Genomic DNA, 57,671 nt, shown 5'->3' on the forward strand with positions numbered 1-57,671 from the left:
TTGGCGCCCCTTGTGGGCGAGCTGCCAATAGCCATTGACGGTTATTTTCAGCGTTTTGTTTATTTGAAATTGTCATCATTTTTCCTCTTTTAAAGACTGCTGTTTACAGTGCAGTCACTAAGATTTTACGGCTAACTTCAGGCGTAATATCGCCGTGTTCACCTAATTTCACCATGCCGTGCTGTGTTAGCTTTTCAATCAAGCCGTCGATATCGGCTTCACCTAAATCAACATCAGACAAACGAGTCGGCACTTGCATGGTTTTAAAGAATTCTTCAGTCAGCTCAATCGCACGACTCACGCGTGAATCTTCATCACCTTCAGTAAGGTTCCAGACACGATCAGCAAACTGTAATAATTTCTCTCGCTTAGCTTCGGTACATACTTTCATTACCGCAGGTAATACGATCGACAGAGTACGCGCGTGGTCGATACCATAAGCACCGGTTAATTCATGTCCGATCATGTGAGTCGACCAATCTTGTGGAACGCCTGCACCAATTAGGCCATTCAATGCCATGGTTGCCGCCCACATAATGTTGCCACGAACTTCTAAATCATTCTTAGTTTCAGCGACTAATGCTTTTGGTCCTTCTTCGATAAGCGTTTGCAATAAGCCTTCTGCAAAACGATCTTGTACTTTGCCGTTAACGCTGTAAGTCAGGTATTGCTCCATGGTATGTACGAACGCATCGACGACGCCATTGCTGATTTGTCGATCAGATAACGACAATGTTACTGAAGGATCAAGTACCGCAAATTGAGGCTGCACAAAAGGACTCATAAATGGCAGTTTGTTGCCATCACGAGTAACTACCGAACCACTATTTGACTCAGAACCCGTTGCTGGCAGTGTTAGTACACATGCTAGTGGCAACGCCTTGGTTACCGCTGCCCCTTTAGCGACGAAGTCCCATGGATCATCTCCTTCAAATAGCGCTGCAGCTGCAATGAACTTAGTGCCATCGATAACTGAACCACCACCAACTGCTAATAAAAAGTCGATATCATGTTCTTTGATTAAATCCTGCGCTTTCATCAAAGTGTCGTATTTCGGGTTTGGCTCGATGCCAGAAAACTCGAACCAGGTATGCTCGCTTAATGCAGCAGCAACCTGATCATAAACACCATTGCCTTTGATAGAACCGCCACCATAAGTGACTAATACTTTTGATGTCTTTGGAATTACGTCACTCAGTACTTTAATCTGGCCTTCGCCAAAATGAATTTGAGTGGTATTTTGAAAACTAAAATTTAACATTATTTTCTCCGTATCTTTTTATGGCTACACTTAAGAAAGTGCAGCTAATAATTTTTCTGCTGCTAGCTCTGAGCTTGCAGGGTTTTGGCCACTAATCAGTAAACCGTCTTGAATTGCAAAAGCATTCCAGTCAGATACTTTTTGATAATCGCCACCACGTTTCACAAGTTCATCTTCTAATAAGAAAGGCACAACATCAGTCAATTCCACGGCTTCTTCTTCGGTATTTGTGAAACCAGTAACTGCTTTGCCTTTAACAAAAAATTCGCCATCAGCATCTTTAATATTCAGGAAGGCAGCTGGTGCATGACATACCGCAGCAATCGGCTTATTGTCGGCGAGGAAACTTTCGATTAGTGCAATAGAATCTGCATTTTCTGCTAAATCCCATAATGGGCCGTGACCGCCTGGGTAGAATACAGCGTCAAAATCTGAAGATTTCATTTCTGCTAGCTTGTGTGTATTTGCCACTAATGCTTGCGCTTCTTTATCTTCATCAAAGCGTTTAGTCGAAGCTGTTTGAAAATCTTCCATTTCACTTTTTGGATCTATTGGAGGTTGTCCACCTGCTGGTGACGCTAGAGTTATCTGAACACCGGCATCTACAAAGGTGTAATAAGGTGCAGCAAATTCCTCAATCCAAAAACCTGTCTTTTCTCCGGTGTCTCCGAGCTCTGCATGAGAGGTAAGTACCATTAATATTTTTTTACTTTTTGAATCAGTCATTGTTTTATCTCTTCTTTTATTTGTTAAAACTTATTTCAAAGTTAATAGGGTTCGTCTGATATTTAGACGTTGAGGGCATTCTATTCCTGATAGACAAATTGAACAATAAGGAGAAATTTAACAACACTGTTAGAATTATTGATACAATCCATGCATGGATGTGCAATTTGAACAACTTAAAAGCATGGTGGTGTTTGCTCAGGTGGTGGAGCAAGGCAACCTGACCGCTGCCGCCAAACATATTGGCTTATCCCGAGCCGTTGTGAGTTACCACATAAAAAAGCTGGAATCTCAGCTTGGCGTAAAACTGCTGAATCGTTCCACCCGATCGATCGCATTAACCGAAGCGGGAATGGAGTATTACCAATCCTGCCGGATCATTTCTGAACAAGCTGCTACAGCGAATCAGCAAATGGAAAACCTTAAAAACGAACCCGTCGGCTTATTAAAAATCACTTGCCCGGTTAACGTCGGTTTACAGATTCTAGTGCCAGCGCTCAACGACTTTCGTCGCCTCTACCCAAAAATAGAATTAGACGTGATGCTCACAGACGAGGTGGTGAATATCATGCAGGAAGGTATTGATCTGGCTATTCGTGGGGCGCCGTTAATTGATTCAGGCTTACAGGCGAGCAAGCTATCTACCTTACCCACCTGCTTATGTGGTTCACCGGCCTATTTAAAAAAGCACGGTCGCCCATCGACACCTTCAGAATTATCACAACATGCGTGGGTAATTTATAAGCTCACCTCGGGGGCGATTACCTTAAGCAAAGGCGGACGCTCATACAGTGTTGCCGTCAAAGGTAGCATTAGCACCAATAATGCGGCGGCTCGTACCGCCTTTGTTGAAGGCGGGCATGGTTTAGGGCGAATACCTCTTTACGATGCCTGGCCCAAAATTAAGGCCGGTTTATTAGAAAGGGTATTAGAAGATTATCATCTCGATAATATCGATGTTTACGGTGTGTTTCCGCCGGGCAGTGCCGGATCAAAAAAGCTACGCCTGCTGATCGATTACCTTAAAGATTACTTTATCAAAGCCGATAAGCAATCTTCACAAAATACACTATTATCCAGTAACTGATAGGTCTATCTCATAGATAAAAAACGCCTATAAGTGGGGGGGTGACTTTTTTATCCAGCTGATTAATTTACCGGGGCTTTTTTTAGCCCTGAGTAAGCCCACACCTATCATTACCATCAATAAACCGATTGCATGAGTCCAGCCGAACGCTTCGTCCAGCAACCATACCGCCAACAGAATAGTTACCACCGGACCGATGCTGCCAGTAATACTCATGCGGGTGGCACCAATACGACTGATCGCCTCGCTAGTAAAAAAGCTGGGAATCAGGGTACAAAAAATAGCTAATAAAAAACCTAATAGCCAAAGTTTAGGGGAAACATTTAAATCACTTAAGTCGCGGGTGCTGAAGAATTGAATCACAATCCAGATGGTTGCAGTAGACATCGCGATGCTGGTAAAAATAAGACTACCTAGGCGCGTAATAAACGATTTGCTGAATATCACGTATAGGGAAAAGCTCAACGCAGCGCCACCAACTAAAAGAGTTCCAAGCCCAGTATTACTATTCTCACCTGATGATTCGTTCATAAACAGAAAAGTAACGCCGAGATAACTAATAATCAGCGATGCAAACACCCGACCGGTAATTTTCTCGCCAAAAAATATCCAGCTCAGCAAAGCCACCATCACCGGATAGGTGAACAAGGTTAAACGTTCCAGTTGAGCGGTTATATATTCAAGCCCGAGGAAATCGAGATAAGATGCGAGGTAATACCCCATAAAACCCAAACCGACGATTAGAAAGAAATCGCTGGTTCGCAATTCTGCGGCTTTTTGAGGGCGGGTTTTGATCGCATAAGCGAGAACTATCAAATAAAACGGCATGGCGATCATCATTCGAATCATTAAAAGCGTGGTGGCATCGATACCTTCGTTAAAGGCCATTTTTATCAATACCGACTTTAATGAAAATAAGGTGGTGCCCGCGATAGCAAAAGCAAAACCGGTTGCTATATTCCTTTTTTCAATTTGATCTAGAGTATTTTCCTGAACCTGTTCCATGTGACACCTTGTTGCTTTGCATTGATTGCAATGTACTTTCTGGATAGCTGAAATAAGCCTGAGCAAATGGAACTTGTAGGGAGAACCCGAGCATTTAAAACAGCAATCACTCTGATAATTGCTGTTTTATGAAGTCTAGCAGTCACCCCCCTACTTTGAATGATATTACGTTTTTGCTTTTAAAAAACGTAAATAGAATTTATGCAGAGCTAGGGGGGGGTTCTAATCGTTATTTTTATATGGCATATAACCATATAGCGCGTTCAAAACGCTTATGCGTTTGCCATTTTCTGAGTAATCGCTAAAAACTTATCAACATCTTCGATTGAATGACAATGCAAAGGCGAAACTCTGATTGCGCCTTCGAGATCAAATGATTCGAGCATACGTTTTGAATACAGGCTGGTGTTCACTCTTTCAAACACGGTCACGCCTTGTTTATCGTATTCTTTAACGGCAGAAGCAGGGTCTATCTTTTTAAAGTTAATCGCTAGAATCAAATCGCGTTTTGTCAGATCATCGTGATCTAAATAGACGTCGAGATTCTCCATCTCGCGCAATCCTGTAGCGCCATCCGCACCGTTCAACATTCTTGATAATAAGGCTCGCTCGTGCAGTGCAATCATCTGCATGCCTGCAGTAAATTGATTACGTCTTGTTGCTTCTTTAAGGTCTTGATCTTCTCTGGTTGCAAGACTGCAAACATAATCAATCACTTCAGTGAACATGCCGTACTGCGCTGGATCAGAACTGCCTAAGTCCCAGATATGGCTTTTCTTGCCGCTGAGTTTGTCGTGTGGCAATTCTGCCGCTCGCTCAGATAACCATGCTAACCCCATGCCTCGACAACCAAAGAATTTATACGGTGCGATATTGATGCCATCGATTGGAATATTTTTCAAATCGATGATTTCGTGAGGCGCATGCTGGACAGCATCAACAATGATATATAAATCGGGTTTGATTGCTCTGGCAGCAGCAACAATCGACTCAACATCGAGTTTTGCACCTGAAATATTCGAGGCGTAAATCACACTTAAAAGTGCAGTATTTTCATCGACTAAACTTATAACCTCATCAACATCAACACCACCAGTGACTGGGTTGCTTTTCGCGACACGCAGCTCTCGATTGGTGCGGCTAGCGTTTAACTCCATCGCATCATAGGACGAAGGGTGCTCCAGAATTGTAGTCACTATATTTGTACCAGCAACATTTTCTGTAATGACTCGCACCATATCGAACATCGCTTTGGATGCGGTGAGTGCTGTATAAACCGTGCCGCCTTCAACATTTAGCAACATTCGAAAGTCTTCCTGACCTTTATTCTGTATCCCTTGAAGGTGGACTGCCGTATCATGCATTCGATCGAGACAATCTGGGCTAGCCGAAATTTCAGCGTATCGTTCTACCGCTTTTTTCAAACGGAAAGAGCCGCCAGCATTATCAAAAAACAAACGGTGACGACCATTTAAATCGACATCAACATGGTAGAAAGAATCTTTTACATATTGCATCGTCTCATCTGAAAACAACTCGCCTGAATTTTTTTTTGAATTTTCCACCAACATACCTTCTAAACCGTTACATTAATCAAGAATAAACTATTTGACACACCCCCCTACTTTTAGCCCTTTTCTTAAAAAAGGCAAATAATTAAATATTGTGTATAGATGTAGTAATAATTGATTAGACGTGTGAAGCCTGATTAAGGCGATCATTAGCGCTGTAACTTAGATGCTTTAACATATATAACGCACTTCACTGCTACCAATCAGAATATTGGTAGCAGTGAAGTGAAACTGAACTAGAGAGAAAATAGTGCAAAACTAGTGAGAAAATAATCGCTACTGAGCAGGATAAATTCTTATATCGAGCAGACCTCACCCTCATAAACATCCATCACCGACTTTAGTTCATCATGGATATATTGAAGTTCTTCGTCTTTTAATTCTGACAGAAATTCGGGTGTTTTTCTGGATTGCAGTTTCATCAATATCTGGTTAATTTCAAGACAACCGCGCAGTGCAATTTCTTCGATTAATTTATCCATTTCGACTTTATCAATCTGACCTTCGACTACAGTGCTTTCAGCGGTAGTATTTTCGATGCCTATTAGCTCATCGTTAGCGCCGAACCAGAAATCCAGACCTTTCTCTAAAAAGTCATCGAAGGTTAGATAATGGGTACCATCACAGGAGAAGTTAAGTCCCACAAAGCCATTAACCAGATTCAAAGAACCAGAGCGTAAATACACCGTATCATCCGCAAATCTCAATGCGAAAAACTGTTTAAAAGTATTACACACATCGGGCTTGGGTACGATATTTCGCTCAAAATAGGGGCGTTTTGGATAGGCCAGACACACTTCAGAGTTAGATAATTCATCCATGGTAAGAATACGGTAGGTATATGGATCATCAACGTGCCATACCGTTACACGGCTGCTAGAGTAATGAATCTGACAGTGATAAACACCATGCTCTGTCATCAACTCTTCGAGTATCGTCATGACTTCTTCAAGACGCTTATCCATCTCGCTTTCAGCTCGCGACTGCATAAACAAACCACCGCGAATCGCTGGGTCACCTTTGATCTGCCGCCATTTTCGTGGCTCTTCATAAATCTTATCGTTGCGTGGCAATTCGCGCAGGTCGTAATCTACGCCGAGAAAACCAAGGCGTTCACCTTCGTCATTACGAATAATTTGTACGGCGGTTAGCGAGGGGCGTTTTTGGTTTTTACTGATGTAAGCACTGGATAATTCAAAATCATCACCATCTCTGACAGAAAACAGGTTTACCAAATAAGGTCGCTTTGATCTATCACGCCCCAGATGCTCTGTAATTGCACCTTCGTGTTTAACGGTGTTACTTATTTGAATGCCATCTTTATCAAGCACATAGATGTATTTGCAATAAGGCAGACTTTTCTTCGCCAAGGTCAAAAAATCATTTAAACGTTCAGGCTTACCCATGTAAGGCACAAGGTCACTCGCCAGATCAGATAGCAAGCCCCCGATTAATTTACTCAGGTGTTTACGTTGTTCTTTAACTGATTTTTGAACGATAGAATCCATTGATTAAAGTCCGATTTTGAATTTTATTGTGGTTGAGAATACCACTTTAGAAAAGCTCATGATAATTTTATGCTGAAATTCAGGGAACAAATTGATATTTGAATTTGTCTGATTGCAACATTATTATATTTTTATAATTAACTTTTTGGGAGAAAATCATGAATCAATCCATGAGTAAAAATATTTCACTCATTCTATTAAGCAGCCTAAGTGTTATTGCAGGAACTGTGCTAGCAGCAAACAGCAATCAAACTGATCAAGGCAATCAATATTCAAACACTCAACAAAATAACACATCAAGGCCCGCACAGATAAAATGGCTGGGAATCTCGCTCGGGCAAATTTCGCCTGCACTTCGCAGCCAATTAAGCTCTCAACTCAAAGACGGAATGGGCGTAATGATTACGGGCGTACAAGCAAATTCACCGGCAGAGAAATCGGGGTTGAAAGCATTTGATATTTTAACGCGTTTTAATAAAACGAATGTATCAAACAGTCAGCAAGTTTTTGACCTGGTGCAGCAAAGCAGTGCTGGTGACAAAATCACGCTTGAATATATTCGTGCGGGTAAAAATCAAACGGCTTCGGCTGAAATTGGATCACGCGAGGTTAATCAGCAACAAAACTGGAATGGACCATTTCAGGGATGGCCGAATGGAAATAGATTTGGAGCTTGGCCAAACTTTAATTCTAACTTTAATAATGACCCGTTCTGGAATTCGCAACCACGCTGGAATGATCCATTTTTTCAAAACTTTAACAGGAATTTTCAGACGCCTTTTAACAACTTCCCTAGTATGCCGAGCTTTCCCGACTTTCCTAAAGATTTCGGAAAAAACTTTAATGGTAAAAATGGCGCTAACGTACAAAGTTTTTCCCAATCAGAATCTTTAACTATGGAAACGCTCAAAAATGGAAAAATTCATATCGAGTTCAAATCCAAAGATACTGATAATGATGAGAAAAGATTCGTATTTGAGGGAAAGCGTGATCAAATCATCAAGGATATTCAACAACAAAAAGATCTGCCCGAAGCGCAAAAACAGAAACTAATAAACGCAATTAACGGAAATTTTTCCTATTCCTTTAATAGTTTTAATTCGAATAGCTTAAACAATAGTTCGCAGGGTAGTTTGTTGCCACAAATACCGAGCGGGCCATTTTCAGCACCTCTCGCTCAACCTCCTTCGCAGCTACTTGATCAGCAACTAGAGAAGCAGACACCGCCAAAAAGGTTAAACTACTGAGTTTTAACTGTTTAGGCTATTATCCACATAACATTTTAAAATATAGATATGAATGTGTCAGAGAAATAAGCCAACTATTTACTTTGACACATTCATCATTTAACCATTATCTAGCGAGACAAACATGACGACAAAACATATGACTAAAGCTCTAATACTTCCATTTTTACTCGCTTTCTCTGTACTAGCACAAGCCAATGAAGTCGAAATTGTTGATGTAAAAGCACACCAGGCAGCAAATAAAACCTGGACCTTTGCAGTGACTCTTAAACATGAGGATGCCGGCTGGAATCATTACGCCAACGAATGGCAAGTAATCGCACCCGATGACAAAATTTTAGCAACGCGCACGCTATATCACCCTCATGTTGACGAACAGCCATTTACACGTAATACATCGGGCGTAGAAATCCCCGCAGATATAACAACAGTGCGCGTTATTGCCCGCGATACTGTCCACGGGCATTCTAAAACAGCAATGCAGGTAAACCTGAAAACCAAAGAAGTTAAACCTGTAATGCTGGCACTTAAAAGAACTAAAAAGAAGAGCTAGCTAAGTCTTTTCAGTTGCAGTTTTAATCACTGCTTCAGGTAGCGTGATATCTACAACTTTGCTTGTTTGATAATCAAGGTATACCTTTCTTACAATTAAATAGAGTTGATAGGCCACTATCACAAGTGTTATCGCAATATAAAAGCTATGTAAAAGCCATAGTGATTTCCAGTTGGTTCCAAAAATCATAATAAGAGAAGCGATAAACCCATAAGAAACTGCACCGTGCAAAAACAATAAAAGACTTGTCGGATTTATACGATTTGATAAAACCATTATTCCTCCTATCAAGCCTGATGCGCCGCCGGAAAATAGTAGAAACTGAACCACTACCTGACTGAGTGTTGTATGCTGAAAACCACTCGTAACCAGCGAGCCAAATCCATAAAATAATAAGACCGTTGCGAATAGGCCCAGCGGCAAGATTGGGTAAATAAACACAACAATCATTAGAGTCTTAAAAGACTTAATATTGATGTTTTTTATCATAAATTTTTCGGACATCTTTAATTTTTCGGACATTTCTAATTCCTCATTTCTGATCAAAATTTTGTGATTCAGTGACCGCATCATAAATAACTAAAATGCAGTCAAACTGATACTTATGTGGTGATACTGTGCAGTTGATCTACTATGTAAGCTAAGTGTTTAGCTATGTGTTTAAGCTAACTACATTATGAAAAATGCTAACTCTATGCCTGTTGAAAATGACTGAGTAATGGGCACTTCTGTGGAAGTTTCATTGCTGCTCTCCGCCCTTCTCTTCTATGCTCAATAGGCATTAATTCTTCTCTATAATCTAAATCAGCAGGAAGCTTCACATTCCACACTAATCCTAAATTCATGAGCCTATTCAAAACCCACCAGCCAGGGTCAGATTGGTTTTGATAAAGCCCCAACATCGCAGACCTGGGAAACGCATGATGATTGTTATGCCATGACTCACCCATCGTAAGTAAACCAGCGAAGCGAACATTGTGACCTTGAACAGCGGCACCATTGACATGCCAATCTCGCTCGCCTTCGTTGTGCGCGAAATAGCCGACTAACCAGTGACCTGTTATGGAAACGACGATGCGTGCTGAAATCCCCCACACGACCCAAGACACGCCACCAAAGTAGAATAAGACGATTGCCCAGGGGAGTTGCTGGAGCATCCAGGTGTTTTCCATGAAGCGATAGATACGATCTTGCTTTAAATCATCTTCTGGCAAAAACTCAGGTGCATGATCCAGTTTCAAATCGCAATGCAATTGCCACCACGCATCTTTGATGATGCCGCTGCCATGACGTAAATAAGCATGGCACCGCGGTTTACGTTGCGCCCAATCTCTGAGGTCATGCTGATGGGTCATTCCCAACGGGCCTGCCATACCCACCAACACGCCAAGGTGAACAAAGAAATACTCCAGCCATTTCGGGCATTCGTAACTGCGGTGAATGAGGCGTCGGTGCATCCCTAATGAATGACCTAGGCAAACTGTGGTAGCCGTAAATACTATAAAAACAGCTAAAGCAGAGAGGGAGAAAAAGTATGCGCCACCCACAACCGCTATGAATAAATGAGAGGTATACCAGAGTGATTTTGCAGGCGCCCACAGTACTTGCCCAAACTCACCATTTGTAAATGAGTTTTCGGCCATGCGTGGGCTTTCTTTATGCGCTTTCTTTTTTAGTTTTGTTTGATTTTTCATTGTTTATCCTCAGTTAAATGACAGTTTTGTAATTGATTAAACCCGCGCTATCTAAACGCTCGGCAAGCTGGGGCAAGTGACAGGTAGGTATCGCGGGGTAGTTGTGATGCTCAAGATGAAACAACATGTTGTAAGCAAGTGGGCTCAACCAACGTGATCGAAGTGTTCTTGAGCCATATTGAGAATCTTCCTCTTCACAATCATGATGCACACTCCATACGGTAAACATCGGTGATATGGCATGTGATAACAGCATCAACACCGTATGAATTTTTAGCGCATCGATATCCCACCAAAACCACACGGCAGTCATCCATAAGACATTTAGAGCAATTTCAAATTTGATCCAGAAGTTCTGTTTAAGGCTTTTTTTAGCGCTTCGGCTTAATGCTTCTTTATGCAATTTAAGGGTAAATAAAGGCGCTTGTAACAACATGTTCCAAAAGCCTAATTTAGCGATATAGCCTTCTACATCGTTTTCTTCCAAACAATGGCGATGGTGTTGCATGTGTGTGACTTGCGTGGCACGCATTGATGTCATCATGAAAACACTCAGTAATAACATCACGACATCTGTCGCGGTTCTAGAAAGCCCCAGGCAATAATGAAACGCATTATGCGAAACGCGTAAACAGGTCAGAAAAAAGTAGGCGGCAGCAAATAGCATCAACACCGTGTGCTGATTAGCCGCTGCCCACATTTCTAAAATAAACCAGGGCAATGGCAATGAAATTTCTTTGGCAATTTCCCATGGCTTGTATTTGACGAGGTCTTGCCACTCATGCGTTTTTAATATTCTGTCGGTGCTCATTTGCGTCTCACAGAAAAACTCATTCGATGTTTAGCGAGAAATTCATAGAATTTTTCTAACAGCGGATGAGTCTTGGGCAACTTACGAATCAATCCCGAGATCATTCGGTAATACGGTATTTTGTCCCAAAGTGTGAGCATCGCTTCCAGCCCTACTTGATGAACACCGCTACCATCTTTAATGTGGATGAGTCTCATTGCATCTTCGTAGTTGATGCATTCTTCATTAAGTACAGCAGCGTTATTACTGATATCAACCCAGTCGATCTCTTCGTTTTTATTAGATTCCTTATTAGACATGAGCATTTGATAACGCTTCACTTCGCGCCGGCATAATGGACATGCGCCATCATAAAAAACGCGAATGGTTGAACTAGATATTGTCATTACTATCACCTGTTTTGTTTCACTTGATCGTCGAATGACTCAAACAATAATCAAAACCTGGGAGTGATACTTCTGTTCGGATAATTCAGGAACACAAAGTTAAAATTCAATATAATAATCAGCTAGTTAAATAATTACAGAATGATAATATGGGAATACAGGAAGGAGTTTTTTTAATCTCTAGTAGTCACTAAAGCCACAAGTTTTGATATTAGGGCTTAGAAACCTTGGCGAACGACTCTACTAAAAAGTAAACTATTGAAAATATAACGCATTCGAAAAGTATAAGGATAGAAAATGGATAAAAACGAAGAACGAGCTAATCTAGCGTTAAAAGAATTTATTCGTTATTCATCCAGCCCTTGGCGCATCGTCTGGACGAATTTTGTCGCAGGTATTTTTAGGGGGTTGGGAGCGATTATTGGCGCATCGGTATTTATCGCATTTCTTATCTGGGTGCTAACTTTATTTGTCGATGCGCCACTAGTTGGCGAATATGCCCAGAATGTTAAAGATGCAGTTATGGGTTACGTAAACGATACCAATTATAATGACGAGTTTAGCCGTATTGGGGATACTTTAGACAAAATAGAAGGTGGTCTTAACGACAAATAAAGTCACCCCCCTACTTTTAGGTCTTTTTTAACGTTATCAGCCAGATGCTTTGATTAGAGAACGTTTGCTATTGCGGGTTCGTTGATCAGCTACTTCACTCGCATACTTAGCCTTGAAATCATCACCAACCCAGAATGATTTATTCGCTTCTTCTTCGGCCTGTTCTTTGCTAATCCCAATATCCCTCAGCATATTCTCATCCAGTTTTAATAAAGATTTTCTGCTTCTGTAACGCTGCTTGTAAAGGTTTAGCTGTTTCGTGTTTTGCTCTAATAACTGTGAGCAAATACCTTTAAATAGCTTGAATGATAATTTCATTGGTTTTCTCCTATCTCTATTTGCGTATGACTAAAATAAGAATAGGGATAAGAAGGATTACATTACAGATTCACATTTATACCTTTTTTGTCGTGACAGATAGAAATTAAGTGATCTGTCACGTGCCGAAAACCATAATCTGTACTGTTCTATTTATAGTAATTGTAAATCTGTCATGCTCATGTGATATTTGAATCCATTAAAAAATACAGAACGGTTCAACCATGAAGCTATACGAGCAGTTTTCTTCAGAAATCAAAGTTAAAATTGAGCATGGCTATTATCAGCCAGGGCAAAAGCTACCCTCAATTCGGGATATGAGTACCAGCCGTGGTGTTAGTATTTCTACCGTTCAAGAAGCCTACCGCCTGCTTGAAGATACTGGCATGGTAATGAGCAGACCCAAATCTGGTTATTACGTTCAGCAACAACAAAACACCGATTTATTGCCTGATATTAGCCGTCCCGAGCAAAAGCCTGTCGATGTCGCACACTGGGATGAAGTACTAACCCTGACGACCACCGAAAGTCATCATAACTTTGTCGCCTTTGGTGGTGGCGCACCAGATATCACCTTAAAAACACTCAAACCTTTACAGCGTATTCATGCCGACCTGTCACGTCAGCAGCCTCGATGTTTATTTGAAAACGCCAAAGGCAATGGCCTAGAAGAATTAAGAGAACAGATTGTTCGGTTGATGCAAAACTCTGGCTGTTATCTTCACCCAGATGACATTGTCATCACTACAGGTTGTCAGGAGGCGTTATCCCTAAGCCTGAAAGCGATCAGCAAGCCCGGGGATATTATTGCGATTGATTCACCCAGCTTTTATGGCTCGATGCAAGCCATCCAGTCGAACGGTTTAAAGGTCATAGAAATACCAACACATCCTGAAACCGGAATCAGCATGACTGCGTTAGAGATGGCATTAGAACAATGGCCGATTAAAGCGATTCAGTTGATACCAACGTCTAATAATCCTCTGGGCTATATCATGCCGGACAAGAATAAACGTAAACTATTAGAACTTGCTTCGCGTTATGATTTTGCCATTATCGAGGATGATATTTTCGGTGATCTTGTGTATCAAACGCCACGACCCAAAACCATTAAATCCTTTGACACCGAAGGGCGCGTTTTAATGTGCTCATCGTTTTCCAAAACTGTCGCTCCCGGTTTACGCATCGGCTGGGTAGCTGCCGGACGCTATGGCAAGCTTTTGACCCATTTGAAATTTATAACTTCCCTCGGCTCCACTGCTTTACCACAACTGGCACTGTCACAATTTATACAACAAGGCTATTTCGAGAAACATTTAAGAACCGCTAGAACTCAATACCAGCGCGGCCGTGATTGCATGATTCACTGGGTACAACAGTATTTCCCAGAAGGGACTAAAATGACCTACCCTCAAGGTGGGGTTGGTTTATGGGTGGAGTTGCCAGGCGATATTGATACGCTTGAGTTAAATAAAAAATTACTGGCGTTTAATACTGGGATTGCACCAGGCACCTTATTTTCAGCGTCGGATAAATACCGAAACTGCTTGCGATTGAATTATGCGACCGTACCTGACGATAGAATAAAATCGGCAGTTAAAACGATTGGAGAGCAAGCTAAACTAATGCTGGATACATAGTAACAGTCAGTAAAATCAGGGAACTGCTCTACTTGAATTCACACCCCCCTACTTTTAGCCACTTTTTTAAATAAGAAACCTAAGTTTCCGTATTCACACATTCAAGTTTCTAATATTACTAAAAATTCCTGGATATAAATTGCACAATAAAAACGATACCAAGAAGCAATAAAACTGACCAAATAACCTTTTGGAAAGTTTGAGCATTGAGCTTTCCTGAGAACCAGGTACCAACCAAAGTAGCGAACAAAGCTACCGGCATCATTACAAAGAAAAGTCCGATAACTCTCGGGGTAACAAGCCCTGCGCCAAAGTAGCCAAATGGAATGAAAATTCCACTTAACAAAAAGAAGCTATGAATCGTGCCCTTAAACTGTGCTGGCGACCAGCCTCGTAAGCTGCCGTATATGCCAAACACAATGCCGCGAAACGCATAGGCTCCACCGAGCACACCTGCCAGAAGTCCGAAGAAATAACTCCAGCCATTTGATTTCAACTGAATCTTTTTTGCCGGAGATAAAAACCAGATTGCCATGATAATAAGTACGCATCCCAGAAGACTTTTTACGAGTTCATTATCGGTTACTCCCAGTAGCAATATACCAAATGGAAATCCCAGTAGAGCCATACTGGCTGTTCGTTTTAAGGAGCCGAATTGAACGTGTGCCCGATCTTTCCATAGGGCCACAAATGACATTAACGTAGAAATGAAAAGTATAAACGGAACCGCTTCACTGATATCAATCATCAGTGATAACAGCGGAACAGCAATGACACCATCACCAAAGCCTATTGCCGCTCTGGTAAACAAAGCCAACAATACGATTAAAGCCATCCAGAAGACATTTGGGTCAGCGATAACGAGGTTAATTGAAGAGAGAATATAATCCATATTTTTATTTAAGCCTCGTAGATAGCTAAACCATCAAACGCATTTATTCAGCAATGCTGTTTTTGCCACCGATAGGACTAAAGTCCGCAGGGATTAATATTTTATTCTCGATATGACTGACTAAAGGTCGCATTTGAACTGCGTACTTGAGCCATTCTTCACTTGCTTGTAATTTAGCGCGTCGACTATAACGATCATCCATAGAGTCATAACCCCACATATGAACAATTTGATTTAATGGCCCGATATCTGTGTAAAAGTAACCAACCATATTTCCTAAAATACGGATTTGAACATCTTTGCCTAATTCTTCGTAAAGCTTAAGGAATGGCTTAACATTGCCATTTTTCAAGGTGTATATTCTTTCATCAATAAACATCTCAAGATCTCATTATTTGTTTAGTTACTTTGCTAAGTACTTTGCTAAGTACTTTGCTAAGTACTTTGTTAGGTACTCTGTTAGATAAATTGATTAGATTAATTCGTCACTGCGATCATCGGTTTCACCATATCGGCTTAATGCAGGCTTCTTTAAACCTTCATAAAGCTTATCCAGCTTTTTATTAATCTTTTTACCTTCCTGTTCAAATAAACTATTTCCTTTAAGGTCACTATCTACGATAAAAGGACCAAAGTTTTCAACCTCAAAAACCCACATCGCCTGAGCATTGCCGAGCTCTTTAAACCATTCAACCTGTCGGACTTTTTTGATGCCTCTACCAAGTAAAGCACCTGTTCCATACCCTACCGTTGTTAGGTAAACGGCACCTGCTGGAACATATAGTTCTTTATATTGTTCACTTGACATACCACCTTTGCCAATAATGACTTTAGCACCCGATTTATTAAACCAGCCTGTCATCCACTTAGCGAATCGAAAACTTGCCGTAGCAGTTACACCACCTACATTATAAGTTCCATCTGGTTCTATAGCCGCGGCAGGTGAACAATGGAAATTCACATTACTTAGTGCAGGGAGGTCTAAGGGTATGTCATAGCCTTCTTCTAATACGCGCTTATATACACCTTCTCTGCCGGTATATATGATTCCATCGAGATAAACGATGGTGCCGATTTCCAGCTTTTCTAAATCTTCTTGTTTTACCGGAACTTGAAGTCTGACTTCTTTAAATTCACCATTCTCATTAGCTTTGCTAGTCATATTACTGCTCCCATCCAGTTGTCTCACGTCTCATATAAGGCGTGAACCAGTTTGGATCTGTTCGATAAGTTACTTTGCCATCTGCATGTATTCGCGCAGTTGCACGTCTTGATGATAGGCAGAACATATGCACACTCATCGGCATTCCGCCAGTGTGGGTGTAACCGACTTCGATGTGACAATCAGCAACCATCGATGCACCGACAAAACCCTGTGCTCCCATACCAATCTCGTTACCCAGGGTTTTTAATTCTTCTTCAAGTTTGGCAATCTCTGGATCTGGATTGGCTTCTCCCACAGTGCGCAAACAAGCCGCCTGTTTACCCAAAACCATCGTGGTATCTTTTGAACCGCCAAGACCTATTCCTACGACAGCAGGCTGACAAGCTAAACCACGTTTACCAAATGAAACCATGGTATCGAGGAAAAAACGCTTGATACCATCAATGCCATCACCGGGGAAAAGCATTCTGTAATCTGTGCCAAATAACCCACCCTTATGTACCGTGGTAATATCGATCCAATCTACATCGGGCTCGAAACTCCAATCTATTTCTGGTGAGTTAATACCGACATTATTATTGTGATCGGTTCTCCACAACGGATGTACACGATTAGGACGTAGCGGAATATCATGTGTTGCCTGCGCTGTTGCTTCTCGTAATGCTCTCTCTATGCCTATAGGTCCGCCTTCAAATTTAGCGTCATTTCCTATTTTTACGTAATAACGTGGCAGTCCGGAATCGGCACACATTGGGCGTCTATCTTCGGTAGCGGCATCCCAGTTTTCCATCATGGTCTTGAGGACAAACTTGGATAAGCCATCTTCCTTTTGCACCATGAACTCGATGCCCTTTCGATAATCCTGCGGAATATCGATGGCCGCTTTACCCATAATTTGGTAAGCGGTATCTTGTATTGTTTTGTTAGAAATCATCGTGTGGTCTCTCTTTATATTCTGTTTAATGCTCTGTTTTTAATATTCTGTTTTGATACTCAATTTTTTAAAGATTACGCTCTTAATGCTTAACTTCGGGAGCAGTTTCTGAATAATCATCAATCAGTGATTCACCAGGCTTAATGATGGAAAAATTAACAGGTGTATGAGTAACGCCGAAGTTGCCCGATTGATTGCGTGCCACGGTGAAATACGAGTCTTCCATCGTTCCAGGCTCTGGAAAATCTTCTCGACAATGCGCTCCACGTGAGTTTTCACGAGACAAGGCAGCTGCCGCAATCACAAGTGAAATCTCGGTTAAGTTATATAAATTTAACCAGTCATGCCATGTCGGATTAAACACGGTATTTTCTGCACCGATGCCATTTTCGAGTAATTCAGTCTGTAATGCTTCCACTCTAGAAATGCCTTTTTGGATTCCTTCTGCAGTCCGCATAACACCCACATCTTCCCACATGATATCCATGAGCTTTTCACGTAGATCATTCACATTTACTCCACCAACTGGTGACGTAAATGGCAGAAGTGCTCGGTCAATCTCTGCTTGAATGAAGTCTTCATTGGGATCTTGAAGCTCAGTTATATCTGAAACATACTCAGCCATCGCTTCGCCAGAAACACCACCGTAAACGGTAGAGTTGGCTACACCATTACCACCCAGACGATTTGCTCCGTGAATTCCACCAGCGTCTTCACCGGCCACAAACAATCCCGGCAATTCTGTCTTGGTATCGGTATCACAAATTAAACCACCCATGAAGTAATGCGCAGTAGGAACGACTTCAACCAAGCCACCCGCAAGATCAAAACCACAATCAGCACATCGCTTTACCATACCTTTGAATTTTTTCTTTACGTCTTCTACTCCAAGATGACTCATGGCGATATACACACCACCATTTGGAGTTGTATTACCTTTACGCATCTCAGCATAGATACCACGACTTACAATATCTCTAGTGGCGCGTTCACCACGCTCGTCGTAATCAAACATGAATCGCTCTTTATTGCCATTAAGCAAATAACCGCCAGCACCACGCAGTCCTTCTTCCAATACTGTGCCTGTCATGCGAGTATCTTTACCCGCCAGCAATCCTGTTGGATGAAATTGCACCATTTCCATATCACGCAACGGCAAGCCAAGACGTAAAGCCATCGCTAAACCATCCATGCTTTTTTCACCAGAAGGGGTGTAGTAACGATACATTGTTGGTCCACCACCAGTTGCAAGTAATACCGCTTTAGCACGAACGAACTTCATTTTGCCATCACGCATATTGACCATCAGCACACCAGCAAGTGCATCACCTTTTTTATTAGGCACTAAAGCTAACGCTCTGTATTCTTCAAGACGATCTATTGGAAGCGCTAAAACTTGCTCCATCAAACGGTTGATAATTTCGATCCCGGTAAGGTCGCCTTTATGAACTGTTCGGTCGGCGGTCTGTCCGGCGAATGCTTTATGATGTAGTGATCCATCATCTTCTCTATCGAAGAAGCAACCTATTTCATTTTCAAGTTCTTGAACTCTGGTTACCGCTGTTTCACATAATTTCCATGCTAGATCTTGATCAGGTAACCATTTACCACCAGCGATGGTATCCATAAAATGGCGTTCAACAGAATCATCGTCACTCATCGCAACGTTGTAGCCACCCTGAACCATACGAGTGCAACCACATTTACCCATTAAACCTTTAACGGCAACGCTGATCTTTAGATCTGGGTTAGCTTTGTATGCATGTAATGCAGCCAATAAGCCAGCTCCACCTGAGCCTAAAATTAAAATATCAGTATCGTTTGTTTCTATCATGATCAAATCGCTCTCAATAAGAAGACTAAAGCCACAAAAAATGCGAATGCAACTGCAACAGCGGCGAATGTTTTCTGCCCGGGCTTCCAAGGCAAAAACTCAAGTGCAAGTAATCTCAGACCACCAAATAAATGGACGGCTAACAAAAACACTAATCCGAATTCGGCAAATTTAACGATTGGCTGTTCTGCCCAGTGCAACATACTATCCAGTGATTCAGGCTCATTCAGCGCCAGACTTAGAATATAAAAATGTGCGGGAAGAAATAATGCAAGCGCAACACCCGATATGCGATGAAGAATATAGGCGTACCAGAGAGGTTGATTTCTATGTGGTTTAATCATGACAATACCACCGCGTAAACTGCTTTGCTGCCAAGGCCCAATAACAAAATAACAATCGCAGTGGTTATCCAGTTAAGACGTGCGCCTGTTACCCCTAGCCATTCATAAATGACCACTCTTAAACCTATTGCTGCATGGATTGATAACGCCACCACAAATAAGCCGTAAATCAACCCCCAAAAAAAACTACCTTGAGTGCGACCGAGTATTTCACCAGCAGTAAGACCGCCCTGAATGGCGTAAATCATCACACCCAAATGGAGTAGCACTAATGGCGCCATCAGCATCGCGGTTAATCGTTGGGCAATATATAATTTAATACTTAGCACTATTACATCTCCCCTTTTAGTGTTGCTATTGCTGCCACTTTTTTCAGACCAGCAATTGAACGAGTAGGATTGAGGGTATTAGGACAATAGGTAGTACAACCTTGTTGAGAATGACAAGACTGACAACCACCTTCGCTAGTGACAGCCTTCAGACGCTCAATTTTTCCGCCATCTCGAACATCATTGACTAAGGTCCAGGCTCTATTGAGCGCAGCAGGGCCTAAATAACTTGAATCATTTTCTACAACATCACAGGATGCGTAACACACGCCGCAGTTAATACATTCGATGCCTGCATTTGCTTCACGACGTGCTTTTTCATTAGGAGAGATAAGCTGAACTTGATCATCACGGGTTTTGGTTGGAATAAAATGGCCTTTAGCTTTGGTCCATTTTTCAAAAAACTCATTTAAGTCACAGGCGAGATCTTTAATAACAGGCATGTTTCTTAGGGGTTCTATAGTGATGGTTTTATCGCCATCCATAACTTTTGAAACATGCGTACGACATGTCCAACGTGGCTTGCCGTTGACTGTCATCGCACAAGAACCACACATACCAACACGACACGCAAACCGGTATGACAGATCAGGTTCTAGATTGCGCTGAATCCAGGTCACTACATCTAGTACAGTTTGGCTTTCCTTGGCGGGTACTTCGTACTCTTTAAGAGCGCTATTCGAATTATCACCCCGACTAAGCAATACCTTTATCGTTTTACCTTCATTAGCCACTTAATCTCTCCGTTTTATCTCGAGTTATTCCTGGATCTATTTCTAGCTTTATATCTCGCGTAAAAACAAGCAGGAAAACCTGTTGTTATTGATAGTAAGAACGATTTAATAACAAAAGAAACTCTTGATCAAACGAATAAAACTGTAGATTTTATTAAGTAATAGTTTATTTAAAATAGCTCATTTGCAAATGTACCGAATGACTCAGAATTCTAAAATCATGACTAAATAATAGTAAAATATATTTAAAAAAATTTTGAAAATAAGAGTTAGCTTTTAGTCGATTGAGAAGGGTCTAACAATGCTTTGGTGACCCCCGACTCTTGAACGATCTGAATGAGTTTTTCCCATAGTAACTCTATGAGCAAATGCTTACTGGTGTCTCGACGATAGAGAACACCCAACACTCTTTTAAAAGAACTATCCTCAAGTGGAATGATATTAAGATGCTCATGTTCTGGTTTTGAACAGCAATTCAACGGAATAATAGATACACCAAGGTTATTCATAACCATTGCTGCAGTAGCCTCTAATGTATCGAGTTCCATGGTTTCATGAACATGAATATTATTTTCAATCAACCAATGATCAATATCCTTTCCGACCCAGGCTTTTCGCGCATAGCGTATAAAAGATTGAGTCCGTAAGATCTCCATTGGGTCTGTCATGGTAATTTCTTTAGAGGCCAAAACCACAAAAGGTTCTTCGGTAAAAGGACGCCAGATCAAATGCTCATAAATAGTGGGAGGTTCTGTCATAACTGCCACGTCAAGAAACCCTCTATCGACTTGCGCATATAAATCATCAGACAAACCCGGATAGATGCGGATGTGCAATTTATCGTGATCATCCTGTAATGTTTTAATCGCCCTTGGCATAATGCCAGTGGTAGTGGTTGGCACTGTTCCCACTGTGAGGTTTTCTAAAGTATCTAGCTCGCCTTCTAAGGAAGGTTTTAATTCTTCGTAATGTTTGATCAGCTTCAACGCCTTGGGGATCAAGGCATATCCGGCAGGATTCAATACCGGAGGGCGCTTGGTACGATCAAATAGAGGCATATCAAGCTCGTCCTCTAAAGCCTTCATTTGTTGGCTCACGGCGGCAGGTGTTAAGTAAACAGCTTCGGCTGCTTTAGCAAAAGTTCCAAGTTCAGCAATTGCTATAAGGGTTTTAAAACGACGAACACCCATCAGTGTATACCAGAATTATAGTTAAGAGGACCTTTATCATAGGACATAAATAACCACTTTATATCAATTAAATATTAATCAATATATAAAGGTCACCCCCCTACTTACAGGCACTTTTTTAATTAGTGACCACTTCCAGAAGGCGCTGGTAATCCTTCAATTCGCACATTAACACAGGCGGGCAGTCCGCTATCAATCGCTCGTTTTAACGCTGCATCCAGGTCAAATGGGTCTGTCACATATTCACCGTGACCACCTAAACCTTCTACAGCTATATCGTAGCGTGTTTCATCAAGCTCACAGCCAATCAGGCGATCTTCACCATATTCTCTGAGCTGAAGTTGCACCTCAGCATTCCATTTGGCATCGTGTCCTATCACCGCTACCAGTGGAAGTTTATTACGCACGGCTGTTTCAAATTCGCTGAAATGAAAACCTGCAGTACCATCGCCCATCAATATAAAAACAGTAGAATCAGAATGACTCGCTTTCGCGCCAATCGCATAGCAAATACCGCCACCAATAGCACCGGAAATGCCATTAATAATTCGCTTAGGAGCGGACAAGAATGCCTGTGACCACTGGCCAAATTCACCGCCATCGCAAACTAAAATTGCATTTTCTATGCCTGACATTGCTCGCTGCACAGAGGCACACAAAGAGGCAGGATGAATCAAATCAGACACGATATCGTCAGTATCTTCGCCGCGATCTGCAATGACATTTGTGACTCTTGCCATCCACCTTTGTCTTGCAGATGACGGCTCCATCTGACAACAACTCAGTGATTCAGCGAGACTTTTAACGTTAGTAATTTCAGCCAGAACAATTCGTTCACCTAGAGCCTGTCGCGCACGTTCAAGCATTTGCGTTTCAGGATCAACCACCAGGACACGACACTCTTCTCCAAATGAATTGGCTTTAGCAAAACTCAAGGTAAAATCAACAGACTTGCCCAAAATCAGCACAACATCTGATTCAACTAACACATTACTAAAATCGCCTAACGAAGGATCTTTGAGTCCACGTGGACTTTCCATACTTACAACAGGCATAGATAATGCCGACGACAGTTTAGAATGTAATTCGCCGATCCTTGTTTCAGTCAATGCAGGACCTGTAATAATGAGTGGGCGTTCTGCGTTTTCTAACTCATTTTTAATCTGCTCAACAAGTGCATCTGATGGTGTTTCTCTATCAGGGGAGTATTCGCTAATGCCGCTTAACTTTGATGTGTCCACTTCCTGTTCAAGCAAATCCTGAGGCAGAGCTAAATGCACAGGACCAGGACGGCCTGAGCGCGCTGCTTTAATCAAAGCACTAAGGTCATCTGGAATCGTTTCAACAGAAACGGAACGTTTAGATAACTTGGTTAGCGGAGTAGCAATTGCTACCTGATCAAGCTCTTGAAAGGCGCCCATGCCATCTTTAGAAATAGGTGAATCACCACTGATTAATATCACCGAGCTCTCAGCACAAGTCGCTGAATACAACGGCGCCAAGCCATTTGCAAAACCCGGGGCTGCTGGCAATAAAGCCACCCCTATTTCATTATTCAATTGTGACCAGGCATCTGCCATAAAAACTGCAGCAGCCTCATGCCTTACGTGTATTAAGCGAATACCTACATCTATGATTGCATCAAAAATAGGCATGATTTGATTGCCAGATAAAGTAAAGATTGTCTTTACGCCAGCCTCAGCCAAACCTTCAGCAACAAGATTTGCTCCGCGTTTATTTTTCGTCATTTTGTCTTGTCTCAGATGTATTTAAAACAGATAGTTGTAAGAAGCTTCTTTTAAAAACCCCTTATTCTTGATTACCGTGTTCTACCGCTTCAGCCTTTTTCTTGCCCATACCAGAACGAATAATCGCAACGATAGTTATGATCGTAAGCGTCCAGAAGAACCAGGTAATTGGGCCTCTAACGAGTATTTCAGCAGATCCACCAGACATTAGCATCGACTGCCTAAAGTTATCCTCCAGCAGCGGCCCAAGGATAAAGGCAATAAGAAATGGCGCCGCAGGTATGCCTTTGCACAACATGACATAACCCAACCAACCCATCGCAAACATAACGCCAACGTCAAAAATATTGTTATTTACCGCGTAACAACCGTAAACACAAAGCACCATCACCGCAGGAAACAAAATCCCTCTGGGAATATCAGCGACATAACTAAAGGCACGAATAGCTACCGAACCTATCAAGAACAAAAACACCGAGCTAATGATTAACCCCATGAACAATCCATAGATGATATCCGGACTATTCAAAAACATCATGGGTCCAGGCTGCAAGTTATGCACCATGAAAGCGCCAATGATTACCGCAGTGATAACATCACCCGGGATACCTAATGCTAAAAGTGGAATTAGTGTTGCCCCTGCAACTCCGTTGTTTCCGGACTCAGATGCTGCAACTCCTTCGATTTCACCTTTACCAAAGTTCTCCTTATTAGGAGATTTACGTCTTGCCTCGCTATAAGATAAAAATGCTGAAGGTGCTGCACCAATTCCCGGAATACTACCTAGAAAAACGCCGATAAAACTACCTCTTACAATCGTTTTAAAACAACGCTTATATTCAGCAAACGTCACCCACTCTTTGCCGAGATTTTGCGTTTCACCTTCTTTCGATTTGGGATTCCAAACCATTGCTAATATTTCAGGTATTGCAAATAAACCAATCAGCACAGCAATGAAGTTTAATCCACCCATCAGGTTAGGATCGTTAAGTGTAAATCGATTGGTGCCGTAGACTAAATCGAGCCCTATTGTGGCGAGTATCAATCCAAACAGAGCACTGACAATGCCCTTCAGCAAGCTATCACCTGAAACACCCGCAATAATTGTTAGCGAGAATAAAATCAGGGTAAAAAACTCTGGAGGCCCAAACTTTAAAGCAAAAGCAGCTAACCAACCGGCAAACAGTATTAGCGCCAGATTTGAGATTAGATCTGCGGTGCAAGAAGCCCATAACGCCATTCCCAAGGCTTTGCCCGCTTGCCCATTTTTAACCATCGGGTGTCCATCCAGAATGGTCGCACTAGAGGCAGGAGTGCCTGGCGTTTTTATCAAAATAGCAGGAATACTGCCGCCAAAAATACCCCCTTTATAAACGCCCAACAACAATAAAATACCTGTAATGGGTTGCATTGCAAAAGTAAAAGGGAGTGTCAATGCAACTGCCATTGTTGCCGACAATCCTGGAATAGCCCCAGCTATAACACCTATTAAAACGCCCCCAGCCAAAGCAAATACACTTTCAAAATTCGCAACTAACTCAAAACCCGCTGCAAGGTTTTCTAACAATGTCATGGCAACCTCAAAAACTCACCTTGAGGAATAGCCATACCTGCAACATGAGCAAAAAACATATATAAAACAAGCGGAATAATTACCGCTGAAATGAGCGCTGTTCGAGGATGAGATGTTTTGATCAATATCGCCAATGCGACAAACGAAATCATTGACGTCCAAACTAGCCCCAACCAAGGAATCGCAGCGACATAAACAGCCATTAATACAGCTAACAGTGCAATACGCTTATAACATCCCTTAGTTGGCAAAAGCTCTGCAACACTATCCTTAACAGCACTCCTTCCAGAAATCATCAGAGCAATACCGGTGATTCCTAAAAGAATACTCAGTACTTCAGGCCAGAACACAGGAGATAGCACTATGTTCGTCACATTAGAAGGCGCAGTAACGCCATAAGGAATTGCCACAAAAATCAGAAATAAAGATAGAATTAGCGAAGCTAAGCCCGTACTAAAATAAGAGTTGTTTAACATTACAAAACCCTTTAAAAAGATCCTAAAGAAAACAGCCTTGAAGATTTTCAAGGCTGTATATGGGTTTCTTAACCTTCGACCCTCATGCCTAGCTCATCAACTAAAGCTTTGAACTGTTTATACTGAGCATTTATAAAACTCTTTGATTCTTCCGGACTCATTAAACGGATAACTGAACCGCGCGCTTCCATTTTCTCTTTAAATTCCTTATTAGAAGTCGCTGTTGCTAGCCATTTACCCCAGGATGCTGCGATATCATCAGGCAAATCATCAGGTCCAGCAATACCGGTCCAGCCAACTAATTGCTCTAAAGCGGGCTTACCTAAATCTTTTGATGTTGGCGCATCAAAACCAGCCACTGGTTCTGCAGTAGTTACCAGCAATGGCTTAAGCTGCTTATTTTTTACAAAACTCGCTAAACTGGAAGAGTTACTGCAAAGGAAAGTCGCAGTTCCAGTAAGTACCGCCGTTGCTGCTCCTCCACCGCCTTTCATAGGAATGTGAGTAGCCTGTTTTACCGGGTTTTCTAAACCGAATTCCTTTAATACCATTGCGGCTGCTAGATGTAATAAGCTACCTACACCAGAAGAACTGTAGCTAACACTTCCGGGCTTGGCTTTTGCTTGAGCCACCAAGTCTTCCATTGAATTAATGTCACTATCCGCTTTTACAGCACATGCAACCGGATTAATTTCGTAAACCCCTACAAAGCGAAAATCTTCCAGTTTGTATGGCAATGTTGCTTTCATAGCAGGGTTTACTGTGTGAGTACCCACTCGTGCAAATAATAAGGTATAACCATCTGCTTTCGCATTTTGTACCGCAACTGAGCCAATCGCACCGCCAGCTCCAGCCTTATTGACCATAACCAATGGTTTTCCAACTTCTTTACTTAGTGGCTCAGAAATAGTACGCGCAGAAATATCAGTTGCTCCACCAGGTCCGTAAGGAATAATCATATTAACGGGGCGCGATGGATAATCAGCAGCTATAACGCTACTGCTTAGTAATACGGCACTCATAGCAGCCGCAATGATAAGCTTGGGTTTGTTATTTTTTGCGATCCTTGGTATGTACATTTAACACTCCTCTAAATTTATTATTTATAAATACCAGCGATACGGAATTACAAAAAGCAGCCGATACCTATTCATTTATTACTGCAATCTCCAACTGACATTTGTGATTACAGATGATGTAGTCTTTCATAAACATAATTTAATGAAAGCGAATAATTATTAACAATTAGTTAAGCAAAGCTTATTTAAATAATTAGTAGAACGGACTAGTACAAGCTTGAAGTAAAGGTCACCCCCCTACTTTTAGGAGGTTTTTTATTTAAAAAATGAAATCTTATTTTTAGGCAACGTAAAATAGATCTTGTTTGTACCTAATCCAAACTTTCACTAAACACTAATTATTGCTTACTACAGGATAACTCTAGTACAAAAGAGATATAAAGAAATGTCGATAATACAAAATCTTTTCATTCATCTTTGATATTCATATGCCGCTCCACTAGCTTGACATTTTTCCTGAGCAGTAAATTCAGACAGAAGAAATAACCAAAAAAGAATGAGTTAGATTCAATACATATATTCGATGTATATAAAAATATAAGTTATTATTCGCAACTAGGAACCGAGCACAAACTCAGAATCAATATCTCTACTGGGCTAGGTCGGTTAAATGAAATTTGCAGGGAAAAATAAGTAATGACTGAATCTCCATTTAAACTCGATCGACGCACAAAAATTGTCGCTACACTGGGGCCATCCTCAAGCGATGAAGCCTCTATACGAAGTTTATTAGACGCAGGAGTGAGTGTTTTCAGGCTAAACTTTAGTCACGGAACTCATGAACAGCAAAAAGCCAGATTAGATTGCATTCGCAAGTTAGAAAAAGACGTGGGCAGACCCATAGGTATCTTAGCTGATCTTCAAGGACCGAAGCTAAGAATTGGTACTTTTTCAGAAGACAATGTGGAGTTAGCCGTTGGACAAACGTTTACTCTCTATCTTGATGAACACAGAGGAGATAGCACAGGCGTCAGACTGCCACATCCTGAAGTTTTCGCTGCACAAAAAGTCGGCGAAGAACTATTGGTCGATGATGGTAAAATCCGTTTACGCATCACCGAACATAGTGATACCAAGATGGTTACAGAAGTCATTGTTGGCGGCATAATCTCTGAACGTAAAGGCGTGAATGTCCCCGGTGTATCTCTACCAATCAGCCCACTGACGAAAAAGGACCGTATTGATCTTAAATATGCATTAGAGATTGGGGTTGAATGGGTTGCTTTATCTTTTGTTCAACGTGTCGAAGATCTGATTGAAGCCCGTGAGTTGATCGGCGGAAAAGCAGGTTTACTGGCGAAATTAGAAAAACCTTCTGTGCTAGACGATCTTGAAAATATTGTTAAACACTCTGATGCCATAATGGTAGCAAGAGGGGATTTGGGCGTTGAGCTACCTCCGGAACGTGTTCCTTCTATTCAGAAACGAATTGTCCAAGTGGCTAGATCTCAAGGTAAGCCAGTCATTGTTGCGACCCAAATGCTTGAGTCTATGATTCATCACCCAATTCCTACCAGAGCTGAAGCTTCGGATGTTGCCACTGCGATTTATGATGGGGTTGATGCGGTGATGTTATCTGCCGAGACCGCAGCGGGAAGTTATCCTGAAGAAGCCGTTGCAGTAATGGGCCGCATTATTAGCGAAACTGAAAGTGATAATAATTACCGTAAGATGTTACAGATATACCCTCTTATAGGGGAAATATCTGATGCCGACGCTATTGCAATTGCGGCGTCTCAAATCGCTAAAGATAGAGAATGTGTTGCTGTTGTAACTTATACAAGTACAGGATCGACTGCCTTTCGTGCTGCTCGTAATCGTGGTGTTGTTCCAATATTAGGTTTAACACCTTCTGATCATGTCGCACGAAAGTTATCGCTGGTTTGGGGTGTTTATTCCATTCAGACAAAAGACGTTTCTTCCTTCTCTGAAATGGTTGGTAAATCAGTACGCATGGCGAAAAGAAAAGGCATTGCAGATACAGGTGACAGGTTAGTGGTTATTGCAGGCGTTCCATTTGGCACACCAGGATCAACCAATACTATTCGTTTAGCACAAGTATCGGATGAGCATGATAAAACCGAATAATCGGACTTTAGTGGTTCACGAATCACAATAAAGTCGTTAGATGATTTTAGTATTGAAAATGAGCCGAATTAATTTCGGCTCATTTTTATTGGGCGTAGATATTTTATTGAAAGCAGGATTTATCCAGAGAACCGAATAAAAGGTCACCCCCCTACTTTTAGTGATATTTTTACAGAGCCAGGCACACCTAAAACTAAGGCGTTTGTGGTTTCCAGTACTTGCTTTTCAGCGACTTGATTATAGGTATCAACCAGACCAATATGGTTAAGACGCCAAGCGTTGCTGCAATGGGTCTTGAGAAGAATGCCAATAACTCGCCATCCGCTTTAATCATTGATGATAAGAACATTTCCTCAAGCATAGAGCCTAATACAATACCCAGAATAGTTGGCGCAATCGGAAAACCATTCTCTTCCATAATATAAGCTAAAACACCCATTGCTAACATGATAACGACTCCAAATACTGAGTTTGTTATCGCAAAAGAACCCACTAAACAGAAAATTAAAATAGCCGGCATTAACATGCGAGCAGGAATTTTAAGCAACTGCGATGAGAGTCGAATAGCGAGATAGCCTAAAGGCAATAGCAATAAATTAGCCACAAAGAACGCAATGAAAACAGCATTTAGCAACTGTGGATTTTCCTGAAAAATCATCGGCCCGGGATTCATGCCCTTCATATAAAGCACACCTATCGCAATCGCAGTAACAGAATCACCCGGTATACCAAATACCAGTGCAGGGACCCAGGCACCAGCTAAGCCGGCATTATTTGCAGAACCCGCATCAACCAAGCCTTCTACATGACCCGTTCCGTATTTTTCTTTCTCTTTCGATGTGCGTTTTGAAACACCATAAGAAACCCATGCAGCGATATCTGCACCTGCACCTGGAAGAACTCCGGTCACAGCTCCAATTGAGCTTCCTCTAAAAACGTTAAATTTGTATTTATATAAAACGCCTCCAACCCCTTTAAATAGATTGCTAAGTGATTGCACTGGCACTTTAGGCCGAGAGTTATTTTTGGCTGCCACAAAACGAAGCACTTCAGAAATAGCAAACATACCAATCATGGCAGGAATAAAGCTCACTCCTGACAACATCTCTGTACTGCCGAAAGTGAAACGAGGATGCCCAGAGATAAGATCAATACCAATAGTGGCAATGAACAAGCCAATCAATAAAGATACAAAACCTTTTAATGTTGAACCACTAGAGACGACAACAGCGCTAGATAGACCCAAACAAGCCAACCAAAAATATTCGTAGGAAGAAAACTTGAAAGCAAATTCGGCCAATGCAGAAGTCGCCATCATCAGCACCACTGCACCGATGAGACCACCGATAATAGAAGTGGTTAAACCTACACCCAATGCTAACTGTGCCTTGCCTTTTCGGGTCATGGCGAATGCTTCATCGCAATAGGCGGCGGAGGCAGGTGTCCCGGGAATACGGAGCAACGCGCCGGGAATATCGCCGGCAAAAATTGCTGTGGCAACAGTCGTTACAATGGCTGCAATCGCAGGCACTGGATCCATAAAGAAGGTTACAGGAATAAGAAGTGCGGTTGCCATGGTGGCAGTTAGACCCGGAATTGACCCAACAACTAATCCAAAAGCAGCGGCACCGACCATTACCATTAACACATAAGGGTCAAAAATTAATGAGAGTCCGCCAATAAACGCATCCATAAATAATTCTCTAAAAACCGAGTGGGCCGATAGGTAATGGCACTAAAAGCCATACACCAAATAATAGTTTACTCACACCTGTCATAAACAGTGCGGCAATAAATGAGGCGACAACACCATTTTGAAGTCGTAGAAACAATACAAGTAAAATCGAAAACGCCGTTATTACAAACCCCAATGCATCTACAAAGAAGATGTAAAACAGTATGCTTATAATTACGACGAAAAAGTTGATAACCGAACGAGGCTTTTCACGCCATCCAGCAATCGTTAGTAAGTTGGGTTCTTTGCTTATAGCTTCTTCTATTGGGCTAGAAGCTGTACGTTGCTTATATCCACTAACGACTAAAAGGCAACCACAAATAATTAAACCAACACCAATTAATACGGGAAAATCTGAGGCACCGAAACGTTGTCCGTGCAAAGCAGGAAAAGTTCGGGTGTAGATGATTTCTGCGATAGCAAAAACAATCAAGAAAATGCCAAATACTGCATCATTAAATTTCATTGAATGCTTGGCTCCTGAATATGGTGAGAATAATGAAAGTACCTCTATTACTGATTGTTATCTAGCAATAGAGGTACCTTTGAACCTGAAACTTACTTAGCAAGACCAACAGCCTTCATCACAACACCAAGTGACTCATCGCTTTTCTTCATCCAGCTTTTAAAGTCATCGCCCGCTTTATATGTCATTCCAAAGCCACGACCATCCATAAACTTTTTGAAATCATCTGAATGCCAAACTTTGTTCATTGCAGCACTTAGCACATCTGTTTCAGCTTTAGGTAAACCAGCTGGAGCAACAATACCGCGCCATGATGCCATTTCCCACTCAGGACCACCCACTTCTTGCAAAGTAGGAACATCAGGGAAAGCAGCTAGACGCTCTGAAGACATAACGCCGATTGCTTTAACTTTACCTGCAGATAACAAACCAGATGCTTCTACGATTGAACAGGTAACCACATCAACCCCTTCAGCAACTAGCTCTTGAAGACCACCCGCAGAACCTTTAGAAGGAACCCATGGAATTGCAGACTGATCTAAACCAGACTTGTTTAACATACCTGCAAGAGCAAGATGCCAGATACCACCTTGACCAGTACCCGAAGCTTTGTGCTTTCCTGAGCTAGCTTTAGCTGCGCCTATAACTTCACTTGCGTCTTTCCAGGGTGAATCAGCACGCACAATCACGCCAGCTGGGTCGGTATTGTAAAGCGCAATAGGTGTGTACTTTTCATATGTTAGATCGGTTAAACCTGCCCAATGCATCATGCCTGTTTCTACCGTTGCTACACCGATGGTATATCCGTCTGGTTTAGCATTTGCAATCGCAGAGTGACCTACTACTCCACCACCACCTGTGCGGTTAACTACATTAACAGGCTTGCCTAACTCTTTTTGTAACAAACTACCAATAATACGACCTGTTGCATCAGTTCCACCACCCGCTCCCCAAGGAACGATTAACGTAATTGGACGTTCTGGGTAATTTGCCATAGCAGGCGCTGTAATAGCTGCCAATAAGGTTGTCGCGGCTACGATACATGCTGTTGCGCGAATGATTTTATTAAATGATTTCATGAATATTCCTCCGGTGGTTTTCTATTATAATTACAAACAATTTACAACTTATTTACAAATAATTACAATATACTATTTATTGAGCTTTTACACCTATTAATAAGTTTTCAAACCATATAAAAATTAATCATTCAGCATTTTTTCATTAAAAAATGAATGACATTAGTGATAATAAAAACCTTCCAATACATGGAGAAGCAAACGATGAAAACCACATTTGATTTAAGCGGACAAACTGCACTAGTCACTGGATGTAAACGTGGAATAGGTAAAGCCATGGCAATAGCTCTGGCAGAAGCAGGTGCAAATATTATAGGTGTCAGTGCAAGTCTCGAGGCAGAAGGTAGTGATGTTGAACAAGCGGTTACAGCATTAGGGAGAACTTTTTCTGCCTATGCATGCGACTTCTCTGATCGCGAAGCACTTAAAGCGTTTGCCAATCAAATCAAATCGGATGGTCATGAGCCGGATATTTTAGTGAACAATGCAGGTACCATAAAAAGAGCACCGGCAACTGAGCATGAAGATGATATTTGGGACGAGGTATTAGAAGTGAATCTCTCCGCTCAATTTGTACTGAGTCGTGAAATTGGCCGAGACATGATCAAACGAGGTCATGGCAAGATCATTTTCACCGCGTCTCTACTGACTTTCCAGGGTGGCATCACTGTTCCTGGCTATGCGGCATCAAAAGGAGGGATTGGCCAATTAACCAAAGCTCTGGCGAATGAGTGGGCATCAAAAGGCATAAATGTGAATGCCATTGCACCGGGTTATATCGCTACTGATAACACACAAGCATTACAGGATGATTCCGAACGCTCTAAATCTATTCTAGAACGTATTCCTGCAGGACGGTGGGGAAAGCCTGAAGATTTCGCAGGGCCTATTGTTTTCCTTGCTTCGTCAGCATCAAATTATGTTCATGGAACAATTTTGACCGTAGACGGTGGCTGGATGGGACGTTAACCCACAATTAAAGTTTGAGGCGAACAGGGACTAAACTTATCAACCTAAGTTGCCCCATCCCGCTTTACTTTGATTTTTAAACGTCTTTCACGGTACCAGATAATAAGTCCTGAGATAATAATAACGAGCGCGCCCAGAATGGTAAATTCATCAGGCACTTCATCATAAAATATGAAGCCTAAAATGGTCATATAGATAATAAAACTATAAGAATAAGGCATCAAAACAGAAGCCTCTGCATGCTTATGCGCACGAGTCAGCAACTCGTGCCCTGCCCATGAAGCAAAACCCACCCATGTCATCAACATCAACGCTTTCAAGGTAACCGGCTGCCATAACCATATAGCAAAGGGCAGAAAAGTAAGCGTACCGACTAAACCGGTAAAAAACTGCAACACATGAGGTCGTACTTTAGCCGCAAGCTTTCGAGTGATAATCGAATAAATAGCCATTGCTATTGCAGCAAACAGGACCAGAAAAGATGCCCAATGAAAGCTCTCATTGAAAGGAGATACAATAATAACAACGCCAACAAAACCCATAAAAATAGCGAACCAACGCCAAGGCCCAACACGCTCACCTAAAATAGGCCCTGAGATCAAACTAACAAAAATAGGAACCGTAAACAGAATGGCTGAATACATACTCAAGGTTAAATACTTCAGCGAGTAAAAAACACAGGCTGTAACACTAGCCAGCATTGCACCACGAAAGACTAACAGCCAAAAGTGATCTTTAATCTCATTTTTATCAAACCCTCGAAACGAAATTTCAGTAGCGCCAATCGCCAATTGAAAACCATAGCGAATAAACGCCAACTGAAAAGCCGGATACCCTAATAACACCAACCACTTGGTTGTTCCATCCGTCAAAGAAAAGAACAAATAGGCTATTAATATTAATAAAATACCGAAATTAACTCTATCCGGTATTTGCGGCGCTGAAACAACTTTCATTACTTTTTATCACTCGAATTAGCAAATGAGGTCTGATAAAAATCGACCATCTTTGGCACCAGATCTTCTCCCTGACCATTATCTATCGCTGCTTGCAAAGCAGCCAAAGATGAAGGTGCAATTGCCGGCGTGACACCTGCATCTTCTGCCATCTTTTTATAATAACCGACATCTTTTGCCGCATTTTTTATAGAAAACTCTAATACTTCGGGATTTCCATCCACAGCATAGGCTTTGATGAAATCCATGATGCCGGAATTTGCAGGCCCGACTGACAGAACATCATAGACCGTCTGACGAGGAATTTTAGCAACATCTGACAAGGCAAAAACTTCTGAGACCATATTTGCAGTTGTCATTGCGATGAAATTATTAAACAGCTTTATAGTGTGACCTGCGCCAGATCCGCCTAGATAGAAGACGTTTTCTCCCACTTCCTGCAACACTGGCTTAACCCGCTTAAACGCATCTTCATTGCCTGCCGTCATGATATTCAGCAAACCCTGTTTCGCATGAGCAGGGGTACGACCAAGTGGCGCATCTAGATAGTCTCCTCCAGCGGCCGCAACTTCTGCAGCTAACGTTCGAGTACTTTCAGGCAAAGAGGTACCAAAATCTATGACGATAGCACCTGATTTTAATCCGGCGATAACACCTTCATCCCCTCGCATACGACTTTCGACTTGTTCACTGGTTCCCATACATAGCATCACCACATCAGAATTTTCTGCTACTTCACGCGCACTGAATACTTCAGTTGCACCACGTGAAACCGCTGCATCAACATTGGTACGCGAGTGATTTGCCATAACAACGAGCGCATAACCTTTTTCTTGAAATCGCTCTACCATTGCTGATCCCATCAAGCCTAAGCCGATGAATCCTATTACAGGTTTTGTCATATTTTTTGCCTCTATTTGCCTCTAAATAATAATTAGCGTTTCATGATAGTTTTTATGATCAGCGTTTCTTACGACCAATGTTTAAAAGTGAATGTTTGGTGAAGAATGCATTATTAATCCTCAAATAACGATTAAAGGTCACCCCCCTACTTTTAGCCCCTTTTTCGTTTTTAGACTTTAAAAACTATGAATAACAGACAGCCGAATTCATTAATGATACGGATCGAATTTATTGGGATAACCTAAATACACTTGAGAATTAATCAAAAATTGGAATAGCGAGATAATTTCTTCATCTCTTTTCATCTAACATTCATTAAACAGTCTGATCTAACCACACAAATGTAGAATCTGTGCTTAAGAAATAATCCAAACACACCCCCCTACTTATAGGGGGGGTTTATAAAAATGGTTTTTGAGTTATTTTCGCCAAACTTTCTTGATTAATTAAACGGCTATTTAATCGAGCCGGGCATCAGTTGATTCGGCAACCATAGTGCTATCTCTGGAAATAAGATGATCAACAATAAGATAAGCAACATTGGAATTAAAATGATAACCACTTCCTTAAGGACCTTCACAACATTCATTCCACCAATGGAGGCAGATATCAGCAGACAGAGACCATAAGGCGGCGTCACCAAACCAAAGGCAAGCGATATGATACCTATAATCGCAAATACAATCGGTGATATATCAGCTTGAAGAGCGACAGGTAAAAGAACAGTACCGAGAATGATGATGGTTGGAATGGCATCAATAAATAAACCAAAGAACAAAAAGAGGAATGCAATGACCAAGGATGTACCGATTGTCCCAAGCTCCATATTTGTCATTACTGAAATAATAAGACGTGGCACATTATAATAAGCGAGCAACCAACCAAAAACGGATGCCGTACCTATCGCAAATAAAGAAATTGATGCGAATCGCCCAGTATCATAAAGGATTGTGCCTACTTCACGTGGTGAAACCGTTCTGTATACCACCATACCTAAAAACAGAGAGTAGAAGGCTGCAATAATGGCACTTTCGGTTGGTGTAACGATACCCGCAACGATTCCATAAATAACAAAGACCGGCGTTAGCATGGCTAATGCTGCCCCCTTAAATGCTTTAAAGGCCGTACCAAAAGTTGGCTTCATCGCGATAGGGTAATTGTAAACTTTGGCGTAACCATAAACTGTCGCCATCAAAGCGAAACCAATCATTAAACCGGGAATAGCACCTGCCAAAAACAGTGCACCGACAGAAACCTGCATCACTCCACCCCAAACAATCATCAGAATACTAGGGGGAATGATTACACCCATCACCGATGAACAGGCAGTAATTGCAATCGCAAAACGGGGGTCGTAACCCTCTTTGACCATTGAAGGAATGAGAATTTTTCCACAGCCTGCAGCATCCGCAGTCGAAGAGCCAGATATACCTGCGAACAACATCGAAACAGCCACATTTACATGCCCCAAACCACCGGGCATCCACCCTGTTAAAACTCTGGCTAGATCAATTAATTTATCAGTGATTTTACCCGAGTTCATTAAATTAGCGGCCAGTAAAAAGAAGGGTACGGCTAACAGAATAAATGAGTTATACGACTGAAACATACGGTCGATAATTATGAATGGGGTCAGCCTGATATCAAGCAGCACCACCGGAATGGTTGCGATACCCAATGCAAAAGCAACGGGTACACGAAGGATGACTAGTAATAAAAAACCGCCAACTAATAAGGCACATGCTACGCCAGTAGTAAGAATCATTAGATTGCCCTTTTGTTAGCTTTGTATTGCTGAAAAGCTTCAGCAAAACGGAATAAAGAAAAAACACCCCAGAGTAATCCTGCGAGTGGAACTGTAATGTGTGTGACCATTAGATTCGCATTCATCATTACAGAGTGTTGAATGCCGCCGAATTTTGCATAGTCGATGCCATACCAGGCAAATAGAAACCCAAACCCACCGACTAATACCAATACGATTGATTTCTGTATAAACAATATCAGTGGATTAGCACTATCTGGCAACACCTGAACGTCAAAATGTGTACCTTCCCATACGGCCAATACCGAACCGATCATAACCACCCAGACAAAGATAAAAGTGGCCAGCTCTTCAGTCCAAAGAAAAACAGGAATAATGCCGGTGTAACGAGCAATTACCTGCATTGCCACAGGAATCACTAGTGACCCCACCAATACCGCTAAAATAATTCTTAGTCCGGTACAGAAAGCTTCTAAACTGCGTTTGATCATGATTGACCCTCAAAGGGCAGATGAGAATGAAAAATAGAAGCATCTCTAAGGTCGATAAAACCTCAGAGATGTTCTAACTGATGCATCTAAAATTACTTATTTCTACTTTTTTAATAATTGTTAATTACTTAGTTGCGCGAATTGCACCAAGTAATTCGGTTGCATTGATACCCGCTGCAAATTTATCCTGCACTGGCTTAACCATGTCTAGAAGCTTCTCACGACCTTCAAATTCAGAAACTTTGATCTGACTTGCGTCAACCATTTCTTTCAGCTTGATACCATCTTCACGTGACTCTAGCTCACGACCAAATGCACCCGCTTCTTTACCTGCTTTTTTGATTGCAACTTGTAGTTTTTCTGGAAGTTTACGGAAACTCTTACCACTAAATACGATAGGGCGTACAGTGATTGTATGAGAGGTTAAAGTAACGTTTGGCGCAACTTCGTAAAACTTTAAATTCTGGATACTGGCTGCTTCGTTCTCAAAACCGTTAATAACACCTGTTTGAATTGCATTGTAAACTTCGTTATAAGCGATAGCAGAAGGTGAAGCACCGATAGCATCAAAAATCTGAGCTTGTATTGGAGCACCCATTACGCGCATCTTATGGCCTTCTAATTCCTTCATGTTCATAATTGGCTTGCTTGATAATAGGTTACGTGTTCCACCGCCAGCATAACCAACAATAACGATATCTGCTTTTTCAGATAACTCTTTCTCAAGAGGAGCAAGAATGTCGCTAGATAAAACAGTATTCCAGTGATCTAAGTCACGAAACAAAAAAGGCATATCCATTAACGGAATAGATGGTGCAAATCTTGCCATATTCGAAGGTGCTAAAATGGTGTAGTCAATTGCAACACCTTGATTTAAGAAAGTGACATAGTCCTTTTCTACACCCAACTCACCATTTAAACGTAAGTCAAACTTCACATCTCCGTCGTAATATTCATTGACCAGATCAGCAAATTTAACCATTGTTTTAGTAAATGTATGCTTGTCATCGAACATACTGGCACCACGTAATGTCTGTGCAGAAACAGATGTAACGATAGTTGAAAGTACCACGCCGACTAAAGCAGTTTTAAGAATTGTTTTTACTTGTTTTTTAAAAATCATAATTTCTCCTTGGATGATTTGGACTAAATCAACAGTTAAAAAAACTCAACACCATTGATGTCTCAGCGTAACTATAGTAATAATTTGTAAAATGTAAATAAATAATTTGTAATTAATTGTAAACAGTTGCACATACAAATTATAACGACCAAATATTTTCAACTTGAAAAATAGATATATTATTGATTTAAAAGTATTTAATTTGTTTTATATCGCGTTTTCAATGCAACATACATATAGCATTAAGTTCTAAGAGACACTATAAAACGCAATCGAAACCCGCATTTAGAACCAATAAATCCTTAATTTACACACTTTTATTTACAAATATTTTACAAATAACTATACTCATTGCTTTACAACCTCATTTAAAGGCGAAAGTATGAGTGAGCAATCATTAACTTTTAAAGACAGTTCTTTGTCTGATAGTGTTTATGAAGAATTAATACAGCTGATCGTACAAGGTGAGTTTGGAATTGGAAAAAAGCTCCCTACAGAACATGTCCTCAGTGAAAGATTAAACGTTTCTCGCCCTATACTCAGACGAGCACTTAAGCAATTGCGCAATGATGATGTCATCGTTTCACGTCAGGGCTCAGGATCGTTTGTTAAAAGACGCCCGGAATTAGCCGTACTTGATTTTGCTCCAATAGGTTCTATCGCAGACATTCAGCGAACATTTGAATTTAGAGCTGCAGTAGAAGGAGAAGCTGCATATCACTGCGCGATCAGAAGAACCGAAGAAGAACTTTTACAAATTCAAACAGCAATACAAATGCTCGACGACTGCATTAAAAATAATGAATTAGGTTCAGATGCTGACGTAGTATTTCACGAAGCCATTTGCAGAGCCTCACACAATCATTACTTTACTGCTGCACGCAATTCAATGAAACCCAACATTTTAACGGGAATAAATTTAACCCGGAATTTATCGCTACTTAAACCAAAAACACGATTAGAGTTGGTGCAACAAGAGCATTATCAAATTGTTGATGCTATCGAGCGCAAGGATGGACCAGCTGCTCGCGAAGCTATGCGAGCGCATATCGACAATGCTCGTATGCGAGTATTCGAAGGGAACCCATCCAATAAAAGTGTATTAGACGAAAATTAATGCGCAATAATTAATACACAACAATTTAAGAGATTGCTTTATATGAAGTCACTATTAGGTATCGGCGAATGTATGCTGGAACTGTCATCAGTCCAAGATAACCTCTGGCAACAAAAATTTGCCGGAGACGTATTCAATACGCTTTGGTATGCGAAAGCACTCGCGTCAGAGGATATTTCCATTCGTTTTTTTACTGCGATTGGAGATGATCATAGCTCGGAAGAAATGATTACATTCATCAAAGGCTCTGGCGTTTTATGTGACAATATTCCAAGAATTAAAAATGGGGTTCCTGGCTTATATCGTATACATCTAGATGGTGCAGAACGATCATTTAGTTACTGGCGCGACACTTCAGCGGCAAAGCAGATGATGAAGCAAGCTGAACTTCTTTGGGCGCAAGTAGCCGATGCCGACATCGTATATTTATCAGGGATTACCATGGCTATCTTGCCAGATGAAGACGCTGAAACGCTCATCGCTGGTTTACGTTCTGCGCTTAAACCTGATGCAATTATTGCCTTCGACCCCAATATTCGTCCTCGTTTATGGGCAAGCGAAGAAAGAATGAAAGATGTCATTACGAGAACGGCTGCTATCTCAGATCTTATCCTTCCGAGTTTTGAAGATGAACAAGTCACCTTTGGTGATAAAACTCCAATGGAAACAGCAGAACGCTATCAAGCGCTTGGCGTTAAACAGATTGTTGTTAAGAATGCAGAAAGTGAAACCTTATTTGTCGAAGGCGAGAAAGTTGAATACTTTCCTGTAAAAGAAATTGAAGGCATTACTGATACCACCGCTGCGGGCGACTCATTTAATGGTGCCTATTTTGCTGAATACATGCGCTCAGGCGATATTGCAAAATCTATATCACTCGCTCAAAAATGTGCCGGTACTGTCATCTGTGAAAAGGGTGCTTTGATTCCTTTTGAGACTGTTCAGGCTAACGTTTGAATCACACTCTACATAACTATTTATAAGACTCTATACACAACTTAAGACAAGGCAAAACATGAAACGAACATGGCGTTGGTTTGGTAAAAATGACCCTATCTCTCTTGAAAATATTAAACAAGCGGGAACTCAGGGTATTGTCAGTGCACTTCATGATTATCCCGCGGGGAAAACGTGGCTTAAAGAAGATATTCTAGAACACAGACAACAGATTGAATCTGCAGGTTTAACCTGGGATGTCTGTGAATCGATCTGGATGAGCGATGAGATAAAACTCAAAGGCGCCTCAGCAACAGAAGAAGTAACAGCCTGGAAAGAAACACTCAAGAACCTTGGTGAAGCTGGTATCAAAACAGTCTGCTATAACTTTATGCCAGTCGTTGATTGGACTCGTACTGACCTGGAGCATTCGCTTACCGGCAAAGGCATTGCGTTACGCTTTGATATGATCGATTTCGTCGCATACGATGTTTTTGTGTTGAAACGCCCTAATGCTCATCAGGACTATGAAGAATCGACTGTATCCCTAGCGAAACAAAGACTCGCCGAAAAGTCTGTCGAAGAAATAGCGCAACTGGAAAAGAATATCATTGCAGGTTTACCGGGTGGTGCAGAAAGTCATGGTGGCGGTGAATTCTCAAAACGCATCGCAAATTTTGACAGCTTAAGTGACAACGATATGCGTGATAATTTAGTCTCATTTCTTGAAGCTGTCATTCCAACTGCCGAAAAATATGGAATAACATTGGCGATTCACCCTGATGATCCACCGTTTCCCCTATTTGGTTTACCACGAATTGTATCTACAGAAAATGATCTGGATTACCTATTCGAGACAGTACCAAGCCCCGCGAACGGACTCACGTTTTGTGTTGGCTCCTTTGGCTCTCGTCCCGACAATGATTTGGTTAAAATGGCAGGCAAATACGCAGATCGTATTCATTTCACCCATCTTAGAAATGTGATTCGTAACAAGGACGGTTCGTTCTATGAGGCAGAACATTTAGAAGGTGATCTGGACATGATCGCTATTATCAGAGCTTTGCTAACTGCTGAGTCGCACGAGTCCAGAACGTCTGAAATATTTATGAGACCTGATCACGGACATTTACTCGAATTTGAAAAAGATTCTAAAGTTAATCCGGGTTATTCGTATTTAGGCCGCCTAAAAGGCATGTCGGAGCTTCGTGGCGTTATGCAAACCGTAGAGCATTTTACTGCCGCATAAAATCCTAATTCAGATCACTGAAAAATAGTGTCTGTTTTTACGTTTAGCTTGCTGAGAAATTCATTCTTGGTAATTCTATACCCGTAACACCTGGCACTTTTAACGCAAATAAACCACCAGCATTGGGCTGGTGTGTACCTTCCGTAATATCCTCACCCAGTGATGTCACATACAATATATCCATATCTGAGCCACCAAAAGCTATGCGAGTTGGCTTTTCAACAGGGAACTCAATCTTCATATCGACTTTTCCCTCAGGTGTAATACGCACCAATTCCCAGCCACTAATTCCCGCCATCCAGTAGCACCCATCTGCATCGATAGCCGCACCATCCGGTCTTCCATCTAATTCTTTGGTATCAAGAAATACTCGCTTGTTAGACCAAACGCCGTCATCCAAATCATAGTCGTACGCCCAGATAGTTTGAACAGCAGCAAACGAATCTGAAACATAAGCAGTATCTCCATTTGGTGAAAACGCCATGCCATTGATAATATGAAAACCACTCATAACCGCATTAACCTCAAGCTCACTGCTTAATGAATACATCGTGCCGGAAGGGTCATTGACGTGATCACCATTGGTGCGCATTGTTCCTGCATAAAAGCGCCCTTTTAAGTCAACGCTACCATCATTAAATCGTTGATTAATCGATGAAACATTTGGTCCACTCAATAGTAATTTATGTTCAGTATCGGGGAAAAACTCATAGAATCCGGAAGTCAGGGCTAACACCAGAGACGCTCGACCTGTCAGGGCAAAACAACCCAAGGCTTCACCCATATCCCAGCTTTTATTTGTATTATTAGCGGGATCAAAACAATGTAGAACACCTGCAGAGATATCAACCCAATATAGAACTTGTTGCTGTGAACACCAGATAGCACCTTCGCCAATCTGAGCCTTAGCATCTAAAACACAATCAATCGGCAATGACATCTTCATAGGTCTCGTCTCTTAATATCTTAAAAATAAGTCAACGTTTTAAATTACTGTTCGCAAACCTTTCGGCAAAGTGATTTTAGTCGACGATTCTTTTATACCGCCTTTTTATAAAGCTGTCACCATTTTGTAATTAATTTGTAAATGTTGTTGTAAATATTTGCATTTTACTCAAACCGCACTAGAATATAATGATCAACAAATTTGAATAATAATAAATTAATACAATCGGTACAGTTGCCTGCTTCAAAAGAAGGACCTGAATCAAAACACTATAACTAGCTTTATCAAATATAAATCCCGAGCTTAGTTAATTTAAATAGTCATACGAACAAGACGAATAGGAGTCAGAAATGAATATGAAAGGAAAAACAGCAATCGTAACAGGCGGCGGACGTGACATCGGACGTGCATGTGTGATGCGTTTAGCAGAAGCCGGAGCAAATGTAGTAATCAACTACCACAGTAGTAGCGAAGGTGCTGACTCTGCCGTATCAGAAATTGAAGCTGCAGGCGGAAAAGCAATTGCCATCCAGGGCGACATGACAAATCAGGCAGATGTTGACGCTTTGGTTGCTAAAACCGTTGAAACATTCGGCAGCATTGATTCATTAATCCACGTAACAGGTGGTTTAGTTGCTCGTAAGACAACTGAAGAATCAACACTTGAACATTGGAACACGGTAATGTCTTTAAACTTAACGTCTTTATTCATGACCGTTAAAGCGTGTACACCTCACATGGGTGAAGGTAGCTCAATCGTTACGTTTGCTTCTCAAGCAGGCCGTGATGGTGGTGGCCCTGGTGCTACAGCTTATGCTGCATCTAAAGGTGCAGTAATGACTTACACACGTGGTCTGGCAAAAGAGTTAGGACCAAAAATTCGCGTAAATTCATTATGCCCGGGCATGATCGATACAGATTTCCACAACATCTTTACCAAAGATGAAGTACGCCAACACGTTGCTAATATCACGCCACTAAAACGTGAAGGTACTTCTGAAGAAGTCGCCAACCTAACTGTATTTTTAGCCTCAGATGAAGCGTCTTTCATGACTGGAAATAACGTTGATATCAATGGCGGCATTTCTTTCTCTTAATACGAAAATTAAGAAAATATAGCATTAAAGTTAAGAGGGGGGGGGATCTAGAGTGATATACAACACTCACCCCCCTACTTATAGGCGCTTTTTTATCCATCTCATACAAACCTCATTCTTCGATTTAATATCATTTCAGTTAGATTGGTCAGAAAAGACAATAGAAACATCAATTCATATTAAGGTAGAATCTTATGAGTAATAATTCATTATCACCACAAGAGATAATGTCTCTCTCCCCAATCATTCCTGTGATTGAAATTGATGATGTTTCACAATCGATTAATCTGGCAAATGCCCTCATAGCTGGTGGCATCAACGTTTTAGAGATTACTCTACGAACAGCCGCAGCTATCGATGCGATAAGCCTGTTGGCTAAAGAAGTTCCATCAGCAGTTGTTGGAGCTGGTACTGTATTAAATCCCACAGATCTTGCAAAAGTCCGAGATGCTGGCGCTTCATTCGCTATCAGCCCAGGCTGTACTGACTCATTATTACAAAGTGCAAAAGACATTAACTTCCCACTTATTCCGGGCGTTTCAACAGGCTCAGAAATAATGAATGGACTTGATTTAGGTTACACGCACTTCAAGCTATTCCCAGCAACTAGCGTTGGTGGAATACCCTTATTGAAATCATTTTCTGGCCCATTCCAGCAAGCAAAATTCTGTCCAACGGGTGGCATCAATGAAGACAATTATTTAGATTTCCTAGCACTAGATAACGTACTCTGCGCTGGTGGTAGCTGGGTTGTTCCAACTCAATTAGTGAGATCAGGTGACTTTAATAAAATCACTGAAATAACCGCATCTGCTTTAGCTAAATTGAAAAATTAGAAGGTCACCCCCTACTTATAAGGTATTTTTTCTCCACGAGTAGGTCTCATTTAAAAACCTGCTAGCCGTTTTACTATCTGTAATAACTGCTATCATGATTCCATGCATCAATTACTACTCAACCGCGACATTTATGACGAAGTGATGGAAAAGCGCCTTCCAGAGGCTCGACGCTTTGTCTGGATCGTGACTGCGGATATCAAAGATTTACATCTGGATTCAGGACATGGATTCGAACCACTATTGGCTCTTTTATCCCGCTTGGTAGAAAGCGGCGTTGGTGTTCGCTTAATACATGCCAAAGAACCCGGACCACGTTTCAGAAAACACTTCGATGATTATCCTGAGCTATTTAAAAGTGAATTGTTTGATCGTATTCTTTGCCCACGCGTGCACACTAAAGCCATTATCATCGATGGTGTAGGTGCATTTGTCGGCAGTGCAAATCTAACCGGTGCCGGACTCGGTGCTAAACATAAAGACAGCCGAAACTTTGAAGCGGGATTCTGGTTTGAAGATCGCGAACAACTGGCAGAATTAATGGCTTGGGTCGATTCACTTTATTTAGGAGAACAATGCGGCAATTGCCGTAGACGCGAATACTGCCCAGATCCTATTGATGAGATGAACTAAAACCGAGAAAAGTGATCTACACAGATCTCATATTAAAATCGGCTTATTGAAAAAAGTCGCTGAAAGTGGGGAGGTGACCTGAAAAATCATTAACCTTGTGTTGATTTACCCTTACTGATTATCAGATTAAAGATGTAAATCAGCAAAACATGCTGGATAATGATCACTTACTCTCTAAATTAATACTCCTAAGATAATTAAGGGGTATATAATAAAGTGTAGTCCCCCTCCCCCTCAATTTTTATCTAATTGCTCTATTACACTATTCTTTTAAGGAAGTCGCTCCATGCAACAACTCACACCCGCCGGACAAAACATTGTTAATGATTTAGCCCAGCGCTACAACATCAGCCAGGAAGCAGTTATTCATATGCTTATAGCCGTCAACCAAGGTGGTGGCTCCATGGCCCAATTTAATTCCCCAGAACTCGGCGGATCAGGACAGTGGATGCGAGGCGGCATGACCATGGTCGGCGACATGTTCAATAACGGCTTAAAATCAACTGTTGATAATCTCTGTAATGAACTTTCAAATGCGCTAGTTAATACGCAAATGTTCCCGCCAGCACCTATTGGTTCAAAATCTAGCAACCAGTGGTGGCCTGCGGATCTTGGCTCTCCATTTAGTAGCGGCTCTCAAAATAATATTCGTTATGCGGTATTTCCTAACAGGCTTGCTATACAGCTTAACGGAGAAGTTACTGTGTATGACACGCTGGATAACAATATTGGTGGTGTCAGCCAGCAACAAGGTGGAGATACTTCTCTCACCTTTAGCAGTCAGTATGGAACAATAGCTGTAAATAGCTTACCGATTATTTCTGGTCCGGGTTTAGCTCCTCAAAAGCAAACAAATTTTGTAGAAGCAGCTCCGATGAATAACCAGAATAATAATGCTACTAATGTAAATACTAATAATAACGACGTGCCTGCTCCAATGCCCGAGCCCGCAGCTAACAATCTAAATAACTTATCTGTGGACAACGCTTCAACAGATGGAATTATCACGTTGATTGAAAAGATAGCGAAATTACACGAATCTGGCGCATTGACTGATGAAGAATTCAATACGAAGAAAAGTGAGCTTCTCGGGCGTATATAAATCTCCGATTTATATATACAGTTACGCAGAATAATTCTTAATACTAATAAACCTAGTGAGATTAAATCTCACTAGGTTTCCACAAGGCTTTACTATGAGTTTTTACGATTTAAGCATCAATGATCCTGCTGGTAATCCGATCAACATGTCAGAATTCAAAGGTAAAGCTGTGCTGATCGTAAATACCGCCACCAAATGCGGGCTCACGCCTCAATTCGATGGACTAGAGTCTCTGTATCAAAAGTACAAAGATAAAGGCTTAGTAGTTTTAGGATTCCCGTGTAATCAATTCTTAAATCAATCGCCAGAAAGCAATGAAACAGTTGTTGATGTATGCAGAATTAATCACGGTGTAACCTTCCCATTGACTGAAAAGATTGATGTTAACGGCAGTGATGCTGATCCGATATTTGTCTACCTGAAAAAAGAACTCGGTGGGATGCTGGGCAGTACGATTAAATGGAATTTTACCAAGTTTCTAATTGCGCCCGATGGTAAACCATACAAACGCTTTAGCCCTAAGACTGAGCCAGAGGATCTGGAAGCAGATATTGTTGAAGTATTGAAAATGGTTGTGAAGGATTAATCCACTTTTTTATTACATAGTTTAAATCTGCTCCTTTAATAAGCAGAGGAATAAAAAACCATGAATACAACGGTTTTAGCTGAAGGCAAAAACAGCTTTCCCATGTTACAAATCGATAACAATTACGCCACCGCATTGATCTCGCTATATGGCGCACAGGTATTATCGTTTAAACCAAAGTCGCAAATGCGAGAAATGTTGTTTGTCAGTGATAATGCCTATTATGAAAAAGGTAAAGCAATCAAAGGCGGCATTCCTATCTGTTGGCCATGGTTTGGAGATGACCCTGAAAACTTAGGTCGAACAGCGCATGGTTTTGCCCGAAACACGCTTTGGCATCATGAGAGCACAACATCAACAACAAGCGGTGAAACACAAGTTACCTTATGTTTAAACGATACAGAGACAACTCAAAAACTCTGGCCGCATGCATTCAAACTCACTCTGCTTGTTACAATTGGAAAAACACTGAGTCTATCATTGCAAACAACAAACACGGGTAATGACGCATTTACTATTACTCAGGCTCTACATACTTACTTTGCCATTGGTGATATCAAACAAACACATGTTGCCGGTCTAGACAAAGTCCATTACATAGATAAAACGGTTAAGTCAGATACGCCTATAGAACAGATGGGTGATGTTATTGTCGATCAAGAAGTGGATCGTATTTATACGGATGCGCCATCTGAAATCACCTTGTGTGATGAAAAAAATCAGCAAATCAAAATTCGATCTAGCGGCAGTAAAACCACAGTAGTCTGGAATCCTTGGGCAGAGGGTGCAGCCAAAATGGGAGATTTAAGCGATGATGGCTATCAATACTTTATTTGTGTTGAGACTGCCAATGCGGCATCAGATACTATTCAAATTGCGCCTCAAGAGTCATTTAAAATTGAAGTTGAATACACTGTTATCCCAAAATAGACCTATCAGTCATAAATTTACAGTCAGTATTCTAAATGGGTAACACAACTTTTTGTAATGACACCCCCCTACTTATAGGCACTTTTTTAAACCATAACGATAACCACAGCACTTCGATCAACAGATGGTAGCATTACAAGTCTTTATCTATCTGAGTTAATTCACTCATTATTATTTGGTATTGCTCACGGCTCAGTAAATTATCTAAATTGCTTGTCAGTGCTCCAATCTGTTTGCCAATTTTATCCAGTTCTGAATTTAGTAATGGACCTGAACCTTTTCTCGCTTGTTGTAGTTTTTCACCAGCTTTTTTAAGCAAATTACTCAGCTTTTGCTTTCCAGCTTGGTCAGGCTTGCTATTATTTAATGCGCCAATCTCTTTCTGTAACTGGTGAATTTTATTTACTGCTGAAGGATTAGCCACTTTTTTAGCTTCTTCCAGATAACTCAGCGTCAGCTTTATTTCTTCTTTGGCATTCTCATTATCATGGCTAACAAATAGCTCATGTTCCGCATAGTCAAAATGTAAGCGCGCATCTAGGATATATTTGTAAGACTCACTTGCTGACGATGCTTCATTCCATTGCTCTTTCATAGATTGGAGTTCATGTTCGACTAATGCAGTGCTACGATGCCATAAACGAGACAGTGTGCTTTCATTTTCATCCGTAGCATTACTCAGTTGCATTTCTAATTCTGCTATTTCAGCCGACAGCTTTTTCGCTTCACTATTGCTTTTAGCATTCTTGCCAATTTGAGAACTATCCAGCCACTTTTTGGCTTCCTGTAAATTCTGTTTCACTGACTCAAGATCACCTTGCTGGTAATGCTGCTGTGCCTGTTCCAGACTCTGTTGTGCCTTGGATATTGGATGACTGACTGGACTTGAAGCATCAATACTCAGGCTATTTGCTTCTTGATTAGTCTTTTGCTCTGCCGAAACAGAAGCACACCCCAATATAACTAGCAAAAATATAGAAAAGATTAAGCCAGCTTGCTGCTCTGATGAATGAGAATTTATCTTAAAAAAGCTCATTTTTAACCCCGTTTGAAAATTGATGTTTACTGGATTTCACTTAATAGCGATCTACCAGAAAAAGAAAAGCAGTATAATATAAACAGAGAGGGCTTATTAAAGAAACAAGAGATACTTTAACCACTGTTGAAAGGTATAAATAGATACTAACCTGCCCTTGGATTTAACTCTTTAGCTATACAAACACATTGGAATCCGGAATTCTCGAGGTTATCTCGCTTTGGTGAATAATTTGAAAAAAAATGAAAAGAAGATAGAAAGTGCAATTGTGAAAGCATTAAACAGTGTTTGTGAAACGCTAAAGCATGAATCAAAGGGGTTTACTTGGTTAACTCATTTTGTGGATTACGCTAACTTTCCAAAAAGTCTAAAACTTGTATTTGTATTTGATACAAACCAAAGCTTAGAAGTCGCTAAAAACGAAGCTCTATTTAAAAAAATCTTTGAGCTAACCGAAACTCGTCTTAGCAGCGAAGGGGTTTATGTTAAGCGTCTCGATAAAGCAGTATTCTTTGACACCGAAGAAAACGGTGCTGACTTTAATGATTCGAGTTGGTGTAGAAAATATTCGTAAATAGGCTGTAACAGCATTATTTCTCCCTCTAAATGTGTTTTAAGGTCACCCCCCCTACTTAGAGGCACTTTTTTTTGCTTTGCTTTATAAAGCTTTGAAGGTGAGTCCCTGTAACAACAGGCTTGATAACAGTAATATTCGAAAGGATGAGGCTTTTATTATTTCAAATAAAAACCTCATAAAAGGTAGTCAGGGTAATAAAGAATTAATAGTTTGGAACAGTCGTTAACCGTGTAGATATTTTATGCTCAACACCGTTAACATCAGTGATCAAATAATTCGTGACGATTACACTGGTACAAAAATTACTGCTAGGAAATGGCGGCGCTTCGGTGTTGTTATTTCCTGTGAAGCAGTTTGAATTAAGAAAGGCCTCAGAAACCCAATCTTCAAGCACACCACCAAATAAGTTGGCGTTTGTTAGGGTCAAAGGCAAGATGGATTGGTAATTTGAACTACAAGATGCTATTTGTTGACCGTTATCATAATACGTTTCACTAATAGCACCGGTTGAAAAATCAGAAGCACTTAATGAAAAAGGCTTAGTCGTTTCGCCTTCACATAGTACGCTAAAACCAACATCTCTTTGAATATCAACCGCTTTTATTGATGAGACACCTTCAATCAATGATAAATCCTGATCGATAGATCCGCTAAAACCACTTTCTTCTGTAACTGTAAGGGAGGAAACATTAGGAATACCTGCGAGGTTAGGAAGGATAGAAATTTCTGAATTGGTTAATGGTGTGATGGGTTGTAAATTTTCACCTGTTGGTCCTGGATTTGGGTTATTAGTGCCTGATACCAGCTCTAGGCTTATATCGATAGCAGTATCAGTTTTTTCAACGTTAACAGCTTTGGTGAGATCGTTATAACCATCGGCTTTAGCAATGATTGTATATTTACCTGGGGCTAAATATAATCGTGCATTTCCGTTAGCATCTGTAGAGCCAAAAGCGATAGGAAATGAGCCATCTTCAGCTTTTATATCAAGAGAAATGTTAGGAATTTCCGCTTGTGAGTCCTTATCTGTCGTAACAGCCATAATATTAGGAATAATAAATGCGTAGCTGTAATCGCTTTCTACCGACACTTTACTTGCCTGATGTGTGAAGAGAATTTTTTCTCCTTCGACTTTGTAATAGGTCTTGCCTGTAGGAAAGTTTTGAAAAACCAATGGACTATAATCTGCAATGTTTCCACTTAAATACTCGTCATAATCAACAGATGTAGCATTTGGTTTAACGCTTACCGCATAGTTATATGAATCGGTTTTCAATTTACCATTGGCAGATGACAATGAAATTTCTATTATCGGCTTGAAAGGTTCAGGAAATCTATGCGTAACTTTTACTTCTCTACCCTGTTCGATCTCCTTTGCCATGGATAGCGCATTGGCAGCATTGACTATAGGAATTGGGTAAGTAAGTGATGACGTATCCTCATTAAAAGGACTCACATATCTTTCACTAGCGGAAGAAGTCGCACTATTAATTAATATTGATTTTACATTAGCAGCAGTCAGTTTCTGATCAACAGCTAAAATGAGTGATGCAACACCTGTAACTAATGGAGCAGAGGCTGATGTACCTGAAAATGCTCTACTCGTATTACCTCCATACTCATCACTCGTATAATATTCGTCAGTATCCTGAAATGATTCAATAATATTTCTGTCATTTTTAGTGCTTTTATAAGCCGTGGGTGCGGCAATATCAATACTCTCACCGTAGTTAGAATAGTATGGCAGTCTATTATCGTTAACATGTGCAGCGACAAAAAGTACGTTGTCTTTTTTTGCTAATTCAACATCGCCATCCTTTTCATGATAATGCAAAGCAGGATTCCCATGCAGACCATCTACACCAAAAACCCCCTTACTATTACCTGCACCGTTGCCTATTCCATTACCTGCAGAAAAAACGAATAGCTTGTCTGAAAATTCTGTAGCTAATTTTCTGAAATCACTCGTTTGAGCTAAAGATATCCTATTCATTTCTTCAACACTATCTGCATCGCTGGGATCAAAACGTGTTGGAATACCCCTTGGCAACAGAGACAATGATACGTTTGATAGCAAAATATCATCTCGTGATATCAATTGACTTAAATCGAAATATCCCCCTTTTCCTGCTATCAATTGGTTGGTCCAGTTAATTCCCGATATTCCTTTATTGTTATTGCTTATTGCGCCGATTGCTCCTGCGACACCTGTTCCATGAGATATCTCAACGGAATCAGATGTTGCTTTAGTCGCTTCTTTAAATCGACCTCTTAAATCTTCATGCTGCGTATGAAAACTTGCAGAACCATCCACAATCCCGATATAGAAATCACTATTGCCTGTGGATATATCCCAGGCATTTTCCATACCCATATGTTCTAAATGCCAATTATCCCCAGCATCATCAAAAGCACTGCCATCATTAGGAGTCTTTTCTGCTAGGCGACTAAAATCCTTACCTTCAAATACTCTAGAGTCAACACTACCGATTCCTGCGATTGCTTTTATGGTATTTATATCAGTCTGAGACTGCACAAGGGTTTCATCAAATTCAACCAGTAAACCGCGTACTTCATCAAAATCGATAATATTGAAACCTTGATAATTACTAACGATTGCTTTGATAGCTGATTCGCTTAGTGTCTCGGAATAAACCCACGCTTGATTTAATACTATCCCAATTTGCTTTGATAACTCCTGAGTAGCGTCATAGCCTTCTAATTTTGAATTATCAAAAGGGAAGTATTTTTCTATTGAAAATTGGGTTTCTAGTGTTTCCCCAGTTGCAGATGTAGCACTTAATTTATAGGTACCAGAGACTGCAGGCGTCAATAACACAGACTTGCCATCAATAGATGCGTTCAACTTTAGATCAGATGCAGCAGGTTCGATCATAACCCGCCAGGAATAATCTGTTATCACTGTATCAGTATTATCCTCAATACTGATCTTAAGCTCTTCGTTTAGAGAGGGAGAAGCGCTATATACGATAGTAGTTTTGGCGAGGCTTTCAATCGCAGGAGAATTGGTAGTCGGTTCAGACGTAGAATTTGAACTTGAACCGCCACCTCCACAGCCCGTTAATCCATACAGCAAACTCGATACAACTATAAATACACGCAACTTCATGGTGATTCTCCAAAGGTGTAGCACCTTGTTATTTTTCGAAAGTGCTTACGAACTTACTAGAATTCTAAGATAGATATGTAAAATAATGGTTAATAGGCTGTAAAACGAATGTAAAAGTATCGTTTCTACCTGTTTTATAATATGTTTTAAAGTCCCCCCCCCTACTTATAAGGCTTTTTTACCATCTGCTTATTCACTCATCTAGTTTATTTACTATTTTAAATTTCGTCCTGAATGATGATTAAATGTGAAGAATGAATCCGATTGACCATCAACTTGCGTAATGTGAAATATATGTTAACTCTTTAATAAAAGGCATTATTTTGAATAACGCAATTATGACAAATTCAATCTCTTCACTAGCTAAAAAAGATAGTGGACGAACCATAATGTCTCCTATACTGTATCTTGATGAAGACTTATATGATTCTCAGGAGATTTTAATGGGGCAAGAACAAGACCCCTTATCAGCATTACTCGCGCGTATTGAAAAACGTGACGAGGCAGCGATGGGAGAACTATACGATTCTACGGTGAAGCGTGTTTATGGGTTGGCGATGAAAATCGTGATTAAACCTGAGCTTGCAGAAGAAGTTGTGGGTGATGTGTTTATGCAAGTCTGGAATAAAACCAAGACTTTTGATGAAAACAAGTCAACTCCAATATCGTGGATATTGATGATGTGTCGAAGCCGCGCTTTAGACAAATTGCGTCGTGAGCGACCTCAACTGAATAACAATACTTTTGAGTTAGATCAGAATATGACTCAAGACCCAGATACGGTGACACCTTATACAGAATTACAAGGTATCGATGTATCCAGCCGTATTCATGAAGCTTTGCAGTTATTAAATGAAAAGCAGCGTCTGGTGATTACTCTGGCCTTTTATGAAGACATGACTCAAACAGAAATAAGCGAACATACTGGCGAACCGATTGGAACCGTTAAATCGAATATTCGCCGAGCCCAGCTGATTTTAAGAGAAACCTTATCCCGCGATGATTTTGCAAATGGAGGGATTTATGGCAAAGCATGACACTAAAAACAATGTCCTTGATGACGACGTTCTAGAAATGTTGGCTGAGGCACATGAACCTGTCGAGATTGATGACAGCGTGGTATTGCGCATGCGTAATAACCTGATGGCAAATATCACTGGTAATAAATCAGCAACGGCTGAAACAGTTACTGATGAAAAAGCAGACGTTGATTTTGATATAGTCCCTGCTTCTGATGAAGACGGATGGATTGAAGCTTTCCCTGGTGGCAGTTTTAAAGTGCTTCACGGAGATTTGAGTAAGCCTTCATCACTATTGTCTTACCTTATCAAATTAGAGCCTGGCTTTAATATGGACGGTCACGGCCACCCGTTTGATGAAGAAACATTGATGCTTGAAGGTGATTTAACCTTGGGAGACATTCATCTAAAAGCGGGTGATTTTCACTTTGCTGCAGCGGGTGTAACGCACGGTAAAGTCAGCACAAAAAATGGCTGCATGGCATTTATGCGGGGCGCATTACCCATCTAAATCATTCAATGTAATTCTATATTTACATATTTGTACGTACTAAAAAGCCACAGTTTCTTTTTTAATGACTGTGGCTTTTGTATTTCTGGCTGATCTTATTTTTCTCTAGCGATAATCTATTTCTAATCAAGCTCTCATCAATTTCTAACCAAACTCTTATCTATTCACTTTTCATTACTGCTGACTTGTTGCAAAAACAAACTGCCAATACTTTTCTAGATTCACAAAACTGCCTCCTATCAAGACGTTTCTAATTCTTTATAAAAATAAATGAATCCGTTTTTTCTTTTGCTTGCGTAAGCCTCATTAACAAACGAACAAAGATCACAATAGAAGTTTGTTTAGCTGGTTAAAGAAGCATTCATTCATTTAGTAACACAAGGAGAACAACATGAAATCATTACCCATTTCTACTAAAAAGACGCTACTAGCAGCATTTGTAGCTGCCACCTGCACTGCCACTGTAACTACTGCATCAGCATCTAGTCACCGTGAAGCGCCATTCATTACCGCTAACCCAAAAGTCGACGCGACTGATTTCTATATGTTCAGAAGTTACGAATCTGGCAGAGAGGGCTACGTCACATTGGTTGCAAACTACAATCCATTACAAGACCCATACGGCGGACCTAACTATTTTAGTTTATCACCAGAAGCGCTTTATGAAATTCATGTTGATAACAACGGCGATGCAGTTGAAGACATTACTTTCCAGTTTAACTTCAACAATATGCTGGGCAATGAAGGCAATGGAATTACGCTACCCATTAACGGCAAAGATATTGCAGTTCCATTAAAGAATGTCGGCGCAGTCACTTCTGCTGATAGTAGTGCGCTGAATTTTAAAGAAACCTACAATATCACAATGGTAAAAGGCGATCGCCGAACTGGAACAAAATCAGCGGTGATAGCGGCAAGTTCAGGTGACGATACCTTCACTAAACCTTTTGATAACGTAGGTGAAAAAACGTTTGGAGTTGAGTCTTACGACACTTACGCAAAAACATTTATCCATGACATCACGCTATCAGCCTGTCCAACTGGCTCACAAGATGGACGTGTGTTCGTTGGTCAACGCAAAGACTCTTTCGCCGTTAACCTCGGTGAAATTTTTGACCTGGTAAACACCGATCCCTTAGGTGCAACTGATGGAGAATCGGATGATCTTGCTGATAAAAACGTTACAACATTAGCGCTTGAAATGCCTATCGCTTGTTTAACCGGCGGCAATGAGAATGGAATTATTGGTTCATGGACTACAGCAAGTTTGCCGCAAGTACGCGTCCTTGATCCAACACCCACATTCAATCAACCAGCAGTCAATGGCGGAGCCTGGACACAAGTTTCAAGATTAAGTATGCCATTAGTTAATGAAGTGGTCATTGGTCTACCTGACAAGAATCGATTTAACTCAAGCGAACCAAAAGATGATGGTCAGTTTGCCGACTATGTAACGAACCTTGCCTTACCCGCATTGCTTGAAGCATTGTTTGGTGTACCAGCACCTACCGTTGAAAATCGCCCTGACTTAGTGGCTACTTTCTTAACCGGTTTTACTGGAGTAAATGCGAATGGTTCGCTGGCTGAAATGCAACGCTTGAACACAAATATCGCACCAACGGCTAAAGCCGATCAAAGTAACTTTGGTGTGGTTGCCGGTGACAATGCAGGCTTCCCAAATGGTCGTCGCCCCGGTGATGACACCGTCGATGCCGCATTACGCGTATCAATGGGCTTACTTTGTCACTTACCTCTAGGTTTGTGTGATCCGGCGGATGCTCCAGCAGGTGAAGCACCTATTACAGACGGCGTCGCACAAAATGCAACTCAGTTTGACGCAGTATTCCCATATCTAACTACACCAATTCCTGGTTCAACTAACCAATAATCTAACCATAGGAGTCAAAAATGAAAATCAAATTAATCACGATTGGCATCGTTTCTCTGTTAGGTTTGAACGCTTGTAATCACGGTAGTTCTAGTAGCAACGATAACCCAGCGCAAACCAACGTTGAATCTTTTACAGATCAAAACTCGAACAGTCAGTCATTAGTTATAGCTGATGGTGGCCTGCTTAAAAGTGACCTCAATGCATTATTTGGAAATGCAGATGATGAACCAAAAGCAGTTGAAGATGGCGATTCTGTACAAGATGTAATAGATCGTTAATAATATTTTAATTTAAAAGAAAACAGTAACGCGAGGCCTTATGGGTTTCGCGTTTCTCATTATCATTTAAGACTCTTCATATCAGGCTTAGGCTCACAAAGGACTACATTTAGTTCAGAATACAGAACATAAAATATAGAATGGTTAGTGCTGGCAACATCAAAACAGAACCCGATGATGTTGTGATGTAGTGATGTAGTGATGTAGTGATGTAGTGACACAATTACAAAAGTACTTAAATTGATCGAATATTTATTTTTGATTGTATAAAGATCACCCCCCTACTTTGGAGCACTTTATAAAAAATAAGCATACTACCTGAAGTTACTTACTAATGTTCAACAGTACTCAACATATACCTCACCATACTTTCTACAGACTCAGTTGAATGAATGGTATTTCCACCTTTCATTATCATATCTCCATGTCCTGCGATAACATGTTTTACCAACGTTGCCACCCCTTGTTTCTTCCTTTCCGCCCATGCAGTTTTATCACCTAGCTGTGGTGTATTGTTCCTTCCCGTATTATGACAACTAAAGCAGTTTTGCGCATAAAGCTGTAAACCATTTCTGATTTGCATGGAGCGCTTAACTCGCTGCTGCATCTCAGGTGATTTGTTGATATCTTCATCTGATACAGTACTTAACATGTAATCCAGCATTTTCCCAATTTGAAAACGCGACTCACCAGCGCCCCCACCTTTTGGCAACATAAAACCTTTACCTGCAATAATGCTATCAATTAAAGCTTCTCTGCCAAGTTTTATTCTTTCTTCCCATTGCGACTTATTGCCAAGTATCGGCGCGCCTTTTTCTCCATTTTCATGACAGCTATAACAGAGTTGCTTGTACATCATTTTGCCATCATCAAGATGCTTTTGCTTTTCATCTGCGATTACAATAACAGGCAGATATAAAATAAGTGTTAATAAATAGAACAAATGTTTATTATTCATTCGTAGACTCCCTATATTTACGTATAAATACTAAAAAAATATGAATTCCTATTTCTTTAATATACCTGATAAATTCGCTTTTCATCCCTACCTCAAATGATACAAACGAAGTTCTTGATGTATGTCATCAAAATTTGCCGTTTAATACTTTTAGTATCAATGTTAAGTTAGATTACTGTAAGTAAATCTCTGATATATCAAAGGATAATTTAATGCGTTTAATCTTCATTAGCTTATGTTTAGTTTTAACATCTGTATTACAAGCTAACTCGTCCGAAAATATTCCGAAAAAACATATTCCGATTTCGATGGGAATCAACCTGAATGAACCACAAAGTCAGGTAAGCATCGTTACTCATGCACAAATCATGGGCGATCTAGCAAAGTCGTTTCGACCTTTTGATGAAAGTATTTTTAATCGTGTAAAAGAGTTATTAGAAACAAAAGGTGTGGGTGCTGTCGACTTTGTTTCTCAAGACCCTCAACTTAAGAATATTTTTGTTGATGAATACATGGATCATGAAAATGGCCACCTATACACCAT

58 protein-coding genes (2 of these 58 cut by a window edge) are annotated in these 57,671 nt (G+C 40.9%); 22 read left to right on the plus strand and 36 right to left on the minus strand.

Annotated elements, in window-relative coordinates:
* The 3 genes in view from Q1A31_RS08000 to Q1A31_RS08010 are tightly spaced (at most 30 nt apart) and all read right to left on the minus strand, a layout consistent with a single transcriptional unit that may run on beyond the window.
* On the minus strand, nucleotides 1-79 hold the start of the coding sequence (locus Q1A31_RS08000) for an NADP-dependent oxidoreductase (protein WP_299874897.1). 977 nt of this gene lie to the left of the window's left edge; the window shows 79 of its 1,056 coding nt (coding positions 1-79); it begins with the start codon at nucleotides 77-79; its stop codon lies beyond the left edge, outside the window.
* Nucleotides 80-103: 24 nt separating this feature from the next.
* Entirely contained in the window at nucleotides 104-1,261 is a 1,158-nt protein-coding gene (locus Q1A31_RS08005; RefSeq protein ID WP_299874900.1) for an iron-containing alcohol dehydrogenase, read from the minus strand.
* A gap of 30 nt (nucleotides 1,262-1,291) precedes the next feature.
* Nucleotides 1,292-1,987, minus strand: a complete 696-nt coding sequence (locus Q1A31_RS08010) for a type 1 glutamine amidotransferase domain-containing protein (RefSeq protein WP_299874903.1) — start codon at nucleotides 1,985-1,987, stop codon at nucleotides 1,292-1,294.
* Between the two features lie 154 nt (nucleotides 1,988-2,141).
* On the opposite strand from Q1A31_RS08010, the gene Q1A31_RS08015 reads away from it, so the two are divergent.
* Nucleotides 2,142-3,074, plus strand: coding sequence for a LysR family transcriptional regulator (locus Q1A31_RS08015; protein ID WP_299874906.1), 933 nt, complete (start codon nucleotides 2,142-2,144; stop codon nucleotides 3,072-3,074).
* Between the two features lie 27 nt (nucleotides 3,075-3,101).
* On the opposite strand, the gene Q1A31_RS08020 is transcribed toward Q1A31_RS08015, so the two are convergent.
* The 3 genes from Q1A31_RS08020 to Q1A31_RS08030 all read right to left on the minus strand — a co-directional run bounded on the left by Q1A31_RS08020 (nucleotide 3,102) and on the right by Q1A31_RS08030 (nucleotide 7,158).
* Nucleotides 3,102-4,079, minus strand: coding sequence for a DMT family transporter (locus tag Q1A31_RS08020; RefSeq protein WP_299874909.1), 978 nt, complete (start codon nucleotides 4,077-4,079; stop codon nucleotides 3,102-3,104).
* A 272-nt stretch (nucleotides 4,080-4,351) separates the two neighbouring features.
* Nucleotides 4,352-5,644: an aminotransferase class V-fold PLP-dependent enzyme gene (locus Q1A31_RS08025; RefSeq protein ID WP_299874912.1), complete on the minus strand. Its 1,293-nt coding sequence runs from the start codon at nucleotides 5,642-5,644 to the stop codon at nucleotides 4,352-4,354.
* A 302-nt stretch (nucleotides 5,645-5,946) separates the two neighbouring features.
* Complete coding sequence (locus Q1A31_RS08030) at nucleotides 5,947-7,158, minus strand: hypothetical protein (protein WP_299874915.1); 1,212 nt, start codon at nucleotides 7,156-7,158, stop codon at nucleotides 5,947-5,949.
* Nucleotides 7,159-7,316: 158 nt separating this feature from the next.
* Here Q1A31_RS08030 and Q1A31_RS08035 point away from each other — a divergent pair, with 158 nt between their 5' ends.
* A complete protein-coding gene (locus Q1A31_RS08035) occupies nucleotides 7,317-8,405 on the plus strand; it encodes a S1C family serine protease (RefSeq protein ID WP_299874918.1) in 1,089 nt (362 codons plus the stop codon).
* 124 nt (nucleotides 8,406-8,529) lie between these two features.
* Nucleotides 8,530-8,958: a hypothetical protein gene (locus tag Q1A31_RS08040; RefSeq protein ID WP_299874921.1), complete on the plus strand. Its 429-nt coding sequence runs from the start codon at nucleotides 8,530-8,532 to the stop codon at nucleotides 8,956-8,958.
* Here Q1A31_RS08040 and Q1A31_RS08045 read toward each other — a convergent pair whose 3' ends face one another.
* The 4 genes from Q1A31_RS08045 to Q1A31_RS08060 all read right to left on the minus strand — a co-directional run bounded on the left by Q1A31_RS08045 (nucleotide 8,959) and on the right by Q1A31_RS08060 (nucleotide 11,849).
* A complete protein-coding gene (locus tag Q1A31_RS08045; RefSeq protein ID WP_299874924.1) occupies nucleotides 8,959-9,480 on the minus strand; it encodes a hypothetical protein in 522 nt (173 codons plus the stop codon).
* Nucleotides 9,481-9,650: 170 nt separating this feature from the next.
* Nucleotides 9,651-10,652 (minus strand): acyl-CoA desaturase, encoded by a 1,002-nt coding sequence (locus Q1A31_RS08050; RefSeq protein WP_299874927.1) that lies wholly within the window; start codon nucleotides 10,650-10,652, stop codon nucleotides 9,651-9,653.
* 13 nt (nucleotides 10,653-10,665) lie between these two features.
* Nucleotides 10,666-11,463 carry a fatty acid desaturase gene (locus Q1A31_RS08055; RefSeq protein WP_299874930.1) on the minus strand — a complete coding sequence of 266 codons (798 nt, stop codon included), beginning with the start codon at nucleotides 11,461-11,463 and terminating at the stop codon, nucleotides 10,666-10,668.
* Nucleotides 11,460-11,849 (minus strand): thiol-disulfide oxidoreductase DCC family protein, encoded by a 390-nt coding sequence (locus tag Q1A31_RS08060; RefSeq protein ID WP_299874933.1) that lies wholly within the window; start codon nucleotides 11,847-11,849, stop codon nucleotides 11,460-11,462. The genes Q1A31_RS08055 and Q1A31_RS08060 overlap by 4 nt, the downstream gene beginning before the upstream one ends.
* Nucleotides 11,850-12,146: 297 nt before the next feature.
* Here Q1A31_RS08060 and Q1A31_RS08065 point away from each other — a divergent pair, with 297 nt between their 5' ends.
* Nucleotides 12,147-12,464: a DUF5665 domain-containing protein gene (locus Q1A31_RS08065; RefSeq protein WP_299874936.1), complete on the plus strand. Its 318-nt coding sequence runs from the start codon at nucleotides 12,147-12,149 to the stop codon at nucleotides 12,462-12,464.
* Between the two features lie 36 nt (nucleotides 12,465-12,500).
* On the opposite strand, the gene Q1A31_RS08070 is transcribed toward Q1A31_RS08065, so the two are convergent.
* On the minus strand, nucleotides 12,501-12,782 hold the full coding sequence (locus Q1A31_RS08070) for a DUF1127 domain-containing protein (protein ID WP_299874939.1): 282 nt from the start codon (nucleotides 12,780-12,782) through the stop codon (nucleotides 12,501-12,503).
* A gap of 224 nt (nucleotides 12,783-13,006) precedes the next feature.
* Between Q1A31_RS08070 and Q1A31_RS08075 the strand changes: the two genes are divergently transcribed.
* Nucleotides 13,007-14,422, plus strand: coding sequence for a PLP-dependent aminotransferase family protein (locus Q1A31_RS08075; RefSeq protein WP_299874942.1), 1,416 nt, complete (start codon nucleotides 13,007-13,009; stop codon nucleotides 14,420-14,422).
* A 118-nt stretch (nucleotides 14,423-14,540) separates the two neighbouring features.
* On the opposite strand, the gene Q1A31_RS08080 is transcribed toward Q1A31_RS08075, so the two are convergent.
* From Q1A31_RS08080 to Q1A31_RS08140, 13 genes are all read right to left on the minus strand, one after another.
* On the minus strand, nucleotides 14,541-15,314 hold the full coding sequence (locus Q1A31_RS08080) for a sulfite exporter TauE/SafE family protein (RefSeq protein ID WP_299874945.1): 774 nt from the start codon (nucleotides 15,312-15,314) through the stop codon (nucleotides 14,541-14,543).
* A gap of 43 nt (nucleotides 15,315-15,357) precedes the next feature.
* Entirely contained in the window at nucleotides 15,358-15,693 is a 336-nt protein-coding gene (locus tag Q1A31_RS08085) for an NIPSNAP family protein (protein ID WP_299874948.1), read from the minus strand.
* A gap of 93 nt (nucleotides 15,694-15,786) precedes the next feature.
* Nucleotides 15,787-16,476, minus strand: a complete 690-nt coding sequence (locus tag Q1A31_RS08090; RefSeq protein WP_299874951.1) for a fumarate hydratase C-terminal domain-containing protein — start codon at nucleotides 16,474-16,476, stop codon at nucleotides 15,787-15,789.
* Nucleotide 16,477: 1 nt separating this feature from the next.
* On the minus strand, nucleotides 16,478-17,413 hold the full coding sequence (locus Q1A31_RS08095; protein WP_299874954.1) for a fumarate hydratase: 936 nt from the start codon (nucleotides 17,411-17,413) through the stop codon (nucleotides 16,478-16,480).
* 82 nt (nucleotides 17,414-17,495) lie between these two features.
* On the minus strand, nucleotides 17,496-19,247 hold the full coding sequence (locus tag Q1A31_RS08100; RefSeq protein ID WP_299874957.1) for an L-aspartate oxidase: 1,752 nt from the start codon (nucleotides 19,245-19,247) through the stop codon (nucleotides 17,496-17,498).
* A gap of 2 nt (nucleotides 19,248-19,249) precedes the next feature.
* Nucleotides 19,250-19,591 carry a succinate dehydrogenase, cytochrome b556 subunit gene (sdhC, locus tag Q1A31_RS08105; protein ID WP_299874960.1) on the minus strand — a complete coding sequence of 114 codons (342 nt, stop codon included), beginning with the start codon at nucleotides 19,589-19,591 and terminating at the stop codon, nucleotides 19,250-19,252.
* Nucleotides 19,588-19,920, minus strand: coding sequence for a hypothetical protein (locus Q1A31_RS08110; RefSeq protein ID WP_299874963.1), 333 nt, complete (start codon nucleotides 19,918-19,920; stop codon nucleotides 19,588-19,590). The genes sdhC and Q1A31_RS08110 overlap by 4 nt, the downstream gene beginning before the upstream one ends.
* Nucleotides 19,921-19,922: 2 nt before the next feature.
* Complete coding sequence (locus Q1A31_RS08115; protein WP_299874965.1) at nucleotides 19,923-20,654, minus strand: succinate dehydrogenase/fumarate reductase iron-sulfur subunit; 732 nt, start codon at nucleotides 20,652-20,654, stop codon at nucleotides 19,923-19,925.
* A 269-nt stretch (nucleotides 20,655-20,923) separates the two neighbouring features.
* Nucleotides 20,924-21,844: a LysR family transcriptional regulator gene (locus tag Q1A31_RS08120; RefSeq protein ID WP_299874970.1), complete on the minus strand. Its 921-nt coding sequence runs from the start codon at nucleotides 21,842-21,844 to the stop codon at nucleotides 20,924-20,926.
* 122 nt (nucleotides 21,845-21,966) lie between these two features.
* A complete protein-coding gene (locus Q1A31_RS08125; protein ID WP_299874972.1) occupies nucleotides 21,967-23,592 on the minus strand; it encodes a thiamine pyrophosphate-binding protein in 1,626 nt (541 codons plus the stop codon).
* Between the two features lie 61 nt (nucleotides 23,593-23,653).
* A complete protein-coding gene (locus Q1A31_RS08130) occupies nucleotides 23,654-25,165 on the minus strand; it encodes a tripartite tricarboxylate transporter permease (RefSeq protein ID WP_299874974.1) in 1,512 nt (503 codons plus the stop codon).
* Nucleotides 25,162-25,641, minus strand: a complete 480-nt coding sequence (locus Q1A31_RS08135) for a tripartite tricarboxylate transporter TctB family protein (protein WP_299874976.1) — start codon at nucleotides 25,639-25,641, stop codon at nucleotides 25,162-25,164. The genes Q1A31_RS08130 and Q1A31_RS08135 overlap by 4 nt, the downstream gene beginning before the upstream one ends.
* 68 nt (nucleotides 25,642-25,709) lie before the next feature.
* Nucleotides 25,710-26,720, minus strand: a complete 1,011-nt coding sequence (locus tag Q1A31_RS08140; protein WP_299874978.1) for a tripartite tricarboxylate transporter substrate binding protein — start codon at nucleotides 26,718-26,720, stop codon at nucleotides 25,710-25,712.
* A gap of 636 nt (nucleotides 26,721-27,356) precedes the next feature.
* On the opposite strand from Q1A31_RS08140, the gene pyk reads away from it, so the two are divergent.
* Nucleotides 27,357-28,808, plus strand: a complete 1,452-nt coding sequence (gene pyk / locus Q1A31_RS08145; protein ID WP_299874981.1) for a pyruvate kinase — start codon at nucleotides 27,357-27,359, stop codon at nucleotides 28,806-28,808.
* 193 nt (nucleotides 28,809-29,001) lie between these two features.
* Here pyk and Q1A31_RS08150 read toward each other — a convergent pair whose 3' ends face one another.
* The 3 genes from Q1A31_RS08150 to Q1A31_RS08160 all read right to left on the minus strand — a co-directional run bounded on the left by Q1A31_RS08150 (nucleotide 29,002) and on the right by Q1A31_RS08160 (nucleotide 32,088).
* Nucleotides 29,002-30,501: a tripartite tricarboxylate transporter permease gene (locus tag Q1A31_RS08150; RefSeq protein ID WP_299874983.1), complete on the minus strand. Its 1,500-nt coding sequence runs from the start codon at nucleotides 30,499-30,501 to the stop codon at nucleotides 29,002-29,004.
* Between the two features lie 10 nt (nucleotides 30,502-30,511).
* Nucleotides 30,512-31,009, minus strand: a complete 498-nt coding sequence (locus Q1A31_RS08155) for a tripartite tricarboxylate transporter TctB family protein (RefSeq protein ID WP_299874986.1) — start codon at nucleotides 31,007-31,009, stop codon at nucleotides 30,512-30,514.
* 92 nt (nucleotides 31,010-31,101) lie between these two features.
* Nucleotides 31,102-32,088 carry a tripartite tricarboxylate transporter substrate binding protein gene (locus tag Q1A31_RS08160; RefSeq protein WP_299874989.1) on the minus strand — a complete coding sequence of 329 codons (987 nt, stop codon included), beginning with the start codon at nucleotides 32,086-32,088 and terminating at the stop codon, nucleotides 31,102-31,104.
* Between the two features lie 204 nt (nucleotides 32,089-32,292).
* On the opposite strand from Q1A31_RS08160, the gene Q1A31_RS08165 reads away from it, so the two are divergent.
* Complete coding sequence (locus tag Q1A31_RS08165) at nucleotides 32,293-33,057, plus strand: SDR family oxidoreductase (RefSeq protein WP_299874992.1); 765 nt, start codon at nucleotides 32,293-32,295, stop codon at nucleotides 33,055-33,057.
* 44 nt (nucleotides 33,058-33,101) lie between these two features.
* Here the strand turns inward: Q1A31_RS08165 and Q1A31_RS08170 are convergent, their stop codons facing one another.
* From Q1A31_RS08170 to Q1A31_RS08190, 5 genes are all read right to left on the minus strand, one after another.
* Nucleotides 33,102-34,013, minus strand: coding sequence for a DMT family transporter (locus tag Q1A31_RS08170; RefSeq protein ID WP_299874994.1), 912 nt, complete (start codon nucleotides 34,011-34,013; stop codon nucleotides 33,102-33,104).
* Nucleotides 34,013-34,915 (minus strand): NAD(P)-dependent oxidoreductase, encoded by a 903-nt coding sequence (locus tag Q1A31_RS08175; protein WP_299874997.1) that lies wholly within the window; start codon nucleotides 34,913-34,915, stop codon nucleotides 34,013-34,015. The genes Q1A31_RS08170 and Q1A31_RS08175 overlap by 1 nt, the downstream gene beginning before the upstream one ends.
* 455 nt (nucleotides 34,916-35,370) lie before the next feature.
* Nucleotides 35,371-36,681, minus strand: a complete 1,311-nt coding sequence (locus tag Q1A31_RS08180; RefSeq protein ID WP_299875000.1) for a TRAP transporter large permease — start codon at nucleotides 36,679-36,681, stop codon at nucleotides 35,371-35,373.
* A complete protein-coding gene (locus tag Q1A31_RS08185) occupies nucleotides 36,681-37,172 on the minus strand; it encodes a TRAP transporter small permease (protein ID WP_299875003.1) in 492 nt (163 codons plus the stop codon). Before Q1A31_RS08185 ends, Q1A31_RS08180 begins: the two co-directional genes overlap by 1 nt.
* 124 nt (nucleotides 37,173-37,296) lie before the next feature.
* Nucleotides 37,297-38,295 (minus strand): TRAP transporter substrate-binding protein, encoded by a 999-nt coding sequence (locus Q1A31_RS08190; RefSeq protein ID WP_299875006.1) that lies wholly within the window; start codon nucleotides 38,293-38,295, stop codon nucleotides 37,297-37,299.
* Between the two features lie 382 nt (nucleotides 38,296-38,677).
* On the opposite strand from Q1A31_RS08190, the gene Q1A31_RS08195 reads away from it, so the two are divergent.
* Genes Q1A31_RS08195 through uxuA form a run of 3 tightly spaced genes read left to right on the plus strand, consistent with a single transcriptional unit; the run spans nucleotide 38,678 to nucleotide 41,597 of the window.
* Nucleotides 38,678-39,412 (plus strand): FadR/GntR family transcriptional regulator, encoded by a 735-nt coding sequence (locus Q1A31_RS08195; RefSeq protein WP_299875009.1) that lies wholly within the window; start codon nucleotides 38,678-38,680, stop codon nucleotides 39,410-39,412.
* 42 nt (nucleotides 39,413-39,454) lie between these two features.
* Nucleotides 39,455-40,369 (plus strand): sugar kinase, encoded by a 915-nt coding sequence (locus tag Q1A31_RS08200; protein ID WP_299875012.1) that lies wholly within the window; start codon nucleotides 39,455-39,457, stop codon nucleotides 40,367-40,369.
* A gap of 58 nt (nucleotides 40,370-40,427) precedes the next feature.
* Nucleotides 40,428-41,597 carry a mannonate dehydratase gene (gene uxuA / locus Q1A31_RS08205; protein ID WP_299875015.1) on the plus strand — a complete coding sequence of 390 codons (1,170 nt, stop codon included), beginning with the start codon at nucleotides 40,428-40,430 and terminating at the stop codon, nucleotides 41,595-41,597.
* A 43-nt stretch (nucleotides 41,598-41,640) separates the two neighbouring features.
* Here the strand turns inward: uxuA and Q1A31_RS08210 are convergent, their stop codons facing one another.
* Nucleotides 41,641-42,543, minus strand: a complete 903-nt coding sequence (locus Q1A31_RS08210) for an SMP-30/gluconolactonase/LRE family protein (protein WP_299875018.1) — start codon at nucleotides 42,541-42,543, stop codon at nucleotides 41,641-41,643.
* Nucleotides 42,544-42,893: 350 nt separating this feature from the next.
* On the opposite strand from Q1A31_RS08210, the gene Q1A31_RS08215 reads away from it, so the two are divergent.
* The 6 genes from Q1A31_RS08215 to Q1A31_RS08240 all read left to right on the plus strand — a co-directional run bounded on the left by Q1A31_RS08215 (nucleotide 42,894) and on the right by Q1A31_RS08240 (nucleotide 47,727).
* A complete protein-coding gene (locus Q1A31_RS08215; protein WP_299875021.1) occupies nucleotides 42,894-43,640 on the plus strand; it encodes an SDR family NAD(P)-dependent oxidoreductase in 747 nt (248 codons plus the stop codon).
* 194 nt (nucleotides 43,641-43,834) lie between these two features.
* Nucleotides 43,835-44,476, plus strand: a complete 642-nt coding sequence (locus tag Q1A31_RS08220) for a bifunctional 4-hydroxy-2-oxoglutarate aldolase/2-dehydro-3-deoxy-phosphogluconate aldolase (RefSeq protein WP_299875023.1) — start codon at nucleotides 43,835-43,837, stop codon at nucleotides 44,474-44,476.
* Between the two features lie 102 nt (nucleotides 44,477-44,578).
* Complete coding sequence (locus Q1A31_RS08225; RefSeq protein WP_299875025.1) at nucleotides 44,579-45,109, plus strand: phospholipase D-like domain-containing protein; 531 nt, start codon at nucleotides 44,579-44,581, stop codon at nucleotides 45,107-45,109.
* Between the two features lie 286 nt (nucleotides 45,110-45,395).
* On the plus strand, nucleotides 45,396-46,211 hold the full coding sequence (locus Q1A31_RS08230) for an SHOCT domain-containing protein (RefSeq protein WP_299875027.1): 816 nt from the start codon (nucleotides 45,396-45,398) through the stop codon (nucleotides 46,209-46,211).
* 94 nt (nucleotides 46,212-46,305) lie between these two features.
* Nucleotides 46,306-46,797: a glutathione peroxidase gene (locus tag Q1A31_RS08235; protein ID WP_299875028.1), complete on the plus strand. Its 492-nt coding sequence runs from the start codon at nucleotides 46,306-46,308 to the stop codon at nucleotides 46,795-46,797.
* A 60-nt stretch (nucleotides 46,798-46,857) separates the two neighbouring features.
* Nucleotides 46,858-47,727 carry a D-hexose-6-phosphate mutarotase gene (locus Q1A31_RS08240; RefSeq protein ID WP_299875030.1) on the plus strand — a complete coding sequence of 290 codons (870 nt, stop codon included), beginning with the start codon at nucleotides 46,858-46,860 and terminating at the stop codon, nucleotides 47,725-47,727.
* 133 nt (nucleotides 47,728-47,860) lie between these two features.
* Here Q1A31_RS08240 and Q1A31_RS08245 read toward each other — a convergent pair whose 3' ends face one another.
* Nucleotides 47,861-48,763 (minus strand): hypothetical protein, encoded by a 903-nt coding sequence (locus Q1A31_RS08245; protein WP_299875032.1) that lies wholly within the window; start codon nucleotides 48,761-48,763, stop codon nucleotides 47,861-47,863.
* A 232-nt stretch (nucleotides 48,764-48,995) separates the two neighbouring features.
* Here Q1A31_RS08245 and Q1A31_RS08250 point away from each other — a divergent pair, with 232 nt between their 5' ends.
* Nucleotides 48,996-49,337: a hypothetical protein gene (locus Q1A31_RS08250; RefSeq protein ID WP_299875033.1), complete on the plus strand. Its 342-nt coding sequence runs from the start codon at nucleotides 48,996-48,998 to the stop codon at nucleotides 49,335-49,337.
* A 205-nt stretch (nucleotides 49,338-49,542) separates the two neighbouring features.
* Here the strand turns inward: Q1A31_RS08250 and Q1A31_RS08255 are convergent, their stop codons facing one another.
* A complete protein-coding gene (locus tag Q1A31_RS08255) occupies nucleotides 49,543-52,470 on the minus strand; it encodes a S8 family serine peptidase (protein ID WP_299875036.1) in 2,928 nt (975 codons plus the stop codon).
* Between the two features lie 323 nt (nucleotides 52,471-52,793).
* Between Q1A31_RS08255 and Q1A31_RS08260 the strand changes: the two genes are divergently transcribed.
* The 4 genes from Q1A31_RS08260 (at nucleotide 52,794) to Q1A31_RS08275 (ending at nucleotide 56,169) form a co-directional block, all read left to right on the plus strand.
* Entirely contained in the window at nucleotides 52,794-53,507 is a 714-nt protein-coding gene (locus Q1A31_RS08260; RefSeq protein WP_299875039.1) for a sigma-70 family RNA polymerase sigma factor, read from the plus strand.
* Entirely contained in the window at nucleotides 53,494-54,000 is a 507-nt protein-coding gene (locus tag Q1A31_RS08265) for a cupin domain-containing protein (protein ID WP_299875042.1), read from the plus strand. Before Q1A31_RS08260 ends, Q1A31_RS08265 begins: the two co-directional genes overlap by 14 nt.
* Nucleotides 54,001-54,391: 391 nt before the next feature.
* On the plus strand, nucleotides 54,392-55,888 hold the full coding sequence (locus Q1A31_RS08270) for a DUF4331 domain-containing protein (RefSeq protein ID WP_299875045.1): 1,497 nt from the start codon (nucleotides 54,392-54,394) through the stop codon (nucleotides 55,886-55,888).
* A 20-nt stretch (nucleotides 55,889-55,908) separates the two neighbouring features.
* Nucleotides 55,909-56,169 carry a hypothetical protein gene (locus Q1A31_RS08275; protein WP_299875048.1) on the plus strand — a complete coding sequence of 87 codons (261 nt, stop codon included), beginning with the start codon at nucleotides 55,909-55,911 and terminating at the stop codon, nucleotides 56,167-56,169.
* A gap of 331 nt (nucleotides 56,170-56,500) precedes the next feature.
* Here Q1A31_RS08275 and Q1A31_RS08280 read toward each other — a convergent pair whose 3' ends face one another.
* The gene (locus tag Q1A31_RS08280) at nucleotides 56,501-57,127 is read right to left on the minus strand and encodes a cytochrome c5 family protein (RefSeq protein ID WP_299875051.1); all 627 of its coding nucleotides are present in this window, start codon (nucleotides 57,125-57,127) and stop codon (nucleotides 56,501-56,503) included.
* Between the two features lie 212 nt (nucleotides 57,128-57,339).
* Here Q1A31_RS08280 and Q1A31_RS08285 point away from each other — a divergent pair, with 212 nt between their 5' ends.
* Nucleotides 57,340-57,671, plus strand: the start of a protein-coding gene (locus Q1A31_RS08285) for a hypothetical protein (protein ID WP_299875054.1). It continues 2,863 nt past the right edge of the window; only the first 332 of its 3,195 coding nucleotides appear in the window; its start codon is at nucleotides 57,340-57,342; the stop codon falls past the right edge of the window.

The sequence above is a fragment of the uncultured Cocleimonas sp. genome (assembly GCF_947495625.1).
In the GTDB taxonomy this organism is placed as follows: Bacteria; Pseudomonadota; Gammaproteobacteria; order Thiotrichales; family Thiotrichaceae; genus Cocleimonas.

Excerpts from the sequence above, each read along its gene's own strand:
- Q1A31_RS08125 (WP_299874972.1), bottom strand. The coding sequence starts at position 23,592 with ATGACGAAAAATAAACGCGGAGCAAATCTTGTTGCTGAAGGTTTGGCT.
- Q1A31_RS08085 (WP_299874948.1), bottom strand. The coding sequence starts at position 15,693 with ATGTTTATTGATGAAAGAATATACACCTTGAAAAATGGCAATGTTAAG.
- Q1A31_RS08135 (WP_299874976.1), bottom strand. The coding sequence starts at position 25,641 with ATGTTAAACAACTCTTATTTTAGTACGGGCTTAGCTTCGCTAATTCTA.
- Q1A31_RS08035 (WP_299874918.1), top strand. The coding sequence starts at position 7,317 with ATGAATCAATCCATGAGTAAAAATATTTCACTCATTCTATTAAGCAGC.
- Q1A31_RS08060 (WP_299874933.1), bottom strand. The coding sequence starts at position 11,849 with ATGACAATATCTAGTTCAACCATTCGCGTTTTTTATGATGGCGCATGT.
- Q1A31_RS08225 (WP_299875025.1), top strand. The coding sequence starts at position 44,579 with ATGCATCAATTACTACTCAACCGCGACATTTATGACGAAGTGATGGAA.
- Q1A31_RS08045 (WP_299874924.1), bottom strand. The coding sequence starts at position 9,480 with ATGTCCGAAAAATTAAAGATGTCCGAAAAATTTATGATAAAAAACATC.
- Q1A31_RS08195 (WP_299875009.1), top strand. The coding sequence starts at position 38,678 with ATGAGTGAGCAATCATTAACTTTTAAAGACAGTTCTTTGTCTGATAGT.
- Q1A31_RS08150 (WP_299874983.1), bottom strand. The coding sequence starts at position 30,501 with ATGGATGCGTTTATTGGCGGACTCTCATTAATTTTTGACCCTTATGTG.
- Q1A31_RS08210 (WP_299875018.1), bottom strand. The coding sequence starts at position 42,543 with ATGAAGATGTCATTGCCGATTGATTGTGTTTTAGATGCTAAGGCTCAG.
- Q1A31_RS08030 (WP_299874915.1), bottom strand. The coding sequence starts at position 7,158 with ATGGATTCTATCGTTCAAAAATCAGTTAAAGAACAACGTAAACACCTG.
- Q1A31_RS08190 (WP_299875006.1), bottom strand. The coding sequence starts at position 38,295 with ATGATTTTTAAAAAACAAGTAAAAACAATTCTTAAAACTGCTTTAGTC.
- Q1A31_RS08280 (WP_299875051.1), bottom strand. The coding sequence starts at position 57,127 with ATGAATAATAAACATTTGTTCTATTTATTAACACTTATTTTATATCTG.
- Q1A31_RS08080 (WP_299874945.1), bottom strand. The coding sequence starts at position 15,314 with ATGGATTATATTCTCTCTTCAATTAACCTCGTTATCGCTGACCCAAAT.
- Q1A31_RS08185 (WP_299875003.1), bottom strand. The coding sequence starts at position 37,172 with ATGATCAAACGCAGTTTAGAAGCTTTCTGTACCGGACTAAGAATTATT.
- Q1A31_RS08235 (WP_299875028.1), top strand. The coding sequence starts at position 46,306 with ATGAGTTTTTACGATTTAAGCATCAATGATCCTGCTGGTAATCCGATC.
- Q1A31_RS08100 (WP_299874957.1), bottom strand. The coding sequence starts at position 19,247 with ATGATAGAAACAAACGATACTGATATTTTAATTTTAGGCTCAGGTGGA.
- sdhC (WP_299874960.1), bottom strand. The coding sequence starts at position 19,591 with ATGATTAAACCACATAGAAATCAACCTCTCTGGTACGCCTATATTCTT.
- Q1A31_RS08255 (WP_299875036.1), bottom strand. The coding sequence starts at position 52,470 with ATGAAGTTGCGTGTATTTATAGTTGTATCGAGTTTGCTGTATGGATTA.
- Q1A31_RS08075 (WP_299874942.1), top strand. The coding sequence starts at position 13,007 with ATGAAGCTATACGAGCAGTTTTCTTCAGAAATCAAAGTTAAAATTGAG.
- Q1A31_RS08270 (WP_299875045.1), top strand. The coding sequence starts at position 54,392 with ATGAAATCATTACCCATTTCTACTAAAAAGACGCTACTAGCAGCATTT.
- Q1A31_RS08130 (WP_299874974.1), bottom strand. The coding sequence starts at position 25,165 with ATGACATTGTTAGAAAACCTTGCAGCGGGTTTTGAGTTAGTTGCGAAT.
- Q1A31_RS08265 (WP_299875042.1), top strand. The coding sequence starts at position 53,494 with ATGGCAAAGCATGACACTAAAAACAATGTCCTTGATGACGACGTTCTA.
- pyk (WP_299874981.1), top strand. The coding sequence starts at position 27,357 with ATGACTGAATCTCCATTTAAACTCGATCGACGCACAAAAATTGTCGCT.
- Q1A31_RS08020 (WP_299874909.1), bottom strand. The coding sequence starts at position 4,079 with ATGGAACAGGTTCAGGAAAATACTCTAGATCAAATTGAAAAAAGGAAT.
- Q1A31_RS08015 (WP_299874906.1), top strand. The coding sequence starts at position 2,142 with ATGGATGTGCAATTTGAACAACTTAAAAGCATGGTGGTGTTTGCTCAG.
- Q1A31_RS08140 (WP_299874978.1), bottom strand. The coding sequence starts at position 26,720 with ATGTACATACCAAGGATCGCAAAAAATAACAAACCCAAGCTTATCATT.
- Q1A31_RS08240 (WP_299875030.1), top strand. The coding sequence starts at position 46,858 with ATGAATACAACGGTTTTAGCTGAAGGCAAAAACAGCTTTCCCATGTTA.
- Q1A31_RS08055 (WP_299874930.1), bottom strand. The coding sequence starts at position 11,463 with ATGAGCACCGACAGAATATTAAAAACGCATGAGTGGCAAGACCTCGTC.
- Q1A31_RS08120 (WP_299874970.1), bottom strand. The coding sequence starts at position 21,844 with ATGGGTGTTCGTCGTTTTAAAACCCTTATAGCAATTGCTGAACTTGGA.
- Q1A31_RS08155 (WP_299874986.1), bottom strand. The coding sequence starts at position 31,009 with ATGAAATTTAATGATGCAGTATTTGGCATTTTCTTGATTGTTTTTGCT.
- Q1A31_RS08245 (WP_299875032.1), bottom strand. The coding sequence starts at position 48,763 with ATGAGCTTTTTTAAGATAAATTCTCATTCATCAGAGCAGCAAGCTGGC.
- Q1A31_RS08065 (WP_299874936.1), top strand. The coding sequence starts at position 12,147 with ATGGATAAAAACGAAGAACGAGCTAATCTAGCGTTAAAAGAATTTATT.
- Q1A31_RS08160 (WP_299874989.1), bottom strand. The coding sequence starts at position 32,088 with ATGAAATCATTTAATAAAATCATTCGCGCAACAGCATGTATCGTAGCC.
- Q1A31_RS08070 (WP_299874939.1), bottom strand. The coding sequence starts at position 12,782 with ATGAAATTATCATTCAAGCTATTTAAAGGTATTTGCTCACAGTTATTA.
- Q1A31_RS08040 (WP_299874921.1), top strand. The coding sequence starts at position 8,530 with ATGACGACAAAACATATGACTAAAGCTCTAATACTTCCATTTTTACTC.
- Q1A31_RS08050 (WP_299874927.1), bottom strand. The coding sequence starts at position 10,652 with ATGAAAAATCAAACAAAACTAAAAAAGAAAGCGCATAAAGAAAGCCCA.
- Q1A31_RS08180 (WP_299875000.1), bottom strand. The coding sequence starts at position 36,681 with ATGATTCTTACTACTGGCGTAGCATGTGCCTTATTAGTTGGCGGTTTT.
- Q1A31_RS08165 (WP_299874992.1), top strand. The coding sequence starts at position 32,293 with ATGAAAACCACATTTGATTTAAGCGGACAAACTGCACTAGTCACTGGA.
- Q1A31_RS08220 (WP_299875023.1), top strand. The coding sequence starts at position 43,835 with ATGAGTAATAATTCATTATCACCACAAGAGATAATGTCTCTCTCCCCA.
- Q1A31_RS08175 (WP_299874997.1), bottom strand. The coding sequence starts at position 34,915 with ATGACAAAACCTGTAATAGGATTCATCGGCTTAGGCTTGATGGGATCA.
- uxuA (WP_299875015.1), top strand. The coding sequence starts at position 40,428 with ATGAAACGAACATGGCGTTGGTTTGGTAAAAATGACCCTATCTCTCTT.
- Q1A31_RS08090 (WP_299874951.1), bottom strand. The coding sequence starts at position 16,476 with ATGACTAGCAAAGCTAATGAGAATGGTGAATTTAAAGAAGTCAGACTT.
- Q1A31_RS08275 (WP_299875048.1), top strand. The coding sequence starts at position 55,909 with ATGAAAATCAAATTAATCACGATTGGCATCGTTTCTCTGTTAGGTTTG.
- Q1A31_RS08215 (WP_299875021.1), top strand. The coding sequence starts at position 42,894 with ATGAATATGAAAGGAAAAACAGCAATCGTAACAGGCGGCGGACGTGAC.
- Q1A31_RS08095 (WP_299874954.1), bottom strand. The coding sequence starts at position 17,413 with ATGATTTCTAACAAAACAATACAAGATACCGCTTACCAAATTATGGGT.
- Q1A31_RS08010 (WP_299874903.1), bottom strand. The coding sequence starts at position 1,987 with ATGACTGATTCAAAAAGTAAAAAAATATTAATGGTACTTACCTCTCAT.
- Q1A31_RS08005 (WP_299874900.1), bottom strand. The coding sequence starts at position 1,261 with ATGTTAAATTTTAGTTTTCAAAATACCACTCAAATTCATTTTGGCGAA.
- Q1A31_RS08170 (WP_299874994.1), bottom strand. The coding sequence starts at position 34,013 with ATGAAAGTTGTTTCAGCGCCGCAAATACCGGATAGAGTTAATTTCGGT.
- Q1A31_RS08230 (WP_299875027.1), top strand. The coding sequence starts at position 45,396 with ATGCAACAACTCACACCCGCCGGACAAAACATTGTTAATGATTTAGCC.
- Q1A31_RS08200 (WP_299875012.1), top strand. The coding sequence starts at position 39,455 with ATGAAGTCACTATTAGGTATCGGCGAATGTATGCTGGAACTGTCATCA.